Here is a 54,938-nt window from a genome sequence, read left to right as displayed (position 1 = left end):
GTCGACCTCGGCCCGGATCCCGTGCCGGCGCAGCGTCGACGCGAACTCCTCCAGGTAGTCGCCGTGCTCGTCGCGGATCGGGATGCCGACCACCTGCACCGGGGCCAGCCAGGCCGGGAACGCGCCCGCGTAGTGCTCGGTGAGCACGCCGATGAACCGCTCGATCGAGCCGAACTTGGCGCAGTGGATCATCACCGGCTGCTGCCGGGTGCCGTCGGCCGCCTGGTATTCCAGCCCGAAGCCCTTCGGCTGGTTAAAGTCGTACTGGATCGTCGACATCTGCCAGGTGCGGCCGATGGCGTCCTTGGCCTGCACGGAGATCTTCGGGCCGTAGAACGCCGCGCCCCCCGGGTCGGGCACCAGGTCCAGGCCGGTCTCCCGGGCGCACTCCTCCAGCACGGCGGTGGCCGTGGCCCAGTCCGAGTCGGTGCCGACGAACTTGTCCGGCCGCGAGTCGTCACGGGTGGACAGCTCCAGGTAGAAGTCGTCGATGCCGAAGTCACGCAGCAGGCTGAGCACGAAGCCGAGCAGGTGCTTGATCTCGGCCGGCGCCTGCTCCTTCGTGCAGTAGGAGTGCGAGTCGTCCTGGGTGAAGCCCCGCACCCGGGTCAGCCCGTGGATCACGCCCGACTTCTCGTACCGGTAGACCGACCCGAATTCGAACAACCGGATCGGGAGCTGCCGGTAGGACCGCCCACGCGACCGGTAGATCAGGTTGTGCATCGGGCAGTTCATCGCCTTGAGGTAGTAGTCGCTGCCCTCCATCTCCATCGGCGGGAACATCGTGTCCTTGTAGTAGGGCAGGTGTCCCGACGTGTGGAAGAGACCTTCCTTGGAGATGTGCGGCGTCCCGACGTACTGGAAGCCCTCCTCGATGTGGCGGGTGCGGACGTAGTCCTCCATCACCCGCTTGAGCACGCCACCCTTGGGGTGGAAGACGGGCAGGCCGGAGCCGATCTCGTCGGGGAAGCTGAACAGGTCGAGGTCCGCGCCGAGCTTGCGGTGGTCGCGCCGCGCCGCCTCCTCCAACAGCTTCAGGTACGCCTTCAGCTCGTCCCGGGTCGGCCACGCGGTGCCGTAGACGCGCTGGAGCTGCGGGTTCTTCTCCGACCCGCGCCAGTACGCGGCGGCCGAGCGCATCAGCTTGAACGCGCCGATCAGTCGGGTGTTCGGCAGGTGCGGGCCCCGACACAGGTCCGACCAGCAGACCTTCTCCTCGTTCGCGGCGAGGTTGTCGTAGATGGTCAGCTCGCCGCCGCCCACCTCCATCACCTCGGAGGAGTCCAGCCCCTCGCCCTTGACCTCGATCAACTCCAACTTGAACGGCTCGGCGGCCAACTCGGCCCGGGCCTCGTCCAGGCTGGAGAACCGACGCCGGCGGAACCGCTGGCCGGACTTGACGATCTCCTGCATCCGCTTTTCGAGCTTCGTCAGGTCGTCCGGCTGGAACGGCTTGTCGACGCCGAAGTCGTAGTAGAAGCCGTTCTCGATCGGCGGGCCGATGCCGAGCCTCGCCTCCGGGAAGACGTCCTGCACCGCCTGCGCCAGCACATGCGCGGTGGAGTGGCGCAGCACGTTCAGGCCGTCCGGGCTGTCCAGCCCGACCGGCTCGACCGAGGTCTCCTCGGACGGCTTCCAGTCCAGGTCGCGGAGCTGACCCTGCGGGTCGCGGACCACCACGACCGCCTTCGGGCCGGTGGTGGGCAGGCCGGCCGCGGCCACCGCGTCGGCCGCCGTCGTCCCGGCGGCCACGACGACGGGGTCGGCCACGACGGGGGTACGGGGTGCGGACACGGTGACTCCTGTCGTCGACGGTACGGATCTGCCGGGTGACCGGCTCCTGCGATGCTATCGGTCGCCCGAACCCGCGCCGTCGCCGACGCGGACCCCTGCGGTGACGAGTTCCGTGCCACGTTGAACCTTTCCGCCGCGCCACCCGAACTACCGGGTGGGGCCGGAGCCGGTACCGACCCCAGTCGACGAGGATGGGGACGACCATGAGTATGACCCGTCGGGGCCGATGGGCGTCGGCACTGCTGGCCGCCGCGCTCGCCGGCGCGGTGAGCTGGCCGGGTGCCGCGAGCGCCGCCGGGGTGACGGTCACGACCTCCCCCGGTGAGGTGCACCAGGGCGACGCGATCGAGCTGTCCGTGGTGGTGCCCGCGGACCGGCCCGGCACCCGCACCACGAAGGTCGAGCTGACCATGCCCGCGGACGCGCCGATCGGCGAGGTCTACCCGCTGTCCGTGCCGGACTGGGCGCCGACCATCACCACCCGCACCCTCGACCAGCCGGTCCCCGGCATCCACGCCTCCGAACTGAACCAGGTGACGCACGCCGTGACCTGGCTCCGGGTAACCACCGGCGGCACCGGGGCGACCCGACTGCCGCTCGGCATGGGCCCGATGCCGGCCACCGACCGGCTCGTCTTCACCGTCGTGCAGACGTACGCCGACGGCACGGTGGTCCGCTGGGCGGATCCGGCCGGCGGCGCGCACCCGGCGCCCACGGTGGCGCTGCTGCCGCCGTTGCCGGGCACCGCCACCCACGGCGGCGACACGGGCCCGGGCGGCGCGGGCTCGGGCGGCGCGGCGCACGGCGGCCACGGCACCGTCGGCGGCGGCCAGAACGGCGCGGCACCGGACGGCGCGGCACCGGACGGCGCGGCACCGGACGGCGGCACCGCCGGAGGCCCGACGGCCGGGGCCACCGACGACGGCCCGAGCGCGGACCTCCTGCTCGGCGGCGGCCTGCTTGCCGGGCTGGCCGGCGGAGCGGCGATCGGCTGGCTGTTCAGCCGCCGCCGGCGCGGCACCCTGACCCTGCCGTCCGACACCGCCGACTCCCCCACCACCACCGCGCCCGGCCCCGACCCCGACGTCCACGTCGACGCNCCCCGCCGCCGACAGCCACCCCGGCGCCGCCCCCCACCCCGATGCCAACAGCCACCCCGCCGCCGCCACCCACCCCGGCGCCGACAGCCACCCCGATGCCGACACCCACCCTGGCGCCGGCACCCATCCCGACCTGAGTAGCCAGCCGGACCCCAGTGCCCAGCCCGACGCCAGTAGCCAGCCCGGGGACCGGGACTCCACCCCGCTGGCACCCGCAACCGACGCCCGACCCTCCGGCGAGCCCGTCACCGTAGGCGCACCGGGCAAGCGCTCCTGACCATCACCACACGAAAGCCCGCAAAATGGGGCATTCCATCACATCCAGAAGAACAGGGATCTTGGACGAACTGGCCCCAGAGGGGCCATCGCCCACCGATACCCTGATCGCCCAGCAGCGAGATCCATACCAGTTCGCCGAAGTGGCGCCTTCCTGACCGGGCGATGCCACCACATCACCGAACTGGCGACGTCGCCGTTCACCCGTCCACACCTCGGGATCATGGTCCCACGGGCCGGGACCCGCGCGTAGGCCTGGCACGAGAGCCTCCTCCAACAGGCTCAACCCGATCCTGGACTGGGCCACCCCAGGTGACGAGATGGCCCAACTCCCGGGTGTTGCAACCACCGGTTGAGCACGCGAGAGGGGCCGCCTCGCACCAGGATCTCGGCCCCTGCCGTCCTCGGCATCGCCAGCGCGCCAGTTCGCCGAAGTGGCGCCTTCCTGACCGGACGATGCCACCACATCACCGAACTGGTGCTGCCGCCGGCTGGCCCAACTCCTCCCTGGCAACCACCGGTTTAGGCAGGGCAGGGTCGAGAGGGCGCGGTCAGGTCAGGGTGGTGAGCCAGGCGGGGAGCGGTTCGCGGGCCGCCAGCCAGCCCTCCGGGACGCCACCGGGCGTACCGACCCCGGCGTGCGCCGCCACGATCCCGCCCACGATCGCCGCCGTGGTGTCCACGTCACCGCCCGCCTCCACGCAGGCGCGGATCGCGGCCGGGTAGTCGTGCAGCAGCGTGGCGGCGACCCAGAGCGTGAACGGGACGGTGTCCTGCGCGGTGACCCGGGAGCCGTTGCCGACCGCGTCGACCACCTCGGCGGCCGGGTGACCGAGCAGCGCGGCGGCCCGGCGTACGCCCCGGTGCACCTCGCCGGCCGGGTCGAGCGCGGCGGCGACCGTGGTGAGCAGCCGGGCCGGCTCGGGCCGGTCGCCGTCGAGGCGGGCGCGGGCGGCCAGCGAGGCGGCCACCGCCACCGCCACCGCGCCGGCGACGCCCTCCGGGTGGGCGTGGGTCACCTCGGCGCAGGCGCGGGCCGCGTCGGCGGCCCGGCGGGTGGAGTCGGCGTGCCAAGCGCCGAGCGGCGCGACGCGCATGGCCGCGCCGTTGCCGCAGGAGCCCTGCCCGTCGAAGGCGGACGCGGCGGCCACCGGCCACGGGGTGCCGGTGCGGATCAGCCGCAGGATGGTCACCGCGCCCGGGCCGTAGCCCCGGTACGGCTCGCAGCGCTCGGCGAACGCCGACGCCAACCGGTCCTGGTCGATCCGGCCGTCGGCGGCCAGCTCGGTCACCACGGAGCAGGCCATCTCGGTGTCGTCGGTCCACTCCCAGGGCGGCGCGGGCAGCCGACCGGCGGCCAGGTCACCCGGGTGCCGGCCGGGCACGAAGAACTGGGAGCCGAGGGCGTCGCCCACCGACAGGCCGGCCAGCGCGTCGCGGGCGAGCGTCAGGCGTGTGTCGGGGAAGAGGGTGAACGTCATCGCCGTCCCAGCTTGCCCGGTTCCCCGGGCCGCCGCAACGCGATCGACTTGCCCCGCCGAGTACGGTGCTGACGTGGCAACTGTCCTGCTGGTCGAAGACGACCACGTCGTGCGTGGCGCGATGCTGCGGTCGTTGACCGACCGGGGGCACGCGGTGCACGCGGTCGGCACGGCGCTGGACGCGTTGCGCCGGGTCGCGGCGGAAACGCCGGACCTGGTGGTGCTCGACCTGGGCCTGCCGGACCTGGACGGGTCGGACGCGCTGCGCATGCTGCGGGGCATCACCGACGTACCGATCATCATCGCCACCGCCCGCGACGACGAGCAGTCGGTGGTCCGGCTGCTGCGGGCCGGCGCGGACGACTACATGGTGAAGCCGTTCACCGGCGCGCACCTGGACGCCCGGATCACCACCGTGCTGCGCCGGGCCGGGCGGGCGAGCCGTACGGTGCAGCCGGCCGTGCACACGGTCGGCGGCCTGCGGGTGGACGTGGGCGAACGCAGCGCGGTGCTGGACGGGGAGCCACTGGCCCTGACCCGCAAGGAATTCGACCTGCTGGCGTATCTCGCCGCGCGTCCCGGCCGGGTAGTGTCCCGGCGGGAACTCTTGGAGGAGGTATGGCGGCAGCCATCGGTCGGCGAGGACCAGACCATCGACGTTCACCTGTACTGGCTGCGCCGCAAAATGGGCGAGTCCGCGGCGAAGCCCCGTTACCTGCGCACCGTGCGGGGGGTCGGCTTCCGGCTGGTGGCGCCCGACTGAGGCCGGCGCTGGCCTGGCTCACCGCCGGCATGTGCAGCCTGGTCGCGCTCGCCTTCCTCGTTCCGCTCGGAATCAGCCTCTCCGACCAGTCCCGGGAGGAGAAGCTGGCCGACGCCGCGCGGCGCGGCGCGCTGGTCACCGGCGCGTTGGCGGTCAGCACCGACCCGGAGGTGGTCGCGCGGGCGGTGGCGGCCAGCGGTGACGATCCGGCGCTGCGGCCGGTCGTGCACGGCATCGGGGCCGACGAGTCCGCCGGCCGCGCCGACGCGTCCGCGTTGGCCGACGCCGCCGCGCAGCGGCGCTCGGTGGTGACCGAGGTGGACGGTGGGGTGCTGCGGCTGGACCCGGTGGTGCTCGGTGACCGGGTGGCCGTGGTCGAGGTCTTCGTACCCGACGAGGTGCTCGACGGCGGCGCGGGCGGGCGGTGGCTGCTGTTGCTCGCGGTGGCGTTGGCCCTGGTCGGCGCCGCGGTGGTCGTGGTGGACCGGGTGGCGGCCCGGGCCGTGGACGCCACCGGCGACCTAGTGAAGGCCGCCCTCGCGGTGGGCGACGGCGAGCTGGGGGTACGCGTCGAGCCGACCGGCCCGCGGGAGCTGGCCGAGGCCGGGCACGCGTTCAACCGGATGGCGGAACGGCTGGTCGCGCTCCGCGCCGACGAGCACGAACTGGTCGCCGACCTGTCGCACCGGCTGCGGACGCCGCTGACCGCGCTGCGGCTCGACGCGGAGGCGCTGGAGTCCGACGACACCAGCATCGGCACGTTCAGCGAGGCCGAGCTGGACCGGCGGCGCGGCATCCGGCGGATCCGGCAGGCCATCGTCACGCTGGAGGGCGAGGTCGACCAGTTGATCAAGACGACCCGCAAGGCGGTCAGCCAGGAGACCGCGCCGGCGTCCTGCGACGTCAGCGAGGTGGTGCGGGACCGGATGGTCTTCTGGTCGGCGTTGGCCGGCGACCAGAACCGGCCGCACCGGGTGGTCGGGGCGCAGTTGCGCATCCCGGCGCCGGTGCCCCGGGCCGAGCTGGCCGCCGCGCTGGACGCGGTGATCGGCAACGTCTTCCGCTACACGCCGCAGGGCACCGCGTTCGAGGTGGCGGTGAGCCGGCGGGACGGCTGGGTGGCGATCCGGATCGACGACGCGGGGCCGGGCATCACCGACCCGGACCGGGCGCTGCGCCGCGGCGAGAGCGACCAGGGCTCGACCGGGCTGGGGCTGGACATCGCCAAGCGGGTCGCGTTGCAGGCGAACGGCTCGGTGAGCATCGACCGGGCCCGGCTCGGCGGCGCCAGCGTGGTGATGCTGCTGGCCGACCCGGACGCCGCGCCCCGACCGGTCAACCGGTTCGGTCTGGTCGGCCGGATGACCCGGGAGGCCCGGGAGCCGCGCTCCGGACGGCGCTGGCCGCGCCCGCGCTGACCGGTGGCTGTGGGCCGGCGCAAGTTCTCCTTAGGAGTGGTTTAACGACGGCCACGGACGCGCCATGGAATGTCAGGATCTCTGACAGAACCCACCAGTTCCGTCGGCCGGGACGCCCCGTAACACCTTCCGGCCGGCGGAGCCGTGCGCGCGGCGGGAGTCCGGTCCCCCCACACCTCGCTCCCGTCGCGCGCCGCTCCACCCGTCCGCGGCCGTCGGCCGCTCAGTGCGCCGAGGTCGCCAGGTACGCGTCGATCTCGGCGCTGATCCGGGCCGCCTCGGCCGGGGCCAGGAACGCGGCGTCCACCGCGTCGCGGGCCAGCGCGGCCACCCCGTCCGGGCCGAGCTTCAGCAGCCGCGCGGCGACCACGTACTCGTCGTTGAGGGTGGTGCCGAACATCGGCGGGTCGTCGGAGTTGATGCTGACCGGCACGCCCGCGGCCACCAACTGCGGCAACGGGTGCTCGTCCAGGCTGGCCACCCCTCGGGTCCGCACGTTGGAGGTCGGGCAGACCTCCAACGGGATCCGCCGCTCGGCGAGGTGCGCGAGAAGCGCCGGGTCGAGCACGGCGGAGATGCCGTGGCCGATCCGCTCGGCCCCCAGCTCGCGCAGCGCGTCCCAGATCGTCTCCGGGCCGGTGGACTCACCGGCGTGCGGCACCGAGCGCAGCCCGGCCGCCCGCGCCTGGTCGAACCAGGGCTNCCGTCCGGGCGCTGGTCGAGCGCGATCCGCAAGGTCTGCTCGGCGGCCGGCAGCCCGGCCTCGCCGGGGATGTCGAAACACCAGCGCAGTGCGATGCCGAAGTCGGCCTCGGCGCGCTTGCGGGCGTCCTCGATCGCCTCGCAGAACGCCGGCGCCGGGATGCCCCGGTGCACATGCGAGTACGGCGTGACGGTCAGTTCCGCGTACCGGACCTGCTGGCGCGCCAGTTCCCGGGCCACCTCGTGGGTGAGCAGCCAGACGTCGTCGGCGTCCCGGATCAGGTCCACCACGCTCAGGTAGACCTCGATGAAGTGGGCGAAGTCGCGGAACGCGAAGTAGTCGGCGAGCGCCTCCGGGTCGGCGGGCACCGGGCTGCGCCCCTCGTGCCGGGCGGCCAGCTCGGCGACGGTCCGGGGCAGGGCGGAGCCGACGTGGTGCACGTGCAGCTCCACCTTGGGCAGTCCGGCGATGAAGGTGGGCAGGTCGGTCACGGGTTCTCCTCTGCGCAAGGGCCGGTACGGGCCACCACGAAGATCCGGCGGAACGGGAAGTACACCTGACCCTGCCGCACCGGGTACGCCTCGGCGAGGCGTACCCCCAGCTCGGCCCGGAAGCCGGCCCAGCCGGCGGCGTCCAGCGCGGCGCGGACCGGGCGCAGCGCCGTGCCCTCCATCCAGGTCAGCACCGGGTGGTCCGGGCCGGCGGTCGGCAGCAGGTGCACGTAGGTAGTCTCCCAGGCGTCCACCGCGCAGCCCGCGTCGGTCAGCAGCGCGGCGTAGCCGGTCGGCTCGTCCACCGGGGCCTCGCGCAGCAGGCCGGCGAGCGGGTCGCGCCACCGGTCCCGCGCGGCGACCTCGTGCAGCGCTCGGTGCGAGGGAGCGGCGAAGTTGCCCGGCACCTGGAACGCCAACCACGCGCCGGCCGGCAGCTCGGCGGCCCAGCGTACGAGCAGGTCGCGGTGGTCCGGCACCCACTGGAGCACCGCGTTGCCGAGCAGCACGTCCACGTCCGGGGTCGGCCGCCAGTCGCGGACGTCGCCCACGGCGAAGGTGACCGGGGTGTCCAGCGCGGTGGCCCGCGCGATCATCTCCGGCGCGGAGTCCAGGCCGGTGATCCGGCTGGCGGGCCAGCGGTCGACGAGTGTGGCGGTGAGCGTGCCGGGTCCGCAGCCGAGGTCGACCACCGCACGCGGCTGGGTGGCGGCGACCCGGGCCAGCAGGTCGTGGAAGGGGCGGGAGCGCTCGTCCCGGTAGCGCAGGTAGGTGCTCGGATCCCACATGCGGCCTCCAAACCGTACGTCCGTCTTGTTGGACCGTACGGGCCGCCGCGCGCCGGAGCAACCCGCTGACTAGGCTCGACCGGGTGGAACAGCGCAGCTTCGACCGGCTCGGCCGGCACGTCGGCATCATCGGACTCGGCGCCTGGCAGCTCGGTGCCGACTGGGGCGAGGTCAGTGAGGACGCCGCGTTCGGCGTGCTGACCGCCGCGGTCGACGCCGGCGTCACCTTCCTGGACACCGCCGACGTGTACGGCGACGGCCGCAGCGAGCAGCTCATCGGGCGGTTCCTGCGTGACCGTCCCGGGCACGGGCTGACCGTCGCCACCAAGATGGGGCGCCGGGTGCCGCAGACGCCGGAGGCGTACACGCTGGAGAACTTCCGGACCTGGACCGACCGGTCCCGGGCCAACCTCGGCGTCCAGACGCTCGACCTGGTGCAGTTGCACTGCCCGCCCACCGCGGTCTTCGCCGACGACCGCGTCTTCGACGCGCTGGACACGCTGGTCGCCGAGGAGCGCGTCGCCGGGTACGGGGTGAGCGTGGAGACCTGCGACCAGGCGCTCACCGCCATCGCCCGGCCCGGCGTGGCCAGCGTGCAGATCATCCTCAACGCGGTCCGGCACAAGCCGCTGGAGCAGGTCCTGCCGGCCGCCGCGGCGGCCGGGGTGGGCATCATCGCCCGGGTCCCGCTGGCCAGCGGCCTGCTCTCCGGCCGGTACGACGAGCACACCACGTTCCCGGAGGACGACCACCGCAGCTTCAACCGGCACGGTGAGTCGTTCGACGTCGGCGAGACGTTCTCCGGGGTCGACTACGACCTCGGTCTGGCCGCCGTGCGCCGCCTCGCGCCGCTGGTCGGCGGCGAGCGCACCATGGCCCAGTTCGCGCTGCGCTGGGTCCTCGACCAGCCCGGCGTGACCGTGGTGATCCCCGGCGCCCGCTCGCCCGAGCAGGCCCGGGGCAACGCCGCGGCCGCCGGCCAACCGGCACTGTCCGAGGTGGAGCTGGCCTCGGTGCGAGCCACCTACGACGAGCTGATCCGGCCGCAGGTGCACGACCGGTGGTGATCCGGGCGTCGTCGGAGGGGGCACGATGAGGGGTTGGTTCCGGCTCACCATGGGGCTGCTGGCCGTGGTGCTCGGTGCACTCTGGACCGTGCTGGGGCTCGGCTACGTGGAGAGCAGCGCGCTGGCCGACCAGCGGATCTGGGCGGTGGTCGGCCCGGCGCTGGTCCTGATCGGACTCGTCGCGCTCTGGTACGGCATGCGGGCCCGGCGGCGCTGAGGCCGTCCGCGCCGGAACCGGGACCGGAACAGGGNGATGCGGGGCTTCACGCACCGGCCGGCGCGGCCGGTGCGGTGTCAGCTCAGATGGGGCGGACCTGCTCGGCCTGCGGACCCTTCTGACCCTGGGCGATCTCGAACTCCACCCGCTGGTTCTCCTCCAGCGTGCGGTAGCCGCTGGTCTGGATGGCCGAGAAGTGGACGAACACGTCAGCACCCCCGCCGTCGACGGTGATGAAGCCGAAGCCCTTGTCAGCGTTGAACCACTTCACGGTTCCCTGCGCCATGTGCAACTCCTTCTAAAACTGGCGGCCGAGCACGCCGTGCGGCCGATTGGCCGTTTTCGAGCAGCGGCGCCTGAGTCGGCCCCCCAATGCAGGGAACGTTCCTCAACCCACGCGTCTCGCAACAGCGTGAGACAGCAAACCACGTACGCAAAAACTTCGCACAGCCTAGCGGAGGAAATTCTCCGACATGTGACCTGACGGTCGCGCAAGGTCGCCGCGCGGGTTGGTCCGGGCGCGCGAAAAGCCCCTCCCCCAGGCGGCGGGGAAGGGGCTTTCCTGCGTGTCGGCTCAGTCCGGCCAGTGGCCGGTCAGCCTGCGCACACCGACCGCGCCGCCCCGGTCCACGGCGGCCCGGACCGCCGAGAAGATCGCGCCCTGAAGGGCGGCGGCGGCCAGCACCTCGCCCCAGCCACGGTCCTCGTCGGTGGCGCTCGGCGCGTCACCGTCGCCCGCTGTCAACTTCCAGACCTGTCGGAAAATCATCCCGGCGACCGCGCCGGCGGCCAGGCCGAGCACCACCCCCACCGGCCGGTACGCCGCCTTGCCGATCTTGCTGCTCACCTGCGCCTCCCTCGGACCACCAACAGCACCACCGCGGTCACCACGGCGCCGGCCGCGACGGCCGCCCACGGCAGCGGGCCGCGCCCGACCGCCCCACCCCGGTCGTACGCCTGCACCCGGACCAGCCGAGCCCGTTGGGCCGTACGCTCCCGCACCCGGGCGACGGTCAGCGCCGCCTGCTCGCGCACCCGCGCCTTGGCCTGCTCGGCGGAGTGCCGCACCAGCGCCTTCGGGTCCGCCCGGGCCGCCAGCAGTTCCATCGTCTCACCGAGTTCCACCCGCGTCCGGCGGATCTCCTCGCGGAGCGCCGCCACGTCCCCGGTCCCGTTGCCGGTCATGCCCGCCTCCCGTCCTTCACCGCGGCGGTGACCGTGTCGACGTCCGCCCGGACACTGCGGACCGCCGCCTCCGGCACCGGCGGGACGGCACGGCTGACCTGCTTCTTGCCCACGAGCGCCAGGATCCCGGCGAGCAGGAACAACGCCACCGCCACGATCAGCGCGGCCAGCCACGCCGGCATGACCAGCGCCAGCAGCAGGATCGCGGTGGCGACCAGCGCACCGGTGCCGTAGAGGGCCATCACCCCGCCGCCGCCGAACAGACCGATTCCGATCCCGGCGTGCTTGCCCTTCTGGGTCAACTCCGCCCGGGCCAGCGCCAGTTCGTCCCGCACCAGGCGGGTGACCTGCTCGGTGGCGCGTTGCACCAGCTCCGCGGTGGACGGCTCGGTCCCGGTCCGGGACGTGCTGCGACTCGCGACGTCAGCCATGCTGTCCTCCTTTCATCATCACCGCGCTGTATGCCCGGAGTCGCCGCCCGTCAATCCTGCGCGGGGCGGCCGGTCGGCCCGGCCGCGCGCCGCCGGATCCCGGCGTCGGGTGGCCGGATCCGGGGCGTGCGCAGCAGGTCCCCCGGAACCCCGCCGATCAAACCCACCGGGCCCGAGACTTCGCGAACCGACACCGCCGGGCGCGCTCAGCGGCGCGCGTCCGCGTGGTCCTCCCGACCGACGAACACCTCGCTGCGGGCGTCGCCGTCGTCGCTGCCGCCGAAGACCCGCGCGTCGTCCGGGGCCTCGGTGTCGGCCGGCCGGCGGGTCGCCCGGCGGGGCTGCACCACCTGCCAGGGCAGCGGGCCGGCGGCGTCGCCCACCTCGGCGCGCAGCCGGGGCAGGGCGGTCGGGCGGTGGTCGCGTACCCAGGTGACCAGGTGCTCGCGGACCAGGCAGCGCAGGTCCCAGAGGCTGCCGGCGTCGGCGGCGCTGACCAGCGCGCGGACCTTGACCATGCCGCCGGTGGCGTCGGTGACCTGGAGCACGCAGACCCGGCCGTCCCACAGCTCGGTGCCCTCGCAGAGCCGGCGCAGCTCCTCCCGCATGGCCTGCACCGGGATGGCCCAGTCCAGGTCGAACTCGGCGGTGCCGAGCACGGCCGCCTCGGTGCGGGTCCAGTTCTGGAACGGTTTGCTGGTGAAGTACGACGTGGGCAGGATCAGCCGCCGGTCGTCCCAGATCTGCACCACCACGTAGCTGAGCGTCAGCTCCTCGACCCGGCCCCACTCCCCCTCGACCACCACCACGTCGTCGAGGCGCACCGCGTCGCTGAACGCGAGCTGGAGGCCGGCGAAGACGTTGCCGAGCAGGCTCTGCGCGGCCAGCGCGGCGACGACACCGACCACGCCGGCGGAGGTCAGGACGCCCGCGCCGACACCGCGTACGGCCGGGAACGTCATCAGCATCACGCCGACGGCGAGGATCACGATCACCGCGATGGTGAGCCGGCGCAGCAGCACCACCTGGGTGCGTACCCGCCGGGCGTGCCGGTTGTTCGGCACGTCCACCCGGAACCGGGCCAGCGCGGTGTCCTCCGCCACCACCAGCAACGACGCCACCAGCCAGGCCGCGGCCGCGATCATGGTCAGCACCAGCGTGTGCAGGACGATCTTGCGCCAGGGGCTGCCGACCGCGTAGAGCGTGCTGAACCGGACCGCGAGTTGCACGGCGACCACGGTCGCGGCGACCTGGAACGCGCGGTGCGAGTGCTCGGTCAGCTCGGTCATCAGCAGCGACCGGCGGCCGAAGCGGCGGGTGACCCGGTGCACCACCTGGACCAGCACCAGCGCGACCGCCGCCGCGGCAAGCGCGGCGACGACGGTCACGAGATAGCTCTGCACGGAATGCTCTCCCTCCGGCCCGTCGGGAATCGGGCAAAGGCCCAATGGTGCCCGGCGGTCCGGGTATCGACCAGGCTCAGATCAGACCTTCCGGTAGCGGGACTGGAAGAAGCAGTAGACGCCGAATGCGGCGATGCCGAGCGCCATGAGCGCCAGCAGCCACGGGCCGTACGCCTGCTCGCGCAGCGTGCGCAGGGCGGCGTCCAGGCCGCGTGCCTTCTCCGGGTCGTACTTGACGGCGGCGACCACGACGAGCAGGCCGGCGATGGCGAAGACCGCGCCCCGGGCGGCGTACCCGGCCATGCCGAGGCGCTGGGTCAGCCGGCGCGTCTTCGGGCTCATCTCGCCGATCTTGAGGTTGCGCTCGAACTTCTTCTTGAGACCGTAGACGATCATGCCGATGCCGACCGCGGCCAGCACCAGGCCGGCGAGCCCCACCAGCCAGCGGCCGCCGTCGGAGGCCATCAGCTTCTCGGAGAGCTGCTGCTGCTGGTCGGAGGCGTTGGCGCTGGCGTCCTGGACGACCTTGATCGCGGTCCAGCCCAGCCAGACGAAGACCACGACCCGGACGACCGAGGCGACCCGCTCGAAGGTCCGCTCCTTGCCGGTCCTGGACTGGTGGCCGACCAGCGCCTCGGAGGCCTGCCAGATCGCCATGGCGAAGAGGCCCACGGCCATCGCGATCAGGATGAACTTGCCCAGCGGCTGCTCGCCGAGCGTGCGCAGGGCGCCGTTCTGGTTGCCCTCCTCGCCGGAGTTGCCGAAGGCGATCTGCAGCGCCAGCCAGGCGAAGAGAAGGTGCACGATGCCGTAACCGATGAAGCCGGCACGGGTCAACAGTTCGAGCCACCGGCTGTTCTTGGCCTGCGCGGCGGTGGCTCCGGCGTTCCGGGTGAGAGACATGCGCCCTGAATCACCCGACGGGCGGTTTTCCAAACGTCGCGCCGGCCCCCCGACCGGCCGAAACAGGTCAGCCGTTGGGGTTGCGGGCGACCCGGATCACGACCTGTTGGTCGGTGACGCTGTCCAGGCTGACCTGGAAGCCGCCGACCTCGGAGGCCTGCTGGCCGACGGTGAGCGAGAGCTGCTCGCCGGCCACCTCCACGGTGACCTGGTCGTCCTGTGCGCCGACCAGCTTGGCCTCGACGCCGAGGATGGTGGCGCTGGCCTCCACGCCACGGTCGAAGCTGATGGTGCAGGCGTCCAGGCCGCAGTCGGTGTCGGCGCCGTTCGAGCTGCACCCGGCGAGCAGCGCGGCACCGAGGGCGAGACCGGCGAGCATCCCGGCGGCGCGGCGGGCGGGGGTCGGGGTGAGGGCGGCGCGTCGGTTCGTCACCTCCACAAGGGTACGGGCCGAGCGCCACCGCCACCGCCGGCCCGGCCCCCGGGGCCTGGCGCGCTAGGGTGCGGGGATGGGTCTTGATGTCGCCCGGGTGCGGGGCCGCTACCCCGCGCTCGACGAGGGCTTCGTCCACTTCGACGGTGCCGGCGGCACCCAGACCGCCGCGCCGGTGATCGAGGCGGTGGCCGACGCCATGCGTGGCGCGATCGGCAACCGCAGCACCGCCTTCGCCCCCGGCCGACGCGCCCTGGAGCTGGTCGCCGGGGCCCGGGCCGCGGTCGCCGACCTGCTCGGCGCGGACCCGTCGGGGGTGGTGCTCGGGCCGAGCGCCACCGCGCTGACGTACACCCTGGCCCGCACGCTCGGCGCGACCTGGCGCCCCGGTGACGAGGTGGTGGTCTCCCGGCTGGACCACGACGCCAACGTCCGCCCGTGGGTGCAGGCGGCCGAGGCGGCCGGGGCGACGGTGCGCTGGGCCGAGTTCGACCAGGCGACCGGCGAGTTGCCCGCCGAGCAGTACGGGGACCTGGTCACCGGGCGTACCCGGCTGGTCGCGGTGACCGCCGGCAGCAACGCGATCGGCACCGCGCCGGACGTGGCGGCGATCGCCAAGACCGCGCACGCCGCCGGCGCGCTGGTCTGCGTGGACGGGGTGCACTCGGTGCCGCACGGCCCCACCGACCTGGCCTCGCTCGGCGCGGACGTGCTGGTGACCAGCGCGTACAAGTGGTCGGGGCCGCACCTGGCGGCGATGGTCGCCGACCCGGCGCGGTGGGCGGCGTTACGGCCGGCGAAGCTGCTGCCGTCCGCCGACACCGTCCCGGACCGGTTCGAGTACGGCACTCCCAGCTTCCCGTTGCTGGCCGGGGTGACGGCGGCGGTGGACCACCTCGCCTCGCTCGACCCGGCCGCGACCGGTGGCCGGCGCGAGCGGGTACGCGCCGGCCTGGCCGCCGCCGCGTCGCACGAGGAGACCGTCTTCGCGCGGCTGCTCGCCGGGCTGACCGCCCGTCCCTTCGTGACCGTGTACGGCGCACCGGCCCGGCGCTGCCCGACGGTGTCGTTCCGGGTGGCCGGGTGGACCCCGGCGGAGACCGCGGCGGCGCTGGGCGAGGCGGGGTTCTGCCTCTCCTCGGGCGACTACTACGCCTACGAGTACTTCCGGGCCATGGGCCTGCGCGACTCCGGTGGCGCGGTACGCGCCAGCGTCTACCACTACAACACCACCGACGAGGTGGACCGGTTGCTGGCCGAACTGGACCGGCTGGCCGGCGGCGGGGAGAGGATGGTCCGGTGAGCTTCCTGGTCGAGGAGAACCCCGCCAAGCACCGTTTCGAGATCCTGGTCGACGACGCGTTGGCCGGCTTCACCGCCTATCTGCCGCGCGGCGAGGTGCTGGTCTTCACGCACACCGAGGTGGACGACCGCTACCAGGGGCAGGGCGTGGGCGCGGCGCTGGTGCGGGGCACGCTGGACCAGGTCCGCGCCCGGGGCGGCCGAGTGGTCCCGCGCTGCCCGTTCGTGGCCGCGTTCATCGAACGCCACCCCGAGTACGCCGACCTGGTGGTCGACGCGCCCTGAGGCCCGGTCCGACCGGGGGACCTCCCCGCCCGGTCGGACCGGGAGTTCAGCGGGCGCCGGCCAGCAACTCGGCGGCGGCCCGCGCCGCCGCCGCGGTGGCGCCGTGGGTGGCCAGGTGCACCGCGCCGGTGACCAGCTCGGGCACGCCCAGCTCGACCACCACCGCGTCGGGGCGGGCGGTCAGCGCCCGGTCCACCGCGTCCCGCATCCAGTCGTGGCGGTGCAGGTCCCGGACGACCAGCACCAGCGGCCGGTCGGCCGGGCCGGCGGCCGGCTCGGCGGGCACGGCGTCGGCGGCGTAGCGGGCGGTGGTGGTGCCCGGCGTCAGGCTGGTCAGGGGCGCGGCGATCCCCCAGGGCGTCTCCTCGCCGATGGCGATGTTGCGCGGCGGCGCGAACTCCACCACGTGCGCCGGAGCGGCCAGCGGCAGCAGTCCGGCGTCGCCGGTGACCCGGACCGCCCGGCGGGCGGCGGCCAGGCCGATCGGGGACCCGCCGTCGGCCGGTCGGCCGGCGGTCCGGTGGGCGCGGGCGGCGACGCTCCACGAGGCGAGCTGACCGACGCGTTTGGCCGCCTCGGCCAGTCGTTCCTCCGGCAGTTCCCCGCTGTGCACCGCGGCCACGATCGCGTCGCGCAGCTCCCGGGCGTCGGCCTCGGTGGCCCGTTCCCCGCCCACGCAGATGGCGTCGGCGCCGGCGGCGAGCGCGCGTACCGCCGCGCCGGCGAAGCCGTACCGGTCGGACACCGCCCGCATCTCCACCGCGTCGGTCACCACCACGCCGTTGAAGCCCAGCTCCTCGCGGAGCAGCCCGCCCAGGATGCGCGCGCTGAGGGTGGCCGGCAGCTCCGGGTCGAGCGCCGGCACGAGCAGGTGGCCGGTCATCACGGCCTGCGCGCCGGCCGCCACCGCGGCGCGGAACGGGGCCAGCTCGACCGCGTCGAGGCGGGCCCGGTCGCCGCCGATGCGCGGCAGGTCGAGGTGGGAGTCGAGGTGGGTGTCGCCGTGCCCGGGGAAGTGCTTGGCGCAGGCGGCGACGCCGCCGGCCTGGAGGCCACGGATCCAGGCCGCGGTGTGGCGGGCGACCAGGTCCGGGTCGGCGCCGAAGGAGCGCACCCCGATGACCGGGTTGGCCGGGTTGGAGTTGACGTCGGCGTCCGGCGCGTAGTCGAGCGTGACGCCGACCGCGGCCAGCTCGGCACCGAGGTCGCGGGCGACCTCCTCGGTCAGTGCGGGGTCGTCGACCGCGCCGAGGGCGAAGTTGCCGGGCCGGGAACTGCCCCGGGCGGACTCGATCCGGGTGACGTCGCCGGCCTCCTCGTCGATCGCCACGATCACGTCGGGCCGCTCGGCACGCAGGTTCGCGGTCAGCGCGGCGACCTGTTCGTGGTCGACGACGTTGCGGGCGAACAGGACCACCGAGCCGAGCCCTTCGCCGAGCCAGCGGCAGACCCAGGGTGGCGGGGTGGTGCCGAGGAACCCGGGTTGCAGGACGGCGGCGGCGAGCGCCGTCAATTCTCCGGTCGCTCCCACGATCCGCTCGCTCCTCGCGCTCACGCTTGTCGTACCCCCGTCTCCCCCACGGACCCGCCGGGACCGGCGGGTGCTGTCATGGTCACACCGCGCAGCCAAATAGTCAACAATCCTTACTGTTAGCCGCTGGCGTCCCGGGACGGCCCGTGGGAGAGTTCGTCCATGTCCGTCCTGCCGCTCGCCGACGCCAGCAGCGCCGCCGACATCCCGGGCGTACGCCTGCTCGGCCTGGTGGTCGGCGCCCTGTTCCTGCTGATCGCCATCCGGGCGATGTTCCGCCGCTGAACCCCGGCACCGGGTGCGGCGGGGCGACGGTTTCGGTGCCGGACGCCGGGGGTAGCTGTGGCGGTTGATGAACCTGACCACGCACTCCACGAATCTGCGCCGCGCGGCGAAGAACCTCTTCGGATGGACCGCGCTACGGCCCAACCAGTTGGCCGCCATGCGCGCCGTCATGAAGCGCCGCGACGCCCTGGTGGTGCTGCCCACCGGCGCCGGCAAGTCGGCGATCTACCAGATCCCGGCCAGCCTGATCCCCGGCCCGACCGTGGTCATCTCCCCGCTGCTCGCACTCCAGCAGGACCAGATCGCGGCGCTCAACGAGCGCCAGCGTCCGGAACTGCGGGCGGTGCGGATCTCCTCGGACGAGAGCGCCGCCCAGCAGGCCGCCGCGATCGAGGAGATCCGGGCCGGTCGGGCGGAGTTCCTCTTCATCACGCCCGAGGCGTTGAGCAACCCCGACCGGCTCGCCGAGGTGCGCTCGCTGGCCCCGGCGCTGGTGGCGATCGACGAGGCGCACTGCATCTCGGCCTGGGGTCACGACTTCCGCCCGGACTACCTGGCGCTCGGCCACCTGATCGACGGCCTCGGCCGGCCCCCGGTGGTCGCGTTGACCGCCACCGCGTCCCCGCCGGTCCGCGACGACATCGTCGCCCGGTTGCGGCTGCGCGAGCCCGAGGTGGTCGTCTCCGGGCTGGACCGGCCCAACCTGTTCCTGGAGGCGGCCCTCTGCCCCACCGAGGACTACCGGTGGCGGCGGCTGATCGCACTCCTGCGCGACGACGAGCGGCCGGGCATCATCTACGTGCCGACCCGACGCTCGGCCGAGGAACTGGCCGGGCGACTCACCGACGCCGGTTTCCCGGCCGAGTTCTACCACGGCGGCATGGCCACCGGGGCGCGGCACGAGCTGCACGAGGCGTTCCTCGCCGACCAGGTCCCGATCATGGTGGCCACCTCGGCGTTCGGCATGGGCATCGACAAGCCGAACATCGCCTGGGTGGTGCACATGGCGCTGCCCGACTCGCCGGACAGCTACTTCCAGGAGATCGGCCGGGCCGGCCGGGACGGCTCGCCGGCCCGGTTGCTGCTGCTGTGGCGGGCCGAGGACATCGGCCTGCAACGCTACTTCAGCGGCGGGCTGCCGGATGAGAAGGAGTTGTGCGAGCTGGCCGCGGTGCTGCGGAGCAAGGCGCGCACCCGCAAGGAACTGCGCGAGCTGACCGGGCTCGGCCCGCGCAAGCTCGGGCAGTACCTCGCCCTGCTGGAGCAGGTCGGCGCCGCCGAGCCCCGCGCCCGGCAGCGCGTCGGCGCACCCCGGTACGCCCCGGAGGCCGCCGAGGCCGCCCGGGCCGCACTCGCCGAGGCCGAACGGCAGCAGACGCTGACCCGGTCCCGGACGGACATGATGCGCGCCTTCGCCGAGACCACCGGCTGCCGCGGCCAGGCCCTGCTGGCGTACTTCGGCGAGCAGATGCACGAGGTCTGCGGGCACTGCGACAACTGCCACGCCGGCACCAGTGTGGCCGGCGACGGCGCGGTCGGCCCGTTCCCGGTGCACAGTCAGGTCCGCCACGCCGAGTGGGGGTCCGGCCTGGTGCTCAGCTACGAGGAGGACCGGATGACGGTGCTCTTCGACGAGGTGGGCTACAAGACGCTGTCCGTGCCCGTGGTGTCCGAACAGGGCCTGCTGGCGCTGGACTAGCCTGACCCGGGCACCGTCGCGGTGCCCGTCGACAACGACGACCACGGCGAGAGGGGCCTGATCGTGATCGAGCAGCCGGCGTACACCCGGTTCGGTGTGTCGGACGAGGAGTGGGGGCTGCTGGTGGGGCTGCCGCAGTCGGTGCTCACCGCGGCGGCCGCCGCGGAGTCCGACGGCACCCGGCGCACCATGGCGGAGAACGCCGCCGGGCTGGAGACCATCGCCGCGGGCCGCGAGTCGGCGAGCCCGCTGGTGGCGGCCGTGGCCGGCGAGGTCGTCTCCCGGGTGGGCGACCCGGAGGCCGGCGCGGAGCTGCCGGTGATCACGCCGGACGACCCGGCGGCGATGATCGAGGACGTGCTCGCCCGGGCCGGTCAGGCGTCCGCCCTGCTCACCGGCCGGGTGGACGAGGGGCAGGCCGGCGCGTACCGGCACTGGCTGGTGGAGATCGCCGAGCAGGTGGTGGGCGCCGCCTCCACCGGCGGCATCCTCGGCATCGGCGGGGACGTGGTGAGCGACTCCGAGCGCCGGTTCCGGGACCGGCTTTCGCAGGTGCTCAACGACTGAGGGATAATGACGTCCGCCTATGACGGACGTCACGCCCACGGGCTGCCACCTGCCGGCCCCGTGGGGCGTCGTGTTCGTGGAGGCACGACGAACCACGGGGGTCGGTCATGGACACAGCGATGCAACCGCAGATCTTCGACACGGCGCCGCTGCCCGCCGCCGACCGCTTCGGGATGTGGCTGGACATGCTCGCCCGCACGCCGGGGCTGATGCGGGTCCGCACCGAGCACGCCGACAATTTCCTGGCGCGGGCGGAAAGCCTCGACCTGGGCGCGATGCGGGTCATCCGGCACCGCTATCCCTCGTTACAGGGGATCCGGACCCGGGAGCTGATCCGACGCTCCGACGCGGACTGCTACGCGCTCACGCTGACCCTCGCCGGCACCGGCGTCGCCGGCCAGGGCGGGCAGCGTGGCATCTGCCCGCCCGGCGACTTCACCTTCTACGACTGCGCCCGCCCGAAGGAGATCAGCCACCACAGCGACGGGGGCGGGGACCAGCCCGCCAGATCGATTTCGGCGTTCATCCCGTACGAGGCGCTGCCGCTGCCCCACCGTCGGCTGACCCCCCTGTTCGGCGGCCGGATGTCCGGCAGCGGGGGCATCGGCGCGCTGCTGGCCGACTTCCTCACCCGGCTCACCGGCCGACCGGAGCAGTACCACGCGACGGACGCCGACCGGCTCGGCGGCATCGGCCTCGACCTGGTCGCCACGCTGCTCGGCCGCCACCTCGTCGCCGACGACGCGGTGCCCACCGAGGTGGGGCGTCGCGCCCTGCTGGCCCAGGTGCGCGCCTACGTCCGGCAGCACCTCGGCGACAGCACGCTGGGCCCGGGCACGATCGCCGACGCGCACCACATCTCGGTGCGCTCCCTGCACCGGCTCTTCGAGGCGGAGGAGACCACGGTCGCGGCGTACATCCGGGACGAGCGGCTGGCCCGGTGCCGCCGTGACCTGGCCGACCCGGCGCTCGGCGACCGGTCGATCCAGGCCATCGCCGGTCGCTGGGGGTTCCGGGACAAGGCCCACTTCAGCCGGGTCTTCCGGGCCGCGCAGGCGGAGCCGCCGCAGGCGTACCGGGCGCGTCGGCTGGAACAGGCACGGATCGTCAACGCACCGGCATCCGGAGTCAACCCGGCGCGAACATACTGATCACGGGCCGCCAGCGGAGACGGTGGAGGTCAACTGGTAACGGGGGGCCGGGGCGTGGCGCCCGCGGTGGTTCCGGCCGCGGGCGGCCGCCCGGTGCCCCCTCGCACCCCGCACGGGCGGCAACCCGGTTCCGGTCCCGTCGTTCCCCCCGGTCCGGCGGGGCCGGTCGGGCCGCTCAATCGGCCTCCTCCTCCAGCAGCGTCAGGACCGACTTCTCCACCGCCTCACGCGGCATCTCCGGCGCCACCGGCGCCAGCACCCCGTCGTGGTAAAGGTCGACCACGCGCGGGTCCACATACGACGTACGGGCCACCGTGGGGGTGTTGCCGAGCAGTTCGGCCACCGAGCGCATCACCGCCGCGACGGCTCGTTTCCGGGCGGTGGCGCTGCGCTGCGGGCCGAGCGTCGCCAGCTCGGCGGCGGCCAGCACCGTGGCGTGCCAGGTGCGGAAGTCCTTCGCGGTCATCTCCCCGCCGCTGGCGTCGCGCAGGTAGTCGTTGACCTCGTCGCTGCGCACGTCGCGCCAGGCCCGCCCGTCCCAGTAGCCGAAGAGCCGCTCCTGGGCGCGCCGGCGGCGGCGCAGGTGGAGCAGCACCTGACACAGCTCCGCGTCCTCGACCCGGCGGACCTGTTCGACGCCGCCCTTGGCCGGGAACTCGAAGACCACGCAGCCGCCCCGGGACCGGGCGTGCTCGGGACGCAACGTGGCGACGCCGAACGTCGGGTCCTCGCCGGTGGCGTACTGGTCGCTGCCCACCCGGAACGCACCCATGTCGAGCAGCCGGGCCACGGTGGCCAGCACCCGCTCCCGCCGCAGCCCGCGCAGGGCCAGGTCGTGCGCGACCCGGTCGCGCAGCGCCGGCAGCCGGTGGGCTACCTCCAGCACATGGTCGAACTTGGCCTCGTCCCGCTTCTGCCGCCACCGCGGGTGGTAGAGGTACTGCTTGCGGCCGGCCGCGTCGATGCCGGTGGCCTGGATGTGCCCGTTCGGGTAGGGCGAGATCCACACGTCCCGCCAGGCCGGCGGGATGACCAGCTCGCGCAGGCGGGCCAGCTCGTCGGCGTCGCGCACCGGCTCGCCCTTCGCGTCGAGGAAGAGCCAACCCTTGCCGCGCCGCCGGCGCCCGTACCCGGGCCGGCCCGGGTCGCTACGCCGCAACCGCACCGGAGATCCGTTCCACCTCGGCCACCGCCGCCACCACCTCGTCGATCCCGATCGCGTCGAGAACCGGGTGGATTCCCACCCCGTCGGGATACCCCGAATCCGGGTCGGGTCCGGCGTCATCCGTGTCGCCCAGCACCCGGTGCCGGGGCCGGTCGGCCGGCGGGCCCCAGTGGGCCGCCGGCACCGGTCCGAACAACACCACCGAGGCGGTCCCGTAGCCGGTCGCCAGGTGGGCGACGCCGGTGTCGCCGCTGACCACCAGGCGGGCGTCGGCGACCAGCGCGGCCAGCTCGACCAGGCCGGTCCGGCCGGCCAGCACCGCCCGCGACGGCAGCCCGGCGGCCCGGGCCACCTGTTCGGTCAGCGCCCGCTCGCCGGCCGAGCCGGTGAGCACCACCCGGTGTCCGCGCGCGGCCAGCGTCCGGGCCAGCCCGGCGAAGCGGTCCGCCGGCCAGCGCTTCGCCGCGACCTTGCCGCCCGGGTGCAGCACCGTCACCCCGGCCGGTACGCCGGCACCGACCGGTCGTCGCAGCGCCAGGTCACCGGCGTCGGCCGGCAGGCCGTACGCGTGCAACAGCCGGCACCAGCGACGCACCTCGTGCTCGTCGGCGTTCCAGGACGGACCCTCGGGGTGACCGGCCGACGGGTTGCGGTAGGCGAGCAGCCGCCCCGCCCCGGTGGCGGCCAACGCCCGGTGCGACTGCGGTCCCCGGCCGTGCAGGTTCACCGCCATCTCCGGCGGCGGCCCGGTCCACCGGATCCGGTCGGGTCCGGCGGTGGGCAGCACCCGGTCGACCGCACCGGTCAACTCCGCCAGCGGCGCCAGCCACGCCGGGGCGGCCAGCACCACCTCCCGGCCGGGCAGGCCGGCGCGCAGGCCCCGCAGCGCCGGGACGGCCGTGGCCAGGTCGCCGACGCCGAGTGCCCGCAGCACCAGGATCACGGGTACGAGGACTCCTGCTCGGCGCAGACCACCATCTCGCGGATCGCGCAGCCGGCCGGCTGGGAGAGCGCGAACATGACCGCGGCGGCGGTGTCGGCCGGCTCGTTGAGCACGGCGTCCGGGCCGGGCCGGTAGCGCGCGTCCCGCTCGTCGAAGAACGCGGTGCGCATGCCGCCGGGGATCAGCAGGGTCACGCCGACCGCGCCGGCCAGCTCGGCGGCGAGCGCCCGGGTGAAGCCGACCACCCCGAACTTCGCCGCGCAGTACGCGGTCGCGTCGCCGACCGCCTTGACACCCAGCGTGGAGGCGACGGTGACGATCGTGCCGCGGGACGCCTCCAGCCAGGGCAACGCGGCCCGGATCACCGCCGCGGTGGCGAGCAGGTCCACCGTGACGATCCGCTCCCAGGTCTCCGCCGGCACGTCGGCCAGCTTCCCGGGCACGTCCATGCCGGCCGCGGTGACCACCGCGTCCAGCCCACCGGCGCGTTCCGCGAGGTCCCGGGTGGCGGCCTCGGCGGCACGGGTGTCGGCCAGGTCGCACTCGACCCAGGGCACCCCGTCCGCGGGCGGCTGCCGGTCCAGCACGACCGGCCGCCCGCCGGCCCGGATCACCGCCGCGACCACCGCCGCGCCGAGGCCGCTCGAACCGCCGGTGACCAGGACGGTGGGACCGGCACCGGGAGGTCCGCCGCTCATGGTGCCTCCCACCGGTCGGCCCGGGTGCGTCGCTCGCTCATCGTGCTCCCCTCACCCCACGCCGGAGGCCCGCTCCGGGCCGGCCCGCGCCGTCGTCGCGGCCGGCCGAGCCGGCACGGGCCGCCGCGATCATGTCGGTGGTGGAGCGCCCGTCCAGGTACGGCACGACCACCGTGTGCCCGCCCCAGCGGGCCAGGATCTCCGACTCGGGCAACGTCTGGGTCCCGCCGCCGCTGGCGTAGTCGCCGCCCTTGACCCAGATGTCCGGGCGCAGCCAGGACAGCGCCGCGTGCGGGGTCGGCTCGTCGAAGATCAGCACCGCGTCGACGCAGCCCAGCGCCGCGAGCAGCCGGCCGCGGTCGCCCTGCGGCACCACCGGACGCTCCGGCCCCTTCAGCCCGGCCACGCCGGTGTCGGAGTTCAGGCAGACGATCAGGCAGTCGCCGAGCTGCCGGGCCGCCTGGAGGGTCGCCACATGCCCCGCGTGCAGCAGGTCGAAGCAGCCGCCGGTGGCCACCACGGTGCCGCCGGCGGCGCGTACCCGGGCCACCACCTCGCCGGCGGCCCCGGCGCCGATGCGGTCCCCGCCGCCGGTGACCACCGTGGGGGCGACGGCCCGGACCGGTGGCGGCAGTGCGGCGGCCACACCCCCGTCGGCCACGTACGCGGACGCCTCGGTGACCGCCTCCTGCACCGCCTCGGAGACCAGCGCGCCCCGGGCCAGCGCCAGGGTGGCCGCCGCCGCGAACCGGTCCCCCGCGCCGCAGGTGTCCCCCTCCGCGGCCGGCGCGGGCACCACCAGCGGCGTGGAGCCGGCGTGGCAGAGCAGCGCGCCGTCCCCGCCCAGGGTCACCGCGACCGCGCCGGCCTGCCAGCGGCGGCGCAACGCCTGTGCGCTGCGGGACGCGGCGGCCAACCGCGACCCACCCGGCGGCGTCTTGGCCAACTCCCGGGCCTCCGGCTCGTTCGGGGTGGCCAGGTGCACGCCGGGCACGGCGGCCGGGCCGCGTGGGTGCGGGTCCCACACCACCGGCGCCCGGGTCGCGGCGAGCGCGGCGCGCAGCGCCGGGTGTCCGGCGACGCCCCGGCCGTAGTCGCTGACCAGCACGGCGGACGCGGCGGCGAGCAGCCGCAGCACGGCCTCGCTCGGCTCCCCCGGCACGCCCGTCGCCCCACCCCGGTCGTGGCGCAGCAGCACCCGGCCCCGGGCCCGCAGCCGGATCTTCTCCGGGGTGGCGCCGGTCAGCGGAAGCGCGTAGAGCTGCACCCCGGCGGCGGCGAGCAGGGTGCCGAGCCGGGCCCCGCCGGCGTCGTCGGCGACGGCGGTGACCAGGGCGACCTCGGCGTCGAGCGCGGCCGCGAAGACCGCGGCCAGGCCGGCCCCGCCGGGACGGTCGACGGCGGTGGTCTCGTCGAGCACCGGCACCGGGGAGTCCGGGCAGAGCCGGTTGACCAGCCCTTCCACGTCCCGGTCCAGCAACGTGTCACCGAGCACCACGACCGGTCCCGCCATGCTCGCCCTCCTCATCGGGCCCGCACCCTCGGATCCGGGTCGTCGAGCACCACCTCGACGCCGGTACGCACCGGGTCGACCGGAGTCCGGGCGGCGAGCACCGCCGGCAGCGTCCGGTCGACGTACTCGCAGAGCACGTGCACGGCGACCAGATGCAGCTCCTGCACCACCTGGCCGTCCGGTGAGTCGACGGCGAGCCGCTCGTGACAGAGGTCGGCGAGCGGGTTGGGGGCGGGACCGGTGAAGGCCCAGCAGCGCAGGCCGGCGTCGCGGCCGGCGCGGGCGGCGGCGAGCAGGTTCGCGCTGGCGCCGCTGGTGGACATCAGCAGCAGCAGGTCGTCGGGGCGGCCGTGGGCGCGGACCTGCCGGGCGAAGACCTCGTCGAATCCGTAGTCGTTGCCGATGGCGGTGAGGGCGCTGGTCTCGGCGTGCAGGGCGATGGCGGAGAGGGGTTCGCGGTCGTCGCGGAGCTTGCCGACGAGTTCGGCGGTGAGGTGCTGCGCCTCGGCGGCGCTGCCGCCGTTGCCGGCCACCAGCAACCGGCCGCCCGCGGCGAGCCGGTGCGCCACCTCCCCGCCCCAGCGGGCCAGCAGGTGCTCCGCCTCGCGCAGCGGCAGCAGCGCGGCGGCCAGCCGGGTCAGGTGGTCCTCCAGCACCGTCCCGCCGGGCGCCGGCGCGGCCGCCGCCATCAGGCGACCACCCGGGTGGGCCGGCGCACGGTGGCCACCTCGCCGTACAGCTCGCCGAGGCGGTCGGCCGCGGCGGCCCAGGAGTACCGGGTGCGGGCCCGCTCCAGGGCCGCGGCGGCGTAGGCGAAGCGGCGGATCCGGTCACCGAGCAGACCGCGGATCGCCGCGCCGAGCGCCGCCGGGTCACGGGCCGGCACCAGGTCGCCGGTGCGCCCGGGCACCACCGTGTCGATCAGTCCGCCGACCGCGGTGCCGACCACCGGTACGCCGCAGGCCATCGCCTCCAGCGGGGTGAGGCCGAACGGCTCGTACCAGGGGGCCGCGACCAGGACGTCGGCGGAGCGGTACCAGCGGCCCATCTCCTCCCGGGGCACCGCGCCGACGAGGCGTACCCGGTCGGCGATGCCGAGCGAGTGGGCCAGCGCCCGCAACCGCAGCGCGTACGGGTCGGTCTCCAGCAGCCCGGCCGGCGGCCCGCCGACCACCACGCACTCGGCGTCCGGCACCAGCGCGGTGGCGCGGACGACGTCCTGGAAGCCCTTGCGCTCGACCAGCCGCCCGACGGTGAGGATGCGGGTCCGCCCGCCGTCGGTGTCGGCGACCGGGCCGAGCGGGGTGAAGGTGGACAGGTTCACCCCGGACGGCACGACCGTGATCCGGGACCGGGGCACCCCCATCCGGACCAGCTCGGCGACCTCGTCCTGGCACTGGGCCACCACCCGGTCCACCGAACGGCCCAGGGTCCGCTCGTGGTCGATGCGGCCCGGCGGGCTGGTGTCCTGGACGCCCTGGTGCCGGCGCTTGACCGCGCCGAGCGCGTGGTACGTCTGCACCACCGGCACACCGACGCGCCGGGCCGCCGCGAGACCGGCCAGCCCGCTCATCCAGAAGTGCGCGTGCACCACCTCTGGCTGCCAGTCGCCGGTGCGCCACCGGTCGGCCAGCCAGTCGGAGAACGCCGGCATGTACGGCAGCAGGTCGTCCTTGGCCACCGGCTCGGCCGGGCCGGCGGGCACATGCGTGACCTGGTACCCGTCCTCCGCCTGGACGGTCGCCGGCAGGTCCACCGCGTCGCGCCGGGTGTAGACCCGGACGTCGTGACCGGCGGCCGCGAGCGCGGCGGAGAGCTCGGCGACATGCGTGTTCTGGCCACCGGCGTCCTCGCCGCCGAGGACGGCGAGTGGGCTGGCGTGCTCCGAGATCATCGCGATGCGCATGGTTCCTCCTCCAGCAGCCGGTCCCAGTCGGCGAGGAAACGCTCCAGGCCGTAGCGGTCGCGGGCGGCGGACCGGGCCGCGGCTCCGGCCCTCCGGGCGGCCGCCGGGTCGTCCAGCAGGCCCCGGGCGGCGTCGAGCAGCGCGTCGACCCGGGTGGAGAGCGCACCGGCGGCGGGCGGCACCGCCTCCACCGCCTCGGTGGTGGCCAGCGCCACCACCGGCATGCCCATGGTCATCGCCTCGATGAGGCTGAGCCCGAGCGAGGTCCAGCGGCACAGGTGCAGGTACGCGCGCCGCTTCGCCAGTTCGGCGTGCATGGCGTGCTGCGGCACGTCGTCGTGGCCGGTCAGCCGGTCCTCGGGCAGTCCGAGGTGGGCGGCGAGTCCGGCCACCTGCATGCCGTAGACGTCCAGCGGCGCCAGCGCGGCGAACCGGGCGAGCAGGTCGGTGCCGGTGACCCGCCAACGGCGTACCGGCTCGTTGATCACCACGGCGAGGCGGTCGAGTTCGCCGGTCCATTCGACGGCGGGTGCGACGACGCCGTGTTCCACCACGGCGGTGCGGGTGGCACCGTTGTCCCAGAACAGCTCGTTGAAGTACGTGACGTGGGTGAGCAGCAGGTCGTCCCGGTCGGCCATCGGGTGCCGGGTGGCGGGCACGTCGCCCTTGGGGGTGTTGTGCTCGACGTAGACCGCCGGCAGGTCCCGGCCGGGCCGGCGGCCCAGCCACTCGGCGGCCAGGTCCAGTTCCTCCGGGCGTTGCAGGACGACCACGTCGACGTCGGTCCGGCGCAGCTCCTCCGGGGTCACCTCGACCGCGCTGTCCGGCCACCGATAGGTCCGGGCCCGGCCCCGGCCGTAGGGGCCCCGGTCCGGGGTCACCGGCACCAGGTAGCGGTGCTTGCCGTGCACGAACGAGGTGGTCCACGAGCCGTGCACATGCCAGAGCAGGACGTTCATCCGGCCACCCCGCCCAGGACGGGCGCCGGCTCCGCGGCGGGCACCCCGAGCAGCCGCAGGGCGTCCAGCACCCGGCCCGGCTCGACGGCGCTGAGGCAGGGGTGCCCGGGGACGGGGCAGGCGGTGGCGCGGCTGTCCCGGCAGGGCGCTCCGGCGTCGCCGAGCCGGACCGTCGGCACCCGGTAGGGCCCCCACTGGCCGAACGGGACGGTCGGGGCGAAGAGGCTGACCACCGGCACGCCCAGCGCCGCGGCCAGGTGCGCGGGGCCGGTGTTGCCGACCACCAGTGCGGCGCCCCGGGCGATCAGGGCGGCCAGCNGGTCAGCTCCCGCTCGTCGGGCCCACCGGTGACCACCACCCGGTATCCGGCGGCGCCGAGCACCCGGACCACCCGGACGGCCAGCTCGACCGGGCAGGCCCGGGTCTCCACCGAGGAGCCCGGGTGCAGCACCACGTAGCCGGGCGGCCCGGCGGCGGCCGGGACCGGCGGCAACCGGTCGGTGCGCAACCGCAGCCCGGGTTCGTCGTGGCTGGGCAGGGCGAAGCCGGCGGCCGCGGCCAGGGACAACGCCCGTTCCGGCTCGGGTACGCCGACCGGGACCCGGTGGCGGACGTCGAGCAGGGCCCCGGGGTAGTCGTCGCTGATCGCGCTGATCCGGGGTACGCCGGCCATCCGCAGCAGCAGGGCCAGCGGCAGCGGCGACTGGTGGAAGGAGGTGAACACGACCGCCTCGTCGGCGCGTACGGTGGCGAGCCGGTCGGTCAGCGCCCGGATGGCGTCGGGGTCGACCGGCGGGGCCGGCGCGTCGATCCACGGCAGCGGCCACTCGACGATCTCGTCGACGCCGGGCAGCAGCTCGGCCGCGGCCCGGCCGCGTGGTCCGCACAGCAGCACCACCCGGTCCGCGCCGGCCGCCACCGCCCGGATCCCGGGGCCGGTGACCAGCACGTCGCCCGCCGCGTCGCTGCGTGCCACCAGCACCGTGCCCCGGCGCGGGCGACGCGCGGGCAGCGGCGCGGCCACCAGCCGCATCCGGGTCAGGATGGTGTTCACCGCGTCCGGCAGGTCGGCGGCGACCGTGGGCGCGGCGGCCACCTCGGCGGCCCGGGTGGCCGGCGTGGGCACCATGACCGAGGCGGCGCCGGCCGCCGCCGCGGCGGCCATGTCGGCGCCGATGTCACCGACCAGGACGCACCGGGTCGCGCTGGTGCCGAGCGCGCGGGCGGCGGCGTGCACCAGTCCCGGCGCCGGCTTGCGGCAGGCGCAGCGGTCCGTCTCCGCGTGCGGGCAGATCTGCCAGCTGTCGAACGGTCCGAGCAGTTCCTCGACCCGGGCGTTGACCCGGTGCAGATCGCGGGCGGTGAAACAGCCCCGGGCCAGCCCGGACTGGTTGGTCACCACGGCCAGCCGCAGGCCGGCCGCGCGCAGCCGGTCCAGCGCCTCCCGGGCACCCGGCACCGGCCGGACCTTCTCCGGGTCGCCGTTGTACGGCACGTCCTCCACCAGCGTGCCGTCCCGGTCGAGCAGCACCGCCTCGTACAGGCCGGGCGGGAACCGGTCAGCATCCGGGTCAACCCCGGCTGACCTGCACTGATCCCGCTCGTGGTCCCGTCGCACGGGCGGCGGGTTCCCGACCCCCCGAGGAGTAAACGTCGATGTCGGCGCAGCGCCCGCTGCCACGCCCGGCCCGGTGCGGCGATACCCGCCGCTGTCGAGAAGCTAACCCGACCGCCGTTAGCGACCGCCCCGACGGGGGTACCGGACACTCGTGGCGGTTGTGGAGAAAGTCATCGACGCGTCCCCGGAGCGGATCTTCGAGGTGCTTGCCGACGGTTGGACGTACAGCGACTGGGTGGTGGGCACCGCGCATGTGCGGAACGTCGACGACGCCTGGCCCCGGGTCGGCAGTCAACTGCACCACCGGGCCGGGCCCTGGCCGTTCTCGCTCCAGGACGCGTCCACCGTGCTGGAGTCCCGGCCGCCGCACCGGCTCGTGCTCCGGGCCGGGCTCTGGCCGGCCGGGGAGGCGATCGTGGCGTTCGTGCTGGAGCCGCTGGACGACGGCCGGACCCGGGTGACCATCGGCGAGGACTTCGCCGCCGGGCCGCTGCGGTGGATCCGGACCAAGCTAAACGACCTCGTGCTGCACCTGCGGAACAGGGAGACGCTGGCCCGGCTGTCGGACATCGCGACGCGGCAGAAGCCCGAGGGGTGACCGACCGCTTCCGGGGCGTCTGCGCGGAGTCCACGAAGCGGACTGGCTACCCTCTCAGGTGACCCCTGTCGGCCGACCGAGGAAGTCCGTGATGATCGAACCCGTGCAGTTGCCCTCCCCGTGGGCGGACGCGCGCCTGACCGTCGTCGTCCCGACCTACAACGAGGCGGGCAACCTTCCGGTGCTGGTCGAGCGCCTCCTCGCGCTGCCGCTGCCGGGGTTGAAGGTGCTCGTCGCGGACGACAACTCCCCGGACGGCACCGGCGAGGTGGCCGACAAGCTGGCCATCGAGCACCCGGAGCGGGTGACCGTGGTGCACCGCCCGGGCAAGGAGGGCCTCGGCCGGGCGTACGTGGACGGGATCAGCCGCGCGATCGACGGCGGCGCCGAGTTCGTCGCCCAGATGGACGCCGACCTGTCGCACCCGCCGGAGGCGCTGCCCGGCATGCTCGGCGCGCTGCTCTCCACCCAGGCGTCCGTGGTCATCGGCTCCCGCTACGTGCCCGGCGGCGAGCTGGACGAGAACTGGCCGCTCTATCGCCGCGCGCTCAGCGGCTGGGCCAACCTCTACGTGCACACGCTGCTGCGGGTGCGGATCCGGGACCTGACCGCCGGCTTCAAGATCTGGCGGGCCGACGCGCTGCGCGACATCGGCCTCGACCGGGTGCAGTCCAACGGCTACAGCTTCCAGGTCGAGATGCACTACCTCGCCACCAAGCTGGGCCACACCATCCTGGAGGTGCCGATCCGCTTCGAGGAGCGACGGGACGGCGACTCGAAGATGACCACCGCCACCAAGATCGAGAGCGCGCTGATGCCGTTCAAGCTCCGTACCCGGCACCGCAACCTGGATTCCTGACCGCGCCTGCGGGCTTTCCGCACCGAACAGTCACGCTGCGTCCTCAGGACGCAGCGTGATTTTCGTGGCCGGGACTGACCCACCCGCCCTCGCGGCCGAAGCCGAGCGCAACGGTCAGCGGTAGACGGTGCGGTGGGCGGCGGCGATGGTCCGGGCGTACACCGCACCGGTGACGGCCCGGTCGCGGGCCAGGGCGGCGCGGGCGGCGTTCGCGCCCGGCGCGCCGTGCACCCCGCCGCCCGGGTGGGCCGAGGCGCTGGCCAGATAGAGCCGGTCCACCGGAGTGTCCGCGCGCCCCAGGCCCGGAATCGGCCGCAGGAAGAGCTGCTGGTACGCCGCCGCGGTGCCGCCGCCCAGGGCGCCGCCCACCAGGCTCGGCTCGGCGGCCTCCAGGTCGGCCGGGCCGGCGACGTGCCGCCCGACGATCGACGCGCGGAAACCCGGCGCGGCGTCCTCCAGCACCTCCTCCATCCGCTCGACGTGCCCGGCCACCTCCTCGGCCCGCCAGTGCCGGCGGAACGGCAGGTGGGTGTAGGACCAGAGCGACTCGGTGCCCGGCGGCGAGTGGCTGGGTTCCGCCACCGTCATCTGCCCGACCAGCAGGAACGGGTCGGCCGGCACCTCGCCTCGGGCCAACGCCGCGGCGTACGTGGTGAGGCCGTCGAGGTCGGCGCCGAGGTGCACGGTGCCGGCGCCGGCCAGGTCGCGGTTCTTCCACGGCACCGGCGCGGACAGCGCCCAGTCGACCTTGAGGGTGGAGCCGTCCCACCGGAAGTGCGCCAGGTCCTCGACGAGTCGGGGCGGCAGCGCCGCCGCGCCGACCAGGNGGGCCCGCCAGTCGGCCCCGCCGGCGGTACGCACGCCCATGGCGCGGCCCCGCGCGGTCAGCACCCGGTCGACCCGGGCGCCGTACTCGATCCGGCCGCCGCGCTCGACCAGCCGCGCCACCAGCGCGTCGGTGATCCGCTGCGCGCCGCCCACCGGCACCGGCCAGCCGACCTGCTGGCCGAGCATGGCGAGCAGCCAGCCGTACACGCCGGAGCCGGCCTCCTCCGGGGACAGGTCGGTGTGCAGCGCGCAGCCGGCCAGCAGCGCCGGCCCGCCCTCGCCGTCGAAGAGCTCCGCGCCGAGCTTGCGCACCGGGAGCACGAGCCGACGGGCCAGCCGAAGCGCGCCGGCGACCCGGAGCCGCCGCAGCAGGCCCAGCCCGCCGCGGACCGGGGGGAACGGGCTGGTGATGGCGTCCAGCATCGGCTCGGACACCTGACGCCAGTCCGCGTACGCGTGCCGCCACCGCTCCCCGTCGCCCGGTGCGAACGTCTCCAGCGACGCGGCGGTGGTGTCGAGGTCCCGGTTGACCACCGCGGCCCGCCCGTCCGGCAGCAGGTGCGCCAGCACGTCCGGCGCGTGCGTCCACACCAGACCGTGGCGCTCCAGGTCCAGGCGGTTGAGCACCGGGGAGGCGTAGCCGAGCGGATAGAAGGAGCTGTAGAGGTCGCTGAGGTAGCCGGGGGCGGTGACCTGCGCGGAGCGGACCGCCCCGCCCGGCGCCTCGGTGGCCTCCAGGACGAGGACGTCCCAGCCCGCGTCGGCCAGCAGGTTCGCGGCCACCAGGCCGTTGTGCCCGGCCCCGATGACGACGGCGTCGGCGGTCGAAATCATCCGATCCGCCTACCCGGCCGATCGCCGGGCGAAACGCGTTTGCCCCGCCCGGACCGGGGCAACCACGGGCATGTACACGGTTGTGCAGCTGATAGGCGGAGTGTGGGGCGCCGGCGGCGAGGGCGGCGAGCTGGTCGTGCACGACCCGGCCGACGGGTCGCCGGTCACCCGGGCGCCGGTGGCCGGCGCGGACGAGGTGGCCAAGGCGGTCGAGGCGGCCCGGGGCGCGGCGGCGGAGTGGGCGGCGACCGCCCCGGCAGAACGGGCCGCGGCGCTGCACCGGGCCGCGGACGCGGTCGAGGCGTCCGCCGGCGAGCTGGCCGAGGCGACCACCGCGGAGATGGGCAAGCCGCTCGACGACGCGCGGGGCGGTGTCGCGGCGGGGGTCGGCACGCTGCGACAGTACGCCGAGCTGGCCCCGGTGCGGGGCGGCCGGACGCTGCACGGCGACCTCGCCGCCCTGGACTTCATGGCGCCCGAACCGCGTGGGGTGGTCGCCGCGATCACCCCGTGGAACGACCCGGTGGCGGTCTCCTGCGGCCTGCTCGGCGCGGCGCTGGTGACCGGCAACGTGGTCCTGCACAAGCCGAGCGAGCGCACCCCGGCCACCGGCTGGCTGCTGGCCCGGGCGCTGGACTCGGCGTTGCCGGCCGGCGTGCTGTCGCTGCTCACCGGCGGCGCCGAGGTGGGCGCCGCACTGGCCGGCCAGGACCTCGACGTGGTGGCCCACGTCGGCTCGACCGCCACCGGTCGGGCGATCGCCGCGGCCGGCGCCCGCACCGGCGCGAAGGTGCTGCTGGAGAACGGCGGCAGCGATCCGCTCGTGGTGGACGCGGACGTCGACCCGGTCTGGGCGGCCGAGCAGGCGGCACTGGGCTGCTTCGCCAACGCCGGGCAGATCTGCGTCGCGGTGGAGCGCGTCTACGTGCACCGCGACGTCGCCGGGGACTTCGTCGACGCGCTGGTGGCCCGCGCCGAGGCGCTTCCCGTCGGCCCCGGCCGCGACCCGGACACCCGGCTCGGTCCGCTGGTCGACCGACGGCACCGCGACCACGTACACGGGCAGGTCACCGCCGCGGTCGCGCAGGGCGCCCGGGTACGCGCCGGCGGCGTGCTGCCGGACGGACCGGGCGCGTTCTACCCGGCCACCGTGGTCGAGGGTTGCCGGCACGAGATGGCGCTGGTCCGGGAGGAGACGTTCGGGCCGGTCGCCCCGGTGGTGGTGGTCGACTCGTTCGGCGAGGGCCTGCGCTGCGCGGCCGACTCGCCGTACGGGCTGGCCGCCACCGTGCTCACCGGGTCGATGAGCCACGCCCAGCGGGCCTGGCGCGAGCTGCCGGTCGGCACGGTCAAGGTCAACGCCGTGTTCGGCGGCGCGCCGGGCGGTGCCGCGCAGCCGCGCCGGGGCAGCGGCCAGGGCTTCGGGTACGGCCCGGAACTGCTCGACGAGTTCCGCACCATGAAGGTGGTGCACCTGGCGGCGCCGGGCGGCGGCCACTGGTGAGCCGGCACGAACGAGCCCGGGACCGCATCGGTCCCGGGCTCGTCGTCGTACCGCGGCGGCTCAGCGACCCCCGCGGGCCTTGCGGGTGGCGTTGTCGTTCGCCTTCTCGATCGCCTTCACCAGCTCCGGCTTGGTCATCCGGGACCGGCCCCGCACGTCCAGCTTCTTCGCCACCTGCATCAGGTGGTCCTTGGTGGCGTTGGCGTCCACCCCGCCGGCCGTCCTGGCACGGCGGGCCGGGCCGCCGCCGGCGGCCTGCTTGTCGCTCGGCCCCTTGCGGCCCTTGGCCTCCCAGTGGTCGCCCACCTTCTCGAACTCGTGCTTGACCGCGGCGAACGCGACGCGGTGCGCGCGCTCCCCCTCGCCGTACGTCTCGACCGCCGAGTCGTGGGTCTTCTCCCAGGTCCGCTGCGCCTTGGCCGGGGAGCGCTTCAACGTGCTGGGCAGCACCTCGCGTCCGGGCATCTCGTCCACCTCCGTCTCGATCGGTGTCCCTTGTCGTTCCCTGACACCCGGAGGGCAAACCGGCGCGCGGTTTGTCGATTTTCGCGGTGGGGTACCGCCCGGCCACGCCCCGGTGGCCGCACCGGGCGCGCGGAGGAGGCGGTCATGACGGCGACGACACCACCCGCGGTCGACGGCCCGGCGCGGGCCCGCCTCCCCCGGCGCGTCCGGCAGCTCAACTGGCGCACCTGGCGGGGGGTGCTGGTGCGCAGCGGTCGGGGCTTCGTGAAGGACAACTGCGCCGACTGGGCGGCGGCGCTCACCTACTACGGGGTGTTGGCGCTCTTCCCGTCCACGATCGTGGTGGTCGCCCTGGTCGGCCTGGTCTCCGACGGCCCGCGCACGGTCGACACGGTGATCGACCTGGCCCAGGACATCGGCGCCGGTTCGGTGGTCGGCAACGACGCGTTCGTCGGCGTGGTGCGTACGGTGGTCGAGCAGCAGGGCCCGGCGAAGGCGCTGCTCAGCTTCGGTCTGCTCGGCGCGCTCTGGTCCGCCTCCGGGTTCATCGGCGCGTTCACCCGCGCCTCCAACGCGATCTACGGCGTCGAGGAGGGTCGGCCGTTCTACCGGCTGCGCCCGTTGCAGATCGGCATGGCGGCGCTGACCCTGCTGCTGCTGGCGGTGGTCGCCACCGGGCTGATCGTCAGCGGCCCGGTCACGGACGCGGTGGGCGACCTGCTGCACGCCGGTGACCTGGCCCGGACCACCTGGTCGGTGGCGAAGTGGCCGCTGCTGGCCCTGGTCGCGATGACGCTGCTGTCGCTGCTGTTCTGGATCGCGCCGAACGTGCGGCAGCCGCGCTTCCGCTGGCTCACCCCGGGCGGCGGGCTGGCGCTCGTGGTGTGGGTGGCGTCGTCCTTCGGCTTCGGCCTCTACGTGGCCAACTTCGGCTCCTACAACGTCACCTACGGCAGTCTGGGCGCGGTCATCGCGTTCCTGGTCTGGCTCTACCTGTCGAACTGCGCGTTGATGCTCGGCGTGCAGGTCAACGCCGAGTTGCAGCGGGGCCGGGCGATGCAGGCCGGCGTCGAGGACCCGGCCGAGCCGGTGCTGCCGCCGCGCGCCCCGGCGGACTCCTGAGGCGCACCCGCCCGGTTTCGCGACCGGTGCCCGGTTCCCCCGGGCGGCGCCGGTTTACCGGCGATCCCCCGGGGCATCTCTGACGGCATGGAACGTGGCAGCAGCAAGCACTCGCCCAGGGTCGACGAGCAGATGAGCAGCGAGGTCAGCGGTCTCGTCCAGGGGCCGGGCGCCGGCGGTGCCCGGGTCGACGAGTTCCGTCAGCCCGAGCCGTCCGGCGAGGACCAGCCGGAGGCGACCACGGCGCCCGGCGGGGAGCTGCGCACCGGTGCCCCGCAGGGGATGAGTTCGGCGGACGTGGAGGCCCGCAGTCGCCTCGGCCGGTTCATCGGCATGGCGGCGTTGCCCGGCGACCGCGACACGCTGGTCGCCAACGCGCGGGAGAACGAGGCGCCGGCGGACATCGTCGCCGCCCTGGAGGGCCTGCCGGAGGGCACCCGTTTCCAGACGGTTTCCGAGGTGTGGGCCGCACTCGGGCACAAGAACGAGACGACGCGCTGGTGAGCGGACCGGCCCACGGTCCGCACCACGACACCGGCGCAACAGGAGGGACCTCGACATGAGTGGCGTAATGGAACACGTGGACGTGGACGTCCCGATCCGGACCGCGTACGACCAGTGGACCCAGTTCGAGGAGTTTCCGCACTTCATGGAGGGCGTGCAGGAGGTGCGGCAGCTCTCCGACACGATGACGCACTGGACGGTGGAGATCGCCGGCGTGAAGCGCGAGTTCGACGCCGAGATCACCGAGCAGCTCCCGGACGAGCGGGTGGCCTGGCGTTCCACCGGCGGCACCCAGCAGGCCGGTGTGGTGACCTTCCACCGCCTCGACGAGGCGCAGACGCGGGTCACCCTCCAGTTGGAGTTCGAGCCGCACGGCGTGGTCGAGCAGGCCGGCGACAAGCTGGGCGTGGTGGACCGGCGGGCTAAGGGCGACCTGGAGCGGTTCAAGCAGTTCATCGAGCGGCGCGGTCAGGAGACCGGCGCCTGGCGCGGCTCGGTCGACCGCCCGACCCCCTGATTCCGCGCATCCCCCGTACCGATCTTCGATGGCCGCCGGTCGATCCGGCGGCCATCGGCGTGCCCGGCCGTTTGCAGTCATCCGGCCCGGGTACCGCAGGGGAATGACCGACAACGACCGCCACGTGTGGCGTGACGAGGACCGCACCTCCCTGCACGAGCTGGACCGGGCGATCGCCCGGTCGACGCTGGACGGCCAGGCCGACGACGCCACCGGCAACGACGCCGGCGAGGAGGCCGCGTTCGGGCACGGCCCGGAGGCGGTCGACCGGGGTGCCGGCCCGGAGGCCGAGCGGCGGGAGATGACCGACGCGGACCGGGCCTACCGGCCGTCCACCACCGGCCGGACCGGGCCGGACACGCTCTGAATCGACCGGCTCCGGGTGCCGACGGGGTGCCCGGAGCCGCTGCGCGCACTCAGCCGTTACGACAAAAAATGCGGTACGGGCGGTCGAGATTTCGGACAGCTCCACCAGAATCGGCCGAACGGCTGACGGCACTCCCCCGTTGACGCGCAAGAATTTTCGGATGCATCAGGGCTCCGGTTTTCTTTCCAACCGTCAGCGCCGCCTCGCCTGGCTCGGCTTCCTGCTCGCTGCCCTCCAGGCGCCGGTCGCCGCCAGGTTCACCGACGACAGTTCCTGGCTGTTCAGCGTGGTGGTGGCGCTGATGGTCGCGACCGTGATCCTCGCCGACGACGGCGCCCGTCGCCAGGCCCGCTCCGACTGATCACCGCTCGGCCGGGCGCGCCTCGTGTCCCGGCCGACCCCGGCTGCGGCGGCGCTCCTTCATCTCCGCCTCGTACAGGTGGCGGCGACCCTGGACCAGCTCGTCACGGGCCACGCGGTCCAGGTCCCGGAAGAGCGTGTAGTAGCCGTCGTCGAAGTCCTCGACGATCTGGAACGTCCAGCGTCCGGCGATGACGTTGCGGCCGAGCAGGTCCCGGTCGATCCGCTCGGCGAGGCCCGGGTGGCCGGCGGCGCGGAACAGCTCCACCGCGTCGTCCAGCATCAGGTCGGCGTGGCCGATGAGCTGGTGCAGCCCGTAGAGGTGCCCACGGGCCCGCTCGACGCACTCCAGGGCCTCGCTGAGCTTGCCCAGCGCCTCGACCGTGGCGTCGCTCACCCCGTCCGGCCGGCGGTGCGCCCGGTCCGGTCCGTCGGCCTGCTGTCCCATCCTGTCCTCCGTGGGCTCGGCTGCGCCCTCTGCGCGGTTCCCTTCTGCCCCGCCACGGGCGGCTCAATCCCGGTGGACCGGACCGCCGGTCACCCGGACGACCCGGGCATCGGCCGGTCGGCCGAGGTCGCCCCGCTCCGCCCGGGGCTAGCCTCGGTCACCATGCGCGTGTCGAACAACCGGGTCGCGACCCCGTCCGCGGCGGTGGCCGTACGCTCCACGCTGACCACGCTCACCACCGCCCTCGGCACCGCCGGTCTCGCCGCGGCCGCCGCGAACCCCGGGTTGCTCGCCGAGGTCGACCAGCACGCCGCGGGGGTACGCGACAGCCTGCACGGCGACCGTCGGCCGCTGACCGTGGCCGCGCTCGCCGGCTACGCCGAGGGTTTGCGGGAGGCGGCCACCGAGCACGGCTGGACGCCCCCGGTCGAGGCGGTCGACTGGTCCGCGCCGGACTGGCTGCTCACCCGCCTGCTGGCGGTCTGCCTGCTGGCCCGCGGGCTGGACCCGCGTCACCTGGCCTGAGGCACGGCGCGAGGTGCCCGCGATCGCCCCGCGGACACCCCGGCACCGCTGCACCCGTCAGCCGTTGGGCCGGCGGAACTGCTGCGTCTCGTCGCCCGTCTCGCCGGCGCGGTACGTGCTCGCCCCCGACATCGACTGCGGTCCGGTCGGCATCGGCTGCGCGCCCCGGTCGGCCCGCTGCCGCTCGTAGTCGCTGCGACCGGCCTGCTGCCCCTGCCGCTGCTCCCGGAACGCCCGGGACTCCGCCGCGGCCCGGTTGAGCCAGCTGTCCCACCGGTTCTGCATCGGCTTGACCAGACCACCGCCGACCCCGACGACCAGGATCCCGGCCACGGTGGCGAGAAACGCGACGAGCACCGGTGTGGTCACCGTCGTGGCGATGCCCACCTGGTTCAGCGCGGCGATGATGCCGAGCGCCAGGATGAAGATCGCCGCCGCGTCGGCCAGCACCCGCCCGTAGGAGAGTCCGCCGAGCGCGCCGGAGACCAGCTCCCGGACGGCGTTGGCGATGGCGGCCGCGATCACCACGATGACGATCGCCACGAAGGCCCGCGGCAGCCAGGTCACCACCCCGCGGATCAGGTCGCTGATCGCGTTGGGTCCCCACACCCCGAAGGCGAACTGCAGGGTGAACAGCAGGACCGCGTAGTAGGCCAGTCTGGCCAGGATGTCGCTGGCGTCGTACTTGGTGCGTTCGAGGGCGCGTTTGATCCCGCCACGTTCCACGGCGCGGTCGAACCCGACCCGTTCCAGTGCGGCGTCGACGATTTTGAGGACGGCTCGGGCGATGAGCCAGCCCACCACGAGGATCGCGATGAACGCGATGGCCCTCGGCACGAAGAGCAGCACCGACCTCCAGAAGTCGGTCCAGGCCGCACCGATGTCGACCTGGCCGACCGCGAGGGTTTTCGGCATGATGTCCCTCCTGTCGCGTGAACTGCGCCGCCCGCATACCCGGTGCTTTCCGCAGCACGCCGGGCCGGACCGGCCCAATTTCCCGACATCGACCACCGAACCGCCCTGACCTGCCCGGACGTCCACGGGCCCGGGGGCCGGCGGCCGACGCGGGCGCATGATCGGAACCCGCCGGCCACGCTTTGGTTAGGCTGCGGTCATGCCAGGCACCGTCGGTCGGGTTCCCACGCCGTCCGTTCCCACTCCGGGGACGCCCGCCGGCCCGGACGCCGCCGGGCCGGCCGCCCACCCGTGGGACGGCACCCCGCTGGGCGCACCGGACCGCTGGGACCCGGCCGTACGCGCGGTCGCCGACGTGGTGCTGGCCTCGCCCGTGCCGATGGCCCTGCTCCTCGGCGACCGGCTCGTCCTGCTCTACAACGACGGGTACGCCGAGCTGATCGGCGACCGGCACCCCGACGCGCTGGGGCGACCGGCGGCGGAGGTGTTCGCCGAGGTGTGGCGGGAGCCCGGCGCCGGGGAGGCGCTGGAACGGGTGTACCGCCGGGGCGAACCGTTCCTGGAGCGGGAGGCGGTGCTGCCGGCCGACCGGCAGGGCGGCCCGACCGAGCCCGCGGTGTTCACCCGTGGGCACTCGCCGGTCCGCGACTCCACCGGCCGCATCGTCGGCGTGCTCACCGTCTCGGCGCAGACCACCCAACTGACCCAGCAGTTGCAGAGCCTGAGCGACTTCGCCGCCGCGCTCGCCGGCACGCTCACCCTGGACGACGTGGCCCGGGTGACGCTGCGGTACTGCCTGCACTCGTTCGACGCCGACCGGGTCTCCTTCTCGGTGGACGAGGGCAGCGCCTGGCGGATGGTCCGCCGGATCCGCGGTGAGCTGCTCGACGAGGCCGACGAACGGCTGCCTCCGCTGTGGCGCCGGGTCGGCGCCGACTCGCCGCTGCCGGCGGTGGTGACCGCGCGCAGCGGTGTGCCCTCGTTCCACGCCGACGGGCAACCGTTGCGCGACGTCGCGGCGGACCGGCACGACGAGAAGATCCGGGCGCTGGCCGCCCTGCCGCTGCGCTCCACCGTGGTCCGGGGCGCGCTCACCGTCGGCTACCGGTCCCCGCGTCCCTGGTCCCCGGCGGAACGGGCGCTGCTCGCCGCGTCCGCCGAGCTGGTCGGTCAGGCCGCGGAACGGGCCCGCCGGTTCGAGACCCAGCACGGCACCGCCCAGTTGCTGCAACGCAGCATGCTGCCGGAGCAACTGCCCGACCTGCCCCGGTTGCGCATCGCCGCCCGCTACGATCCGGGTGTCGACGGCAACGCCGCCGGCGGTGACTTCTACGACGCGTTCCTGCTGCCCTCCGGCGCGCTCGGGGTGGTGCTGGGCGACGTGGCGGGCCACGACGTGCAGGCCGCCGCCCGGATGGGCCAGGTACGCGCCGCGCTGCGCGCGCTCGCCCTCTCCGACTCCCGGCCCGACGCGGTGCTCGCCGGCCTGGACCGGCTCGTCGCCAGCCTCGGCGCCGAGGGCGGTACGCAGGAACTCTTCGTGACCGTGGTGTTCGGGGTGGTCGAGGTCGACCGGGAGCAGGTCACGCTGGCCAGCGCCGGCCATCCCGCGCCGCTGATCCGGCGTGCCCACCCGCACACCGGGCCGGCCGCCGAGTTCGTCGAGGTCCCCCCGGGCCCACCGCTGGGCCTCGGCGGCCGGCAGCGGACGGTCACCGTGCCGTTCCGTCCCGGCGACACCCTGCTGCTCTACAGCGATGGGGTGGTCGAGCGGCGCTGGCAGGACCTGGCCGCCGGGCTCGGTGGGCTGGGCGCGGCGGTCGACGCCGCCAGCAGCGGTGACCCGCGGGCGCTGTGCGCGGTGGCCACCGCCGCCGTGCCGGGCGCCACCGAGGACGACGTGNGCCGGCCGAACCGACCGCGCCGAGCCGGGTCCGGCACTGGATGACCGCGCAGCTCGCCGAGTGGCAGGTGCCCGAGGCGGTGATCGGCGCGGCGGTGCTCTGCACCAGCGAGTTGACCACCAACGCCCTGCTGCACGCCGGCACCGCGGCCCGGGTCGAGATCGACCTCAGTGCGGAGCGGCTGCTGGTCTCGGTCGCCGACTCGGGCACCCGGGGGCAGGTCACCCGCGCCCAGACGGAGACGCTGAGCAGCCGCGGCCGGGGCCTCGGCCTGATCGAGGAACTGAGCGACGCCTGGGGCACCGACCCGACCGTACGCGGCTCGACGGTCTGGTTCGAGATCCTCATTCCGGCCGGGTGAGGGACGCGTCGGCGGCCGGTCGGCCGGGTAGGAGGCAGCCATGGCCGACGACAAGCGCAGCGGTGTCCTCTTCGACGTGGACGGCACCCTGGTGGATTCCACGTACCTGCACACGGTGAGCTGGTGGGAGGCGCTGCGCCAGGCCGACCACCGGGTCCCGATGGCGCGGATCCACCGGTCCATCGGCATGGGTTCGGACAAGCTCCTCGACCACCTGCTCGGCGCGGAGCGGGACACCGACGCCGACGAGCGCCTGCGCGACGCGCACGACGCGCTCTACGCCGAGTACTGGGAGCGGCTGACGCCGCTGCCCGGGGCCCGGGACCTGCTGCGCGCCTGCGCCGAGCGGGGCCTGCGGGTGGTGCTGGCCACCTCGGCGGCGGAGCACGAGGCGGCCGTGCTGCGGGCGGCACTGGACGCCGAGGACGTCATCGACACGGTCACCTCCTCGGCCGACGCCCAGGAGAGCAAGCCGGCGCCGGACATCCTGGAGGCCGCCCTGGAGCAGTCGGGGCTGGCCCCCGAGCGGGTGGTCTTCGTCGGCGACTCGGTCTGGGACGTCGCCGCCGCCGGCAAGCTGGACATCCCCTGCATCGGGTTGACCTGCGGCGGCACCGGCCGGGCGGAGCTGGCCGGGGCGGGCGCGGTGGCGGTGTACGAGGACCCCACCGAGCTGCTGGACGCCCTGTCCGACAGCGCGATCGGATCCCTGCGCTGAGTCGCCGTTCAATCGCCGACGCCCGACAGGCTTAGCCAGCACCGGTTCGGGGCACTGTCGACCACCACCGCCCGGCGCACGGGCGACGGGAAGGGTGGGGTCGTGGAACCGGTCGATGTCGCGTTCGCTCTGCTGGGCGTGGGTGCGCTGCTCGCGGGGATCCTCCCGCGCATGTTGGAGCGGCGACCACTGTCGATGCCGATCGCGTTCCTCGGGCTCGGCATGCTGGTCTTCGTGCTGCCGACCGGGTTGCCCACCCCGGATCCGCTGCGCTGGCCGGAACTCACCACCCACCTCACCGAGGTGGGGGTCATCGTCGCGTTGATGGGCGCCGGCCTGAAGATCGACCGTCCGTTGAGCTGGGCCCGCTGGTCGTCGACCTGGCGGCTGCTGGCCATCGCCATGCCCTTGTGCATCGCCGCGGTGGCGCTGCTGGGCTGGTGGTGGGCGGGCCTGGTGCCGGCGGCGGCACTGCTGCTCGGCGCGGCGCTCGCCCCCACCGATCCGGTGCTCGCCTCCGACGTGCAGGTGGGCGAACCGACCGATGTGGAGGATTCGGAGGACGAGGTGCGCTTCGCGCTCACCTCCGAGGCCGGGCTCAACGACGGGTTGGCCTTCCCGTTCGTCTACGCGGCCATCGCGATCGCCACCACGAGCCTCGCCCCGTCGGACTGGCTGGCCCACTGGCTGACCGTCGACGTGGTCTGGAAGCTCGCCGCCGGGGTCGGTGGTGGCCTGCTCGTCGGTTGGCTGCTCGGCAAGTTGTTCTTCCGGGCCCCGAGCAAGCTGCGGCTGGCCCGGCACTCCGAGGGCTTCCTCGCCCTGGCGGCCACGTTCCTGGCGTACGGGCTGGTGGAGGTGATCGGCGGGTACGGCTTCCTGGCCGTCTTCGTGGCCGCCCGCGCGATCCGGTCCGCCGAGCGCACCCACGAGTTCCACTCGGTGCTGCACGACTTCGCCGAGCAGGTGGAACGGCTGCTCACCGTGCTGTTGCTGCTGTTGTTCGGCGGCGCGGTGGTGGGCGGCCTGCTCGCGCCGCTGACCTGGCCGGCGGCGCTGGTCGGGCTGGCCCTGGTGCTGGTGATCCGGCCGCTGGCCGGCTGGCTGTCGTTGCGTGGCGCGCCGGGTCGCACCGCCGAGCACTGGGTGATCTCCCTGTTCGGCATCCGCGGCGTCGGCTCGTTCTACTACCTGGCGTACGCCACCAGCAAGACGGAGTTCCCGCAGGCGGAGCTGCTGTGGGCGACCGTCGGCCTGGTGGTGGTGGTCTCGGTGGTGGCGCACGGGATCGCCGCGACCCCGGTCATGCAACTGCTCGACCGGGCGGGCGAGCGCACCGGGGACCGCGCGGAGGCGGAGCCGGCCACGCAACCCGTGCCGGCCGGCTGAACCCCCGGCCGGTCAGGCGCGGCCGAGCCGGGCTGCGAGCGCCCGGCCCAGGTCGCGGCCGGACCGCCAGGCGCTCTGCACCCGTGGGCGACCGAAGGCGTCCCCGGCCAGGCCGATCCCGTCGTCGTCCAGGTGGTAGCTGTCGCCGTCGCCGGCCTTCGGGCGGGCGTACGTCCAGCGGTGCACATGGGTGAAGGTGGCCGGCTCGGGCAGCCCGAGCAGGTCCCGGACGGCCTGCTCGATCCCCGGGCGGGCCCCGGTGGGTTGGAGCAGGTGCCCGGCGGCGAACTCCGCCGTGGTGTGCGCGACCAGCACCGGGGCGCCGTCGCCGCGCCGGTCGCCGTCGTCGCAGACCAGGCTGAGCACCGGGTGGTCGTTGACGAACGCGCCCCGGAAGTCGGCCCAGCACCGGGAGGGGAAGCGCAGCACCCCGGTCAACGTCGACGACCAGCGCTGCGCGGCCACCGCCCGGGTCGACTCGGCCAGCGCCGGGTCCAGCAGCAGGGCGGCCTGCGGACCCGGCATGGCGAGCACGACCGCCTCGGCCGCCCGCCCGTCCACCCGGGGCCCCGGCTCGACCGTCATGATCAGGCGGTTGTGCGTGACCGACAGGCCGGCGGCCAGGTGTTCGACCAGCGACCGCAGCCCGCGCGGCGCGGCCCAGCGCATCGGACCGCGCACCACCTCGCGCCCACGCGGCCCGTACGAGACGAGCGTGTCGGTCCACTCCCGCGCCAGCCCGGCGGCCTGCCAACCGGCGACCACGGCGGCGAACTCCGGGTCGTCGACGGTGAAGTAGGCGGCGCCCAGGTCGGCGGGGCGGCCGTCGAAACGCTTGCTGGCCATCCGACCGCCGGTCACCCGGGCACGTTCACGCACCTGGACCGGGATGCCGGCCCGGGACAGCTCGGTCGCGCACGCCACCCCGGCGATTCCGGCGCCGACCACCACCACACCCGTCCGGTCCGCGTTCATGCCGTGATCGTATGCGTCCGCCGGCATGAACCGACCGGCACGGGGGTAGTGGTACACCTGTTCGAGGAGAGGTGATCAGCATGGCCGACCGCGCCACCAAGGACAACGGCGACGTGAACCCCGACGCCGCGGTCAAGGACCCCGACGACTGGGTGACCGGCGACGAGCCGCCGACCGCGGCTCAGGAGTCCTACCTGCACACGCTGGCCCAGGAGGCGGGCGAGACGGTGCCCGAGGGGCTGACCAAGGCCGAGGCGTCCCGGCGGATCGACGAGCTTCAGGAGCAGACCGGCCGGGGGCGCTGACCTCAACGTGGGGGCAGGCGGTGCAGCTCGACTCGGTCGAGCCGCCCCGCCGCCACCCGCGCGGTCAGGTAGGTCGCGTGCGGCTGGGCCCGCCGGTCGGTGGGCGAACCGGGGTTGAGCAGCCGCAACCCGCCCGGCGCGACGGTGTCCCACGGGATGTGCGAGTGCCCGAAGACCAGCAGGTCGCAGTCGCCGTACGCGGCGGCGCAGCGCTCCTCCCGGCGGGTCTTCGGGCCGGTCTCGTGCACCACGGCCACCCGGAGGCCGCCCAGGTCGACGCGGGCCACCTCAGGCAGCCGGGCGCGCAACTCCGGCCCGTCGTTGTTGCCGTACACCCCGACCAGCCGGCGCGACCGCGCCTCCAGCGCGTCCAGCAGTGCCACGTCCACCCAGTCCCCGGCATGCAGCACCACGTCGGCCGCCTCCACCGCCGCCCACAGCGGCCCGGGCAGATCCCGCGCCCGCTTCGGCACATGCGTGTCCGCCATGACGACCAGTTCCACCCCGCCATCCTCCCCCGCCCACCCGTTCTCTGCGGTGGGTGGGGTCAGGCGCCCTGGCCCTGGTTCTGCATCAGGCCACCGTCCATGAAGTACGTCGAGCCGGTCACGTAGTCGGCGTCGTCGCTGGCCAGGAAGACCGCCAGCTTGGCGATCTCGGACGGCTCGGCGGCCCGCTTCCACGGGATGCTCTGCACCTGCTCCTCCAGGTACTTCGGGTTGTCGATCGCCTCCTGGTTGAACGGAGTCAGCACCATGCCGGGGCCGATGTTGTTGACGTTCATCCGCATCGGCGCGACCTCCAGCGCCAGGCTCTTGGCGAACTCCAACATCGCGCCCTTGCTGGTGTCGTAGTCGGCGCCGCCGGCACGGGCCACCTCCTGGTGAACCGAGGTGATGTTGATGATCCGGCCGCCGCCGCCCTGGTCCCGGCGGTGCCGCACGAACCGCCGGGAGCAGAAGAACGTGCCGTAGACGTTGGTACGCAGGCACCGGTCCCAGGTCTCGGTGTCCAGGTCGGCGACCGGGATGCCGGAGGCGTCCACGCCGGCGTCGTTCATCAGCACGTCCAGCCGGTCGAACTCGGCCAGCGCCTCGTCGAACATGGCCTCGACCTGGTGCTCGACACTGATGTCGCCCTGCACCACGATCGCCCGCCGGCCGACGGACTCGATCTGCTCCCGGGTGTGGTTCGCCCCGGCGTGGTCGTGCAGGTAGTGCACCACCACGTCGGCCCCCTCCCGGCCGAACTCGATCGCGGTGGCCTGGCCGATACCCGAGTCCGAGCCGGTGATCAGGGCGGTCTTGCCCGCCAGTCGTCCGGTCATCCGGTTGCTCCCTCCGTGCGGGCCGCGCCGGTCGGCACAGCCGGTCGGTCGTGCGCGAACCGCGCCGCGGCGTCGGTGATCCGGCCCGCCGCGTTGATCAGGCCGATGTGCGAGAACGCCTGCGGAAAGTTGCCCAGGTGCTCGCCGGTGGCCTGGTCGATCTGCTCGGCATAGAGCCCGAGGTCGTTCGTGCGCGTGACGAGCTGCGCGAACAGCCGCCGGGCCCGGTCCAGCTCGCCCGCCTCGGCCAGGCAGCCCGCCAGCCAGAACGAGCAGATCACGAAGCCCGCCGGGTCGCCGTCCCAGCGGCGCAGCAGCCCGTCGCGGGACAACCGGCGCTCGACCACGTCCATGGTGGCGCGCATCCGCGGATCGGCGGCGGGCAGGAAACCGACCATCGGCATGATCAGCACCGAGGCGTCCAGGTCGTCGGAGTCGAACGCCCCGGTGTACGCGCCGACCCGGTCGTTCCAGCCCCGGGTGAGCACCGCCGCCCGGACCTCGTTCCGGGCGGCCGCCCAGCGCGCCACGTCGTCGGGCGCGCCGATCCGTGGCCCGAACCGGACGGCCCGGTCCAGCGCGGTCCAGCACTGCACCTTGGACGACAGGTAGTGCCGTTCGGCGTCCCGCGCCTCCCACATCCCGGAGTCGGGCCGGTGCCAGTCGCGTACCGCCTGGTCGGCGAGCGTACTCAGCAGGTGCCGCACCTCGGGCGACATCGGGTCGAGGTAGTGCCGCATCAGCCAGGCCGCGTCGAGCACCTCGCCCAGCACGTCGTTCTGCCGCTGCCGCCAGGCGTCGTTCCCGACCAGCACCGGGCGGCTGCCCTCGTAGCCGGCGAGGTGGTCGAGGTCGTGCTCGGTCAGGTCCCGCTCCCCCTCCACCCCGTACATGATCGGCGCCGGCCGGTCGCCGAGCCGCCCCATCGCGTGGGCCACCCAGGTGAACTGCCGGTCCGCCTCGTCGGGGCAGGCCGCCCGCCAGAGCGCCTGGAGGGTGAGGCTGAAGTCCCGGAGCCAGACGAACCGGTAGTCGTAGTTGCGGTCGCCGCCCACCTGCTCGGGCAACGCGGTGGTGGCCGCCGCGACGACCGCGCCGCTGGCCCCGTACGTCATGCCCTGCACCACCAGCGCGCTGCGGCGCACCGCGTCGCGGTACTCGCCCCGGTAGTCGTGCAGCCCGGCCCAGGAGCGCCAGCCGGCGACCGTCTCGGCCACCACCTCCGCGGCGTCGGGCAGCGCCGGCACGCCACCGGCGTACGTCGGGGCGTACCCGAGGGTGAAGTGGTGGGCGCTGCCGGCGCGGGCGGTGAACCGCCCGGCGGCGGTGCCGTCGGCGAACGTCAGCGGGACGTCGCTGCGCAACTCCAGCCGGCACGCGCCGGCGGTCGCGCCGACCACGCCGTCGTGTTCGACGAGGTAGGCGCCGACCCGGCCGTACTCGAACCGCGGCGCGTAGTCCACCCGCATCGGCACCTCGCCGTCGAGCCCCTCGACCACCCGGGCGAGCACCCGCGGTGACCGCAGGCCGATGTCGTGGCCGCGCGCGCCGGCCTCCAGCGCCAAGGCGTCGGTGACGGCCACCGTCCCGGTTGCGGTGGTGAAAACGGTACGCAGCACCAGCGAGTCGTCCAGGTAGGACCGGGTGCTGGTGAACTCGCCCTCCGGGCGGATGCCCCAGTGCCCGGCGTCGTCGTCGAGCAGGCGGCCGAAGACCGACGGGCCGTCGAACCGGGCGGGACACCACCAGTTCACCGCGCCGGCGGTGTCCACCAGAGCCGCGCTGCGCCCGTCGGCGAGGAAGCCGTGCTCGCTGATCCGTCCGCTCCGCACCCCGGTGGCTACCCGCACGGGCCGCCGTCATGCGTGGCCGCGCCGCCGCGTTACCGCCCGCCAACGAGGGGAACGCGGCAGGTCGACGAAGGAGGATGCTCATGACCAGACCCTCGACTCCGACCGCGGCCTGGCGACCTGGGATGCCGGGCACCGACAACCTCCCGTCCGGCCCGGGCGGACGCCCGACGCCGCCGAGCGGGGACGGACACGGGCTGCAGGCCGGGCCACCGACCGTCACAATCGGCTCGTACCCGGACTATCCGTCCGCCCAGCGCGTGGTGGACCACCTGGCCGACAACCGCTTCCCGGTGGAACGGACCGCGATCGTCGGCACCAACCTCACCCTGGTCGAAACCGTGATGGGGCGGCTGACCACCGGCCGGTCGGCCCTGGTGGGCGCCGGCACCGGGGCCTGGTTCGGCCTGTTCATCGGGTTGCTCTTCGGCATCTTCACCGCGGGCAACTGGCTGGCGGTGATCCTGGTCGGCCTGGTGATCGGCGCGATCTGGGGTGCCGTGTTCGGCGCGGTCGCGCACGCCATGACCGGCGGGCAGCGCGACTTCACCTCGGCCAGCTCGCTGCGGGCCAGCCAGTACGCGGTCACCGTGGACGCGGAGCTGGCGGAGCAGGCCCGGCAGGCGCTCGGCCGGCTGCACCTGACACCGACCGGCACCGCCGACCGCTGAGGAAGCGGTTGCGGGCGCGGAGAGACCCCACCTCCTGGGCGGGAGGTGGGGTCTCGGCTCTCAGCGGGCAGGGAGCTTCACCCGGCCGTCACCGATGGCCCGACGCTCCACCGTCAGGCCCCTCGACTGTACGAAGATGCGCCGCCGACTGACGGCCTCACCCTTCGCGTCCAGCTCGTAGCCCTCGACCCAGCGCCAGCCGTCGAAAGTCGCGGAGTCGGTCACGTCTCTGATCACGCGGAACCGGATCGGCTTCGTGAACTGGACGCTCGCCGCCCTGGTGAGCAGCAGGATGTCACCGCCGTTCAGCTTCATCGGCCTCCTTCCGGTCTCGCCAGGCTCGTAGCGTCCTGCCCGCATTCGCCAGGCGTGTGCATCCCGTGTCAGTGCACTTCGCGCAGACGTTTCGGTGATGAAAATCTATGACGTACCCGGCCATGATCACGGGAAATGGCAGCTCGGGTCTCCTCTGCTCAGTCACGGTCGCACCTGGCAGGCTTGGCATTGTCCGGCTTCCCTGCCGTTCGAGGGGCATCGGGCCGCCTCGGCCGCTTCGACTGAACCACGTCGACCGGCTGGTCCGGTCGCTGGAACCACTTACATCTGGGCATCCGCGCTCCCTGCCACTCGTGGATTACGTCATGTAAACCCTACGTGCAGTAGGCACATCCCGTATAGCCTCTACAGTTCCCGACACGCCCACTGCGTCCATACTTAGCCTGAAGCGCGTGGAGTTGCAGTTGATGGGAGCGGCCGAGATCCAGGAACGCCTCGGCGTCTCTCGTCAGCGCGCCTACATCTTGATCAACCGCAGAGACTTCCCGGCGCCGATTGCCACACTCAAGATGGGCAACGTGTGGCTCAAGGAGCACGTCGAGGCGTGGATCGCCGAGAAACGCCCCCACCTGCTCGAAGCCGACGACGAAGCGTGAGCTGACCGAGCCTCGGAGTTCAGACGGCCGGCCGTTGCGGCGCAGTCCATCCCCAGACACCCATGGCGTTCCACCGACCGCCCTCATCGGCCACGAGTGGAACGCCATGGGTGTCACAGGGGTGCGCAGACACCCATGGCGTTCCACTCACCGCCGATTCAGCCCGCGACTGGAACACCATGGGTGCCAACCCGGGGACAGGACCCGACGCGCCTGGGCGATTCAAATTTTTAGCAGCCTCCGACCACGCTCCCAGCATGGTGAGCGTCGCCACCGCCCGAGGGACTTGTTTAAATTTTAAGTAGTGCTAGTNTTTCCCCCGCCTCGAAGACGACCTGCGCGCCGACAGCGAGCTGAGCTTCGCCGACTACCACGTCCTGGTGCTGCTCTCCGAAGCGCCCGGGCAGCGGCTGCGCATGGGCGAGCTGGCCGACCGGCTGGTGTTCTCGCCGAGCCGGTTGACCTACCAGATCACCACGATGCAGAAGCGCGGCCTGGTGGCGAAGGAGGCGTGTCCGGCGGACCGGCGCGGCAGCGAGGCCGTGCTCACCGCGGCCGGACTGCTGGCCCTGCGCGAGGCCGCGCCGCACCACCTGCGTTCCGCCCGCACCCACCTGATCGACGATCTCGACGACGCCGAGATCGCCTGCCTCACCCGGGTCTTCGAGCGGCTCGGCCGGCGCCTGCGCGCCGATCGCACCGCGTCGTCCACCCCGGCCGACACGCAAGGAGCCCACTGATGCCCGCGATCACCGTCGACGACGTCCTCGTCCTGCCCCGCCTGCCGAGGCTCGACGAGTCCACCAGCTACCGCCCGGTCCGCCGGGTCACCACCGCGCCGAGCGGTTACGAGGGTGAGGGTTTCCCGGTCCGCCGGGCCTTCGCCGGGGTCTCGATGACCGATCTCGACCCGTTCATCCACCTCGACCAGATGGGCGAGGTGGACTACGCGCCGGGCGAGCCGAAGGGCACCTCGTGGCACCCGCACCGGGGCTTCGAGACGGTGACCTACATGATCGACGGGATCATGGACCACCAGGACTCCACCGGTGGCGGCGGCACCATCACCGACGGCGACACCCAATGGATGACGGCCGGCAGTGGCCTGCTGCACATCGAGGCGCCGCCGGAGCACCTGGTGATGAGCGGTGGCCTGTTCCACGGCCTCCAGCTCTGGGTCAACCTGCCCCGGGCGGCCAAGATGACCGCGCCCCGCTACCAGGACATCCGCGGTCGGGAGTCGGCGCTGCTGACCACGCCGGACGGCGGCGGCCTGATCCGGGTGATCGCCGGTGAGGTCGCCGGTCACCAGGGCCCGGGCTCGACCCACACCCCGATCACCATCGCGCACGTCACGTTGCAGCCCGGTGCCGAGCTGAGCCTGCCCTGGCGGCCGGACTTCAACGCGCTGGTCTACGTGCTGGCCGGCCGGGGCACGGTGGGCACGGACCGGCGGCCGATCCACGTCGGCCAGCTCGCCGTGCACGGCCCCGGCGACGCGCTGCGGGTCACCGCCGACCGGACGCAGGACGGCAACACCCCGGCGCTGGAGCTGTACCTGATGGGCGGGCAGCCGATCCGCGAGCCGGTGGCGCACTACGGCCCGTTCGTGATGAACACCCGCGCCGAGCTGATGCAGGCGGTCGAGGACTTCCAGGCCGGCCGGCTCGGCGTCGTCCCGACCGGGCGGGTGCCGCACAGCGACGGTCAGGGCGACCGCCCCTGACCCGCGCGGTGAGCGTCGGGCGCTCCGGTCCGCCGGGGCGCCCGCGCCGCCTCAGGAGACGGCGAAGATGCCGGCCACCCCGAGGATCACCATCAACAGGACCGCCACCAGCGCACCCCGCTCCCCCTCCACCGCGCCCGGGCGGTCGTCGGTCACGGTGTTCGTCGTCTCGGCGGGCATGTCGGTGCCTCCTCGGTTCCGCGTTCCAGGGGTACGGCGCACCCCTGACGCGGCACCACGGCGACCTGTGGTCGGCGTGCGCAGCCCTGCCGGGGGTCCTACCGTTGAGGACGTCGTCGACCTCGGGAGGCTGGAACGTGACCCTGCGGGACTGGTTCCTCACCGCATCGGAACGCGCCAACCCAGGGTCTGAGTTACCCGTCTGGGCGGGCGGAAACCTGGCCGAGCCGTTGATTCACGGCAGCGCGTACTTTGATCGCCTGGTCAGCGAGGTGGAGGCGCTGCGCGCCGGTGACCACCTGTTCTTCACCGACTGGCGGGGCGACCCGGACGAGCGGATGCGCCCGGACGGGCCGACGGTGTCCCAGTTGTTCGCCCAGGCCGCCCAGCGCGGGGTGATCGTCAAGGGCCTGGTCTGGCGCTCCCACCTCGACGCCCTCTCCTACAGCGAGGCGGAGAACCGCGGCCTCAGCGAGACGATCCGGGCCGCCGGTGGCGAGGTGCTGCTCGACCAGCGGGTCCGGCGCGGCGGCTCACACCACCAGAAGCTGGTGGTGCTGCGCCACCCCGACGACCCGTCCCGCGACGTGGCGTTCGCCGGCGGCATCGACCTGTGTCACAGCCGGCGCGACGACGCCACCCACGCCGGCGACCCGCAGGCGGTGGGCATGTCCCCCCGGTACGGCCCGACGCCGCCCTGGCACGACGTGCAGCTCGCGCTGCGCGGCCCGGTGGTCGGCGCGCTGGACCTCACATTCCGGGAGCGGTGGACCGACCCGATGCCGCTGGACTCGGAGAACCCGATGGCCTACCTGCGGGACCGGCTGCGCGGCTCCGACCTCACCCCGGACCCGCTGCCCGAGCAGCCCGCCGACCCGCCGGCCGTCGGCCCGCACCACATCCAGGTGTTGCGCACCTATCCGGCGGTACGCCCGCGCTACTCCTTCGCCCCGGACGGCGAGCGCACGGTGGCCCGCGGCTACACCAAGGCGGTGCACCGGGCCCGCCGGCTGATCTACCTGGAAGACCAGTACCTCTGGTCCACCGAGGTGGCCGAACTGTTCGCCCGGGCGCTGCGCGAGCATCCGGAGCTGCACCTGGTGGCGGTGGTGCCCCGGCACCCGGACGTGGACGGCCGGCTGGCGTTGCCGCCCAACATGGTGGGCCGGGAGCAGGCGCTCTCGCTCTGCGAGCGGGCCGCCCCGGAGCGGGTGCACGTCTTCGACGTGGAGAACCACGAGGGCACGCCGGTCTACGTGCACGCCAAGGTCTGCGTGGTCGACGACGTCTGGGCCAGCGTGGGCAGCGACAACTTCAACCGGCGTTCGTGGACCCACGACAGCGAGCTGTCCTGCGCCGTACTCGACGACACCCGCGACGAGCGGGCGCCGGCCGACCCGGCCGGCCTCGGCGACGGCGCCCGGGTCTTCGCCCGGGACCTGCGTCTGAAGCTGTGGCGCGAGCACCTGGACCGCGATCCCGGCGGGGCGCAGGACGACGACCTGCTGGATCCGGCGGACGCGGTGGCGGCGATCACCGCCGCGGCGGAGGAGCTGGACCGCTGGCACACGGGCGGGCGCGTCGGTCCCCGCCCGCCGGGCCGGTTGCGGCCGCACCGCCCGGAACGGCTGCCCTGGCGTACGCGGATCTGGGCGCTGCCGGCGTACCGGCTGGTCTACGACCCGGACGGCAGGCCGCTGCGGGCCCGACGCGCCGGCACCTGGTGAAGCGACGCGGCGCAAGTACATCGTACTTTCGGCTAGCTTTCTAATGGCTGATCAGGCTAAGGTTGCTCCCGAACGGCCCATTTGAATCTAAACCTCAGCGTCTCTTCTTTTTCTTGCGCGGACGAGGTGCAGGGAGGACCACCATGACCGCCCCCACGATCAGCGCCCCGGCGACGACACGCCCGACGCGCTCCGCGAAGCTCGACCCCCGCTCACTCACCGACAGCGCCGCCGACCTGCTCGACGCGATGACCGCGCTGCCGGTCGACCACCCGTCCCGGGCCGCGCTGCGCGACCGTGCCATCGAAGCCTGGCTGCCCCTGGCCAACCACCTCGCCCACCGCTACAGCGGCCGGGGTGAGCCGAGCGACGACCTGATGCAGACCGCCGCGATCGGCCTGATCAAGGCGATCGACAAGTTCGACCCCTCCCGCGGTGTCGACTTCGCCGGCTACGCCATCCCGACCATCATCGGCGAGCTCAAGCGCCACTTCCGCGACCGCACCTGGGACATCCGGGTGCCGCGTCGTCTCCAGGAGCTGCGCCTGGCCATCTCCGACGCCAACAGCACGCTGCTCCAGTCCCTCGGCCGCTCGCCGACGGTGGCCGACATCGCCGCGCACCTCAAGCTCACCGAGGAGGAGGTGCTGGAGGGCCTGGAGGGCGCCCGCGCCTACAACGCGGTGTCGCTGTCCACCCCCACCGGTGACGGCGAGCGCGCCACCGAGCTGGGCGACCTGCTCGGCGGCGAGGACGGCGAGTTCGAGCTGGCCGAGCTGCGCGCCTCGCTGGGGCCGGCCCTGGCCACCCTCGACCAGCGCGAGCAGAAGATCCTGACGCTGCGCTTCTACGGCAACCTGACCCAGTCGCAGATCGCCGAGCAGATCGGCGTCTCGCAGATGCATGTGTCCCGGCTGCTGGCCCGGGCGCTGACCAAGCTGCGCGGTCAGCT

The 54,938-nt window shown here is 74.1% G+C and carries 56 protein-coding genes and 4 pseudogenes (1 of these 60 cut by a window edge); 30 read left to right on the top strand and 30 right to left on the bottom strand.

All coding sequences use genetic code 11. The features are described from left to right. Positions 1-1,794, bottom strand: the 5' portion of a protein-coding gene (thrS, locus tag B1205_RS12330) for a threonine--tRNA ligase (RefSeq protein ID WP_089155716.1). The gene continues 213 nt to the left of window position 1, outside the view; the window shows 1,794 of its 2,007 coding nt (coding positions 1-1,794); it begins with the start codon at positions 1,792-1,794; the stop codon falls past the left edge of the window. Positions 1,795-1,985: 191 nt separating this feature from the next. Between thrS and B1205_RS12325 the strand changes: the two genes are divergently transcribed. Further along, a complete protein-coding gene (locus tag B1205_RS12325; protein WP_441338471.1) occupies positions 1,986-3,035 on the top strand; it encodes a YcnI family protein in 1,050 nt (349 codons plus the stop codon). A gap of 686 nt (positions 3,036-3,721) precedes the next feature. On the opposite strand, the gene B1205_RS12320 is transcribed toward B1205_RS12325, so the two are convergent. Next, positions 3,722-4,651 carry an ADP-ribosylglycohydrolase family protein gene (locus tag B1205_RS12320; RefSeq protein WP_089155715.1) on the bottom strand — a complete coding sequence of 310 codons (930 nt, stop codon included), beginning with the start codon at positions 4,649-4,651 and terminating at the stop codon, positions 3,722-3,724. Between the two features lie 73 nt (positions 4,652-4,724). Between B1205_RS12320 and B1205_RS12315 the strand changes: the two genes are divergently transcribed. Both B1205_RS12315 and B1205_RS12310 read left to right on the top strand, forming a co-directional pair. Then, positions 4,725-5,414: a response regulator transcription factor gene (locus B1205_RS12315; protein WP_089155714.1), complete on the top strand. Its 690-nt coding sequence runs from the start codon at positions 4,725-4,727 to the stop codon at positions 5,412-5,414. Between the two features lie 29 nt (positions 5,415-5,443). Further along, complete coding sequence (locus B1205_RS12310) at positions 5,444-6,832, top strand: HAMP domain-containing sensor histidine kinase (protein WP_176308558.1); 1,389 nt, start codon at positions 5,444-5,446, stop codon at positions 6,830-6,832. A gap of 223 nt (positions 6,833-7,055) precedes the next feature. On the opposite strand, the pseudogene add reads toward B1205_RS12310, so the two are convergent. Beyond that, positions 7,056-8,026: pseudogene (gene add, locus B1205_RS12305) on the bottom strand (adenosine deaminase). After that, positions 8,023-8,814 (bottom strand): trans-aconitate 2-methyltransferase, encoded by a 792-nt coding sequence (locus tag B1205_RS12300; RefSeq protein WP_089155713.1) that lies wholly within the window; start codon positions 8,812-8,814, stop codon positions 8,023-8,025. Before B1205_RS12300 ends, add begins: the two are co-directional and overlap by 4 nt. A gap of 83 nt (positions 8,815-8,897) precedes the next feature. On the opposite strand from B1205_RS12300, the gene B1205_RS12295 reads away from it, so the two are divergent. Both B1205_RS12295 and B1205_RS12290 read left to right on the top strand, forming a co-directional pair. Continuing rightward, entirely contained in the window at positions 8,898-9,881 is a 984-nt protein-coding gene (locus B1205_RS12295; RefSeq protein ID WP_089155712.1) for an aldo/keto reductase, read from the top strand. Positions 9,882-9,906: 25 nt separating this feature from the next. After that, the gene (locus B1205_RS12290; protein ID WP_089155711.1) at positions 9,907-10,098 is read left to right on the top strand and encodes a hypothetical protein; all 192 of its coding nucleotides are present in this window, start codon (positions 9,907-9,909) and stop codon (positions 10,096-10,098) included. Between the two features lie 82 nt (positions 10,099-10,180). On the opposite strand, the gene B1205_RS12285 is transcribed toward B1205_RS12290, so the two are convergent. The 7 genes from B1205_RS12285 to B1205_RS12255 all read right to left on the bottom strand — a co-directional run bounded on the left by B1205_RS12285 (position 10,181) and on the right by B1205_RS12255 (position 14,453). Further along, on the bottom strand, positions 10,181-10,384 hold the full coding sequence (locus tag B1205_RS12285; protein WP_007075740.1) for a cold-shock protein: 204 nt from the start codon (positions 10,382-10,384) through the stop codon (positions 10,181-10,183). Positions 10,385-10,672: 288 nt separating this feature from the next. Then, entirely contained in the window at positions 10,673-10,945 is a 273-nt protein-coding gene (locus tag B1205_RS12280) for a DUF4235 domain-containing protein (RefSeq protein ID WP_089155710.1), read from the bottom strand. After that, entirely contained in the window at positions 10,942-11,283 is a 342-nt protein-coding gene (locus B1205_RS12275; protein WP_089155709.1) for a DUF3618 domain-containing protein, read from the bottom strand. The genes B1205_RS12280 and B1205_RS12275 overlap by 4 nt, the downstream gene beginning before the upstream one ends. Beyond that, positions 11,280-11,714, bottom strand: a complete 435-nt coding sequence (locus tag B1205_RS12270; RefSeq protein WP_089155708.1) for a phage holin family protein — start codon at positions 11,712-11,714, stop codon at positions 11,280-11,282. The genes B1205_RS12275 and B1205_RS12270 overlap by 4 nt, the downstream gene beginning before the upstream one ends. 206 nt (positions 11,715-11,920) lie before the next feature. Then, on the bottom strand, positions 11,921-13,117 hold the full coding sequence (locus B1205_RS12265; protein ID WP_089155707.1) for a mechanosensitive ion channel family protein: 1,197 nt from the start codon (positions 13,115-13,117) through the stop codon (positions 11,921-11,923). Between the two features lie 81 nt (positions 13,118-13,198). Further along, positions 13,199-14,020, bottom strand: coding sequence for a DUF1206 domain-containing protein (locus tag B1205_RS12260; protein WP_089155706.1), 822 nt, complete (start codon positions 14,018-14,020; stop codon positions 13,199-13,201). Between the two features lie 67 nt (positions 14,021-14,087). Beyond that, on the bottom strand, positions 14,088-14,453 hold the full coding sequence (locus B1205_RS12255) for a hypothetical protein (protein WP_089155864.1): 366 nt from the start codon (positions 14,451-14,453) through the stop codon (positions 14,088-14,090). 76 nt (positions 14,454-14,529) lie between these two features. On the opposite strand from B1205_RS12255, the gene B1205_RS12250 reads away from it, so the two are divergent. Then, the gene (locus B1205_RS12250) at positions 14,530-15,756 is read left to right on the top strand and encodes a cysteine desulfurase-like protein (protein WP_089155705.1); all 1,227 of its coding nucleotides are present in this window, start codon (positions 14,530-14,532) and stop codon (positions 15,754-15,756) included. After that, positions 15,753-16,040 (top strand): GNAT family N-acetyltransferase, encoded by a 288-nt coding sequence (locus tag B1205_RS12245; protein ID WP_089155704.1) that lies wholly within the window; start codon positions 15,753-15,755, stop codon positions 16,038-16,040. The genes B1205_RS12250 and B1205_RS12245 overlap by 4 nt, the downstream gene beginning before the upstream one ends. A 46-nt stretch (positions 16,041-16,086) precedes the next feature. Here B1205_RS12245 and B1205_RS12240 read toward each other — a convergent pair whose 3' ends face one another. Continuing rightward, the gene (locus B1205_RS12240) at positions 16,087-17,571 is read right to left on the bottom strand and encodes a glycoside hydrolase family 3 protein (protein WP_441338470.1); all 1,485 of its coding nucleotides are present in this window, start codon (positions 17,569-17,571) and stop codon (positions 16,087-16,089) included. A 162-nt stretch (positions 17,572-17,733) separates the two neighbouring features. On the opposite strand from B1205_RS12240, the gene B1205_RS31320 reads away from it, so the two are divergent. From B1205_RS31320 to B1205_RS12225, 4 genes are all read left to right on the top strand, one after another. Beyond that, the gene (locus B1205_RS31320; protein WP_254909877.1) at positions 17,734-17,856 is read left to right on the top strand and encodes a hypothetical protein; all 123 of its coding nucleotides are present in this window, start codon (positions 17,734-17,736) and stop codon (positions 17,854-17,856) included. 67 nt (positions 17,857-17,923) lie between these two features. Further along, positions 17,924-19,555 carry a RecQ family ATP-dependent DNA helicase gene (locus B1205_RS12235; protein ID WP_089155702.1) on the top strand — a complete coding sequence of 544 codons (1,632 nt, stop codon included), beginning with the start codon at positions 17,924-17,926 and terminating at the stop codon, positions 19,553-19,555. A gap of 63 nt (positions 19,556-19,618) precedes the next feature. Continuing rightward, positions 19,619-20,122, top strand: a complete 504-nt coding sequence (locus tag B1205_RS12230; protein WP_089155863.1) for a hypothetical protein — start codon at positions 19,619-19,621, stop codon at positions 20,120-20,122. A 119-nt stretch (positions 20,123-20,241) separates the two neighbouring features. Next, a complete protein-coding gene (locus tag B1205_RS12225) occupies positions 20,242-21,273 on the top strand; it encodes a helix-turn-helix domain-containing protein (protein ID WP_254909876.1) in 1,032 nt (343 codons plus the stop codon). Between the two features lie 175 nt (positions 21,274-21,448). Here B1205_RS12225 and B1205_RS12220 read toward each other — a convergent pair whose 3' ends face one another. The 8 genes and pseudogenes from B1205_RS12220 to B1205_RS12185 all read right to left on the bottom strand — a co-directional run bounded on the left by B1205_RS12220 (position 21,449) and on the right by B1205_RS12185 (position 30,000). Then, the gene (locus B1205_RS12220; protein ID WP_089155700.1) at positions 21,449-22,438 is read right to left on the bottom strand and encodes a DNA topoisomerase IB; all 990 of its coding nucleotides are present in this window, start codon (positions 22,436-22,438) and stop codon (positions 21,449-21,451) included. Then, positions 22,422-23,381 carry a glycosyltransferase family 9 protein gene (locus B1205_RS12215; protein ID WP_089155699.1) on the bottom strand — a complete coding sequence of 320 codons (960 nt, stop codon included), beginning with the start codon at positions 23,379-23,381 and terminating at the stop codon, positions 22,422-22,424. The genes B1205_RS12220 and B1205_RS12215 overlap by 17 nt, the downstream gene beginning before the upstream one ends. Further along, entirely contained in the window at positions 23,378-24,079 is a 702-nt protein-coding gene (locus B1205_RS12210; protein WP_089155698.1) for an SDR family oxidoreductase, read from the bottom strand. The genes B1205_RS12215 and B1205_RS12210 overlap by 4 nt, the downstream gene beginning before the upstream one ends. Before the next feature lie 37 nt (positions 24,080-24,116). Next, positions 24,117-25,592 carry a PfkB family carbohydrate kinase gene (locus B1205_RS12205; protein ID WP_089155697.1) on the bottom strand — a complete coding sequence of 492 codons (1,476 nt, stop codon included), beginning with the start codon at positions 25,590-25,592 and terminating at the stop codon, positions 24,117-24,119. Between the two features lie 11 nt (positions 25,593-25,603). Continuing rightward, positions 25,604-26,281, bottom strand: a complete 678-nt coding sequence (locus tag B1205_RS12200) for a D-sedoheptulose-7-phosphate isomerase (RefSeq protein ID WP_089155696.1) — start codon at positions 26,279-26,281, stop codon at positions 25,604-25,606. Next, positions 26,281-27,498 carry a glycosyltransferase gene (locus tag B1205_RS12195; protein ID WP_089155695.1) on the bottom strand — a complete coding sequence of 406 codons (1,218 nt, stop codon included), beginning with the start codon at positions 27,496-27,498 and terminating at the stop codon, positions 26,281-26,283. Before B1205_RS12195 ends, B1205_RS12200 begins: the two co-directional genes overlap by 1 nt. Continuing rightward, complete coding sequence (locus B1205_RS12190; RefSeq protein ID WP_089155694.1) at positions 27,483-28,457, bottom strand: glycosyltransferase; 975 nt, start codon at positions 28,455-28,457, stop codon at positions 27,483-27,485. The genes B1205_RS12195 and B1205_RS12190 overlap by 16 nt, the downstream gene beginning before the upstream one ends. Then, positions 28,454-30,000: pseudogene (locus tag B1205_RS12185) on the bottom strand (HAD-IIIA family hydrolase). Before B1205_RS12185 ends, B1205_RS12190 begins: the two are co-directional and overlap by 4 nt. Before the next feature lie 226 nt (positions 30,001-30,226). On the opposite strand from B1205_RS12185, the gene B1205_RS12180 reads away from it, so the two are divergent. Next, a complete protein-coding gene (locus B1205_RS12180) occupies positions 30,227-30,673 on the top strand; it encodes an SRPBCC family protein (protein ID WP_089155693.1) in 447 nt (148 codons plus the stop codon). Positions 30,674-30,764: 91 nt separating this feature from the next. After that, positions 30,765-31,532 carry a polyprenol monophosphomannose synthase gene (locus tag B1205_RS12175; RefSeq protein WP_089155692.1) on the top strand — a complete coding sequence of 256 codons (768 nt, stop codon included), beginning with the start codon at positions 30,765-30,767 and terminating at the stop codon, positions 31,530-31,532. 114 nt (positions 31,533-31,646) lie between these two features. On the opposite strand, the gene B1205_RS12170 is transcribed toward B1205_RS12175, so the two are convergent. After that, on the bottom strand, positions 31,647-33,194 hold the full coding sequence (locus B1205_RS12170; RefSeq protein ID WP_089155691.1) for a phytoene desaturase family protein: 1,548 nt from the start codon (positions 33,192-33,194) through the stop codon (positions 31,647-31,649). 70 nt (positions 33,195-33,264) lie between these two features. Between B1205_RS12170 and B1205_RS12165 the strand changes: the two genes are divergently transcribed. Then, complete coding sequence (locus B1205_RS12165) at positions 33,265-34,698, top strand: aldehyde dehydrogenase family protein (protein ID WP_089155690.1); 1,434 nt, start codon at positions 33,265-33,267, stop codon at positions 34,696-34,698. Between the two features lie 60 nt (positions 34,699-34,758). Here the strand turns inward: B1205_RS12165 and B1205_RS12160 are convergent, their stop codons facing one another. Continuing rightward, on the bottom strand, positions 34,759-35,163 hold the full coding sequence (locus B1205_RS12160) for a ChaB family protein (RefSeq protein WP_089155862.1): 405 nt from the start codon (positions 35,161-35,163) through the stop codon (positions 34,759-34,761). Positions 35,164-35,307: 144 nt separating this feature from the next. On the opposite strand from B1205_RS12160, the gene B1205_RS12155 reads away from it, so the two are divergent. From B1205_RS12155 to B1205_RS12135, 5 genes are all read left to right on the top strand, one after another. After that, the gene (locus B1205_RS12155; protein ID WP_089155689.1) at positions 35,308-36,285 is read left to right on the top strand and encodes a YihY/virulence factor BrkB family protein; all 978 of its coding nucleotides are present in this window, start codon (positions 35,308-35,310) and stop codon (positions 36,283-36,285) included. Positions 36,286-36,372: 87 nt separating this feature from the next. After that, positions 36,373-36,789, top strand: coding sequence for a DUF2795 domain-containing protein (locus tag B1205_RS12150; protein WP_089155688.1), 417 nt, complete (start codon positions 36,373-36,375; stop codon positions 36,787-36,789). A 55-nt stretch (positions 36,790-36,844) separates the two neighbouring features. Then, entirely contained in the window at positions 36,845-37,306 is a 462-nt protein-coding gene (locus B1205_RS12145; protein ID WP_089155687.1) for an SRPBCC family protein, read from the top strand. Positions 37,307-37,409: 103 nt separating this feature from the next. After that, a complete protein-coding gene (locus B1205_RS12140; protein WP_089155686.1) occupies positions 37,410-37,673 on the top strand; it encodes a hypothetical protein in 264 nt (87 codons plus the stop codon). Positions 37,674-37,833: 160 nt separating this feature from the next. Continuing rightward, entirely contained in the window at positions 37,834-38,034 is a 201-nt protein-coding gene (locus B1205_RS12135; RefSeq protein ID WP_089155685.1) for a hypothetical protein, read from the top strand. Here B1205_RS12135 and B1205_RS12130 read toward each other — a convergent pair whose 3' ends face one another. Beyond that, a complete protein-coding gene (locus B1205_RS12130) occupies positions 38,035-38,481 on the bottom strand; it encodes a hypothetical protein (protein WP_089155684.1) in 447 nt (148 codons plus the stop codon). A 162-nt stretch (positions 38,482-38,643) separates the two neighbouring features. Between B1205_RS12130 and B1205_RS12125 the strand changes: the two genes are divergently transcribed. Next, a complete protein-coding gene (locus B1205_RS12125; RefSeq protein WP_089155861.1) occupies positions 38,644-39,006 on the top strand; it encodes a DUF6401 family natural product biosynthesis protein in 363 nt (120 codons plus the stop codon). Between the two features lie 57 nt (positions 39,007-39,063). Here B1205_RS12125 and B1205_RS12120 read toward each other — a convergent pair whose 3' ends face one another. Further along, positions 39,064-39,921 carry a mechanosensitive ion channel family protein gene (locus tag B1205_RS12120; protein WP_089155683.1) on the bottom strand — a complete coding sequence of 286 codons (858 nt, stop codon included), beginning with the start codon at positions 39,919-39,921 and terminating at the stop codon, positions 39,064-39,066. Between the two features lie 199 nt (positions 39,922-40,120). On the opposite strand from B1205_RS12120, the pseudogene B1205_RS12115 reads away from it, so the two are divergent. The 3 genes and pseudogenes from B1205_RS12115 to B1205_RS12105 all read left to right on the top strand — a co-directional run bounded on the left by B1205_RS12115 (position 40,121) and on the right by B1205_RS12105 (position 44,293). Beyond that, a pseudogene (locus B1205_RS12115) lies at positions 40,121-42,186 on the top strand (SpoIIE family protein phosphatase). Between the two features lie 40 nt (positions 42,187-42,226). Continuing rightward, complete coding sequence (locus B1205_RS12110) at positions 42,227-42,904, top strand: HAD family hydrolase (protein WP_089155682.1); 678 nt, start codon at positions 42,227-42,229, stop codon at positions 42,902-42,904. A gap of 102 nt (positions 42,905-43,006) precedes the next feature. After that, a complete protein-coding gene (locus tag B1205_RS12105) occupies positions 43,007-44,293 on the top strand; it encodes a cation:proton antiporter (protein WP_089155681.1) in 1,287 nt (428 codons plus the stop codon). A 12-nt stretch (positions 44,294-44,305) separates the two neighbouring features. On the opposite strand, the gene B1205_RS12100 is transcribed toward B1205_RS12105, so the two are convergent. Further along, positions 44,306-45,268 (bottom strand): NAD(P)/FAD-dependent oxidoreductase, encoded by a 963-nt coding sequence (locus B1205_RS12100; protein WP_254909875.1) that lies wholly within the window; start codon positions 45,266-45,268, stop codon positions 44,306-44,308. A gap of 80 nt (positions 45,269-45,348) precedes the next feature. On the opposite strand from B1205_RS12100, the gene B1205_RS12095 reads away from it, so the two are divergent. Beyond that, positions 45,349-45,573: a DUF3072 domain-containing protein gene (locus B1205_RS12095; RefSeq protein ID WP_089155860.1), complete on the top strand. Its 225-nt coding sequence runs from the start codon at positions 45,349-45,351 to the stop codon at positions 45,571-45,573. Between the two features lie 2 nt (positions 45,574-45,575). On the opposite strand, the gene B1205_RS12090 is transcribed toward B1205_RS12095, so the two are convergent. The 3 genes from B1205_RS12090 to B1205_RS12080 are packed head-to-tail and all read right to left on the bottom strand — an operon-like array spanning position 45,576 to position 48,732. Next, entirely contained in the window at positions 45,576-46,076 is a 501-nt protein-coding gene (locus B1205_RS12090) for a metallophosphoesterase family protein (protein WP_089155679.1), read from the bottom strand. A gap of 44 nt (positions 46,077-46,120) precedes the next feature. After that, a complete protein-coding gene (locus tag B1205_RS12085) occupies positions 46,121-46,900 on the bottom strand; it encodes a glucose 1-dehydrogenase (protein WP_089155678.1) in 780 nt (259 codons plus the stop codon). After that, positions 46,897-48,732, bottom strand: a complete 1,836-nt coding sequence (locus tag B1205_RS12080) for a glycoside hydrolase family 15 protein (protein WP_089155677.1) — start codon at positions 48,730-48,732, stop codon at positions 46,897-46,899. Before B1205_RS12080 ends, B1205_RS12085 begins: the two co-directional genes overlap by 4 nt. A gap of 101 nt (positions 48,733-48,833) precedes the next feature. On the opposite strand from B1205_RS12080, the gene B1205_RS12075 reads away from it, so the two are divergent. Beyond that, positions 48,834-49,421 carry a general stress protein gene (locus B1205_RS12075; RefSeq protein ID WP_089155859.1) on the top strand — a complete coding sequence of 196 codons (588 nt, stop codon included), beginning with the start codon at positions 48,834-48,836 and terminating at the stop codon, positions 49,419-49,421. 60 nt (positions 49,422-49,481) lie between these two features. Here B1205_RS12075 and B1205_RS12070 read toward each other — a convergent pair whose 3' ends face one another. Then, positions 49,482-49,736 carry a hypothetical protein gene (locus tag B1205_RS12070; RefSeq protein ID WP_089155676.1) on the bottom strand — a complete coding sequence of 85 codons (255 nt, stop codon included), beginning with the start codon at positions 49,734-49,736 and terminating at the stop codon, positions 49,482-49,484. A gap of 413 nt (positions 49,737-50,149) precedes the next feature. Between B1205_RS12070 and B1205_RS12065 the strand changes: the two genes are divergently transcribed. From B1205_RS12065 to B1205_RS12055, 3 genes and pseudogenes are all read left to right on the top strand, one after another. Continuing rightward, positions 50,150-50,353 carry a helix-turn-helix transcriptional regulator gene (locus B1205_RS12065; protein ID WP_441338469.1) on the top strand — a complete coding sequence of 68 codons (204 nt, stop codon included), beginning with the start codon at positions 50,150-50,152 and terminating at the stop codon, positions 50,351-50,353. A gap of 314 nt (positions 50,354-50,667) precedes the next feature. Further along, positions 50,668-51,093: pseudogene (locus B1205_RS12060) on the top strand (MarR family winged helix-turn-helix transcriptional regulator); the annotation flags it as partial. Continuing rightward, on the top strand, positions 51,093-52,079 hold the full coding sequence (locus tag B1205_RS12055; RefSeq protein ID WP_089155675.1) for a pirin family protein: 987 nt from the start codon (positions 51,093-51,095) through the stop codon (positions 52,077-52,079). The pseudogene B1205_RS12060 and the gene B1205_RS12055, both read left to right, overlap by 1 nt. A gap of 51 nt (positions 52,080-52,130) precedes the next feature. Here the strand turns inward: B1205_RS12055 and B1205_RS31315 are convergent, their stop codons facing one another. Beyond that, positions 52,131-52,259 (bottom strand): hypothetical protein, encoded by a 129-nt coding sequence (locus tag B1205_RS31315; protein WP_254909874.1) that lies wholly within the window; start codon positions 52,257-52,259, stop codon positions 52,131-52,133. Positions 52,260-52,396: 137 nt separating this feature from the next. Here B1205_RS31315 and B1205_RS12050 point away from each other — a divergent pair, with 137 nt between their 5' ends. Continuing rightward, positions 52,397-53,986, top strand: a complete 1,590-nt coding sequence (locus tag B1205_RS12050) for a phospholipase D family protein (protein WP_089155674.1) — start codon at positions 52,397-52,399, stop codon at positions 53,984-53,986. 143 nt (positions 53,987-54,129) lie between these two features. Continuing rightward, positions 54,130-54,938: SigB/SigF/SigG family RNA polymerase sigma factor (locus B1205_RS12045; protein WP_089155857.1), on the top strand; the 809-nt coding region annotated here is incomplete at its 3' end.

Source organism: Micromonospora sp. NBS 11-29, assembly GCF_002140155.1.
Classification (GTDB): Bacteria; Actinomycetota; Actinomycetes; order Mycobacteriales; family Micromonosporaceae; genus Micromonospora.
Note: the sequence above shows the minus strand (reverse complement) of the source record. Positions and strands in the feature narration are given on the sequence as shown.

Coding starts and splice junctions, on each gene's coding strand:
- B1205_RS12320 (WP_089155715.1), bottom strand. CDS start 4,651: ATGACGTTCACCCTCTTCCCCGACACACGCCTGACGCTCGCCCGCGAC.
- B1205_RS12310 (WP_176308558.1), top strand. CDS start 5,444: ATGTGCAGCCTGGTCGCGCTCGCCTTCCTCGTTCCGCTCGGAATCAGC.
- B1205_RS12300 (WP_089155713.1), bottom strand. CDS start 8,814: ATGTGGGATCCGAGCACCTACCTGCGCTACCGGGACGAGCGCTCCCGC.
- B1205_RS12290 (WP_089155711.1), top strand. CDS start 9,907: ATGAGGGGTTGGTTCCGGCTCACCATGGGGCTGCTGGCCGTGGTGCTC.
- B1205_RS12285 (WP_007075740.1), bottom strand. CDS start 10,384: ATGGCGCAGGGAACCGTGAAGTGGTTCAACGCTGACAAGGGCTTCGGC.
- B1205_RS12275 (WP_089155709.1), bottom strand. CDS start 11,283: ATGACCGGCAACGGGACCGGGGACGTGGCGGCGCTCCGCGAGGAGATC.
- B1205_RS12270 (WP_089155708.1), bottom strand. CDS start 11,714: ATGGCTGACGTCGCGAGTCGCAGCACGTCCCGGACCGGGACCGAGCCG.
- B1205_RS12260 (WP_089155706.1), bottom strand. CDS start 14,020: ATGTCTCTCACCCGGAACGCCGGAGCCACCGCCGCGCAGGCCAAGAAC.
- B1205_RS12250 (WP_089155705.1), top strand. CDS start 14,530: ATGGGTCTTGATGTCGCCCGGGTGCGGGGCCGCTACCCCGCGCTCGAC.
- B1205_RS31320 (WP_254909877.1), top strand. CDS start 17,734: ATGTCCGTCCTGCCGCTCGCCGACGCCAGCAGCGCCGCCGACATCCCG.
- B1205_RS12235 (WP_089155702.1), top strand. CDS start 17,924: ATGAACCTGACCACGCACTCCACGAATCTGCGCCGCGCGGCGAAGAAC.
- B1205_RS12225 (WP_254909876.1), top strand. CDS start 20,242: ATGCAACCGCAGATCTTCGACACGGCGCCGCTGCCCGCCGCCGACCGC.
- B1205_RS12210 (WP_089155698.1), bottom strand. CDS start 24,079: ATGAGCGGCGGACCTCCCGGTGCCGGTCCCACCGTCCTGGTCACCGGC.
- B1205_RS12205 (WP_089155697.1), bottom strand. CDS start 25,592: ATGGCGGGACCGGTCGTGGTGCTCGGTGACACGTTGCTGGACCGGGAC.
- B1205_RS12200 (WP_089155696.1), bottom strand. CDS start 26,281: ATGGCGGCGGCCGCGCCGGCGCCCGGCGGGACGGTGCTGGAGGACCAC.
- B1205_RS12195 (WP_089155695.1), bottom strand. CDS start 27,498: ATGCGCATCGCGATGATCTCGGAGCACGCCAGCCCACTCGCCGTCCTC.
- B1205_RS12190 (WP_089155694.1), bottom strand. CDS start 28,457: ATGAACGTCCTGCTCTGGCATGTGCACGGCTCGTGGACCACCTCGTTC.
- B1205_RS12175 (WP_089155692.1), top strand. CDS start 30,765: ATGATCGAACCCGTGCAGTTGCCCTCCCCGTGGGCGGACGCGCGCCTG.
- B1205_RS12165 (WP_089155690.1), top strand. CDS start 33,265: ATGTACACGGTTGTGCAGCTGATAGGCGGAGTGTGGGGCGCCGGCGGC.
- B1205_RS12160 (WP_089155862.1), bottom strand. CDS start 35,163: ATGCCCGGACGCGAGGTGCTGCCCAGCACGTTGAAGCGCTCCCCGGCC.
- B1205_RS12155 (WP_089155689.1), top strand. CDS start 35,308: ATGACGGCGACGACACCACCCGCGGTCGACGGCCCGGCGCGGGCCCGC.
- B1205_RS12150 (WP_089155688.1), top strand. CDS start 36,373: ATGGAACGTGGCAGCAGCAAGCACTCGCCCAGGGTCGACGAGCAGATG.
- B1205_RS12145 (WP_089155687.1), top strand. CDS start 36,845: ATGAGTGGCGTAATGGAACACGTGGACGTGGACGTCCCGATCCGGACC.
- B1205_RS12140 (WP_089155686.1), top strand. CDS start 37,410: ATGACCGACAACGACCGCCACGTGTGGCGTGACGAGGACCGCACCTCC.
- B1205_RS12135 (WP_089155685.1), top strand. CDS start 37,834: ATGCATCAGGGCTCCGGTTTTCTTTCCAACCGTCAGCGCCGCCTCGCC.
- B1205_RS12130 (WP_089155684.1), bottom strand. CDS start 38,481: ATGGGACAGCAGGCCGACGGACCGGACCGGGCGCACCGCCGGCCGGAC.
- B1205_RS12125 (WP_089155861.1), top strand. CDS start 38,644: ATGCGCGTGTCGAACAACCGGGTCGCGACCCCGTCCGCGGCGGTGGCC.
- B1205_RS12120 (WP_089155683.1), bottom strand. CDS start 39,921: ATGCCGAAAACCCTCGCGGTCGGCCAGGTCGACATCGGTGCGGCCTGG.
- B1205_RS12110 (WP_089155682.1), top strand. CDS start 42,227: ATGGCCGACGACAAGCGCAGCGGTGTCCTCTTCGACGTGGACGGCACC.
- B1205_RS12100 (WP_254909875.1), bottom strand. CDS start 45,268: ATGAACGCGGACCGGACGGGTGTGGTGGTGGTCGGCGCCGGAATCGCC.
- B1205_RS12095 (WP_089155860.1), top strand. CDS start 45,349: ATGGCCGACCGCGCCACCAAGGACAACGGCGACGTGAACCCCGACGCC.
- B1205_RS12085 (WP_089155678.1), bottom strand. CDS start 46,900: ATGACCGGACGACTGGCGGGCAAGACCGCCCTGATCACCGGCTCGGAC.
- B1205_RS12075 (WP_089155859.1), top strand. CDS start 48,834: ATGACCAGACCCTCGACTCCGACCGCGGCCTGGCGACCTGGGATGCCG.
- B1205_RS12070 (WP_089155676.1), bottom strand. CDS start 49,736: ATGAAGCTGAACGGCGGTGACATCCTGCTGCTCACCAGGGCGGCGAGC.
- B1205_RS12055 (WP_089155675.1), top strand. CDS start 51,093: ATGCCCGCGATCACCGTCGACGACGTCCTCGTCCTGCCCCGCCTGCCG.
- B1205_RS31315 (WP_254909874.1), bottom strand. CDS start 52,259: ATGCCCGCCGAGACGACGAACACCGTGACCGACGACCGCCCGGGCGCG.